The sequence below is a fragment of the Anaerofustis stercorihominis DSM 17244 genome (assembly GCF_000154825.1).
Classification (GTDB): Bacteria; Bacillota; Clostridia; order Eubacteriales; family Anaerofustaceae; genus Anaerofustis; species Anaerofustis stercorihominis.
In genome coordinates this window covers 1,145,225-1,202,895 of sequence record NZ_DS560019.1, presented here as the reverse complement: position 1 = coordinate 1,202,895, position 57,671 = coordinate 1,145,225, and the positions used below count along the sequence as shown (strand labels likewise).

54 protein-coding genes, 1 pseudogene and 1 other annotated feature (2 of these 56 running past the window's edge) are annotated in these 57,671 nt (G+C 34.7%); of the genes and pseudogenes, 13 read left to right on the top strand and 42 right to left on the bottom strand.

Features of this window, described 5'->3' with window-relative positions; all coding sequences use genetic code 11:
- The 9 genes and pseudogenes from ANASTE_RS10645 to ANASTE_RS10600 form a co-directional block, all read right to left on the bottom strand.
- A protein-coding gene (locus tag ANASTE_RS10645; protein ID WP_007051031.1) for a pyruvate carboxylase crosses the window boundary here: on the bottom strand, positions 1-323 show its 5' portion. 3,103 nt of this gene lie to the left of the window's left edge; only the first 323 of its 3,426 coding nucleotides appear in the window; its start codon is at positions 321-323; its stop codon lies beyond the left edge, outside the window.
- A gap of 269 nt (positions 324-592) precedes the next feature.
- Positions 593-823 carry a hypothetical protein gene (locus ANASTE_RS10640; RefSeq protein WP_007051030.1) on the bottom strand — a complete coding sequence of 77 codons (231 nt, stop codon included), beginning with the start codon at positions 821-823 and terminating at the stop codon, positions 593-595.
- Positions 824-1,299: 476 nt separating this feature from the next.
- Positions 1,300-3,330: pseudogene (locus tag ANASTE_RS12365) on the bottom strand (leucine-rich repeat domain-containing protein).
- Positions 3,331-3,801: 471 nt separating this feature from the next.
- Positions 3,802-5,145 carry an E3 binding domain-containing protein gene (locus tag ANASTE_RS10625; protein ID WP_007051027.1) on the bottom strand — a complete coding sequence of 448 codons (1,344 nt, stop codon included), beginning with the start codon at positions 5,143-5,145 and terminating at the stop codon, positions 3,802-3,804.
- 17 nt (positions 5,146-5,162) lie between these two features.
- Complete coding sequence (locus ANASTE_RS10620) at positions 5,163-6,143, bottom strand: alpha-ketoacid dehydrogenase subunit beta (RefSeq protein WP_007051026.1); 981 nt, start codon at positions 6,141-6,143, stop codon at positions 5,163-5,165.
- Positions 6,143-7,984, bottom strand: coding sequence for a thiamine pyrophosphate-dependent dehydrogenase E1 component subunit alpha (locus ANASTE_RS10615; RefSeq protein ID WP_007051025.1), 1,842 nt, complete (start codon positions 7,982-7,984; stop codon positions 6,143-6,145). Before ANASTE_RS10615 ends, ANASTE_RS10620 begins: the two co-directional genes overlap by 1 nt.
- A gap of 9 nt (positions 7,985-7,993) precedes the next feature.
- Entirely contained in the window at positions 7,994-8,692 is a 699-nt protein-coding gene (ispD, locus tag ANASTE_RS10610) for a 2-C-methyl-D-erythritol 4-phosphate cytidylyltransferase (protein WP_007051024.1), read from the bottom strand.
- 37 nt (positions 8,693-8,729) lie between these two features.
- Positions 8,730-9,404, bottom strand: coding sequence for a RadC family protein (gene radC, locus ANASTE_RS10605; protein ID WP_007051023.1), 675 nt, complete (start codon positions 9,402-9,404; stop codon positions 8,730-8,732).
- Positions 9,405-9,410: 6 nt separating this feature from the next.
- The gene (locus tag ANASTE_RS10600) at positions 9,411-9,968 is read right to left on the bottom strand and encodes a Maf family protein (RefSeq protein ID WP_007051022.1); all 558 of its coding nucleotides are present in this window, start codon (positions 9,966-9,968) and stop codon (positions 9,411-9,413) included.
- A gap of 248 nt (positions 9,969-10,216) precedes the next feature.
- Between ANASTE_RS10600 and dtd the strand changes: the two genes are divergently transcribed.
- The 5 genes from dtd to ANASTE_RS10575 are packed head-to-tail and all read left to right on the top strand — an operon-like array spanning position 10,217 to position 13,591.
- Positions 10,217-10,666, top strand: coding sequence for a D-aminoacyl-tRNA deacylase (dtd, locus tag ANASTE_RS10595; protein ID WP_007051021.1), 450 nt, complete (start codon positions 10,217-10,219; stop codon positions 10,664-10,666).
- A 5-nt stretch (positions 10,667-10,671) separates the two neighbouring features.
- Entirely contained in the window at positions 10,672-11,199 is a 528-nt protein-coding gene (locus ANASTE_RS10590) for a hypothetical protein (RefSeq protein ID WP_007051020.1), read from the top strand.
- A 1-nt stretch (position 11,200) separates the two neighbouring features.
- A complete protein-coding gene (locus ANASTE_RS10585; RefSeq protein ID WP_007051019.1) occupies positions 11,201-11,827 on the top strand; it encodes an MBL fold metallo-hydrolase in 627 nt (208 codons plus the stop codon).
- Entirely contained in the window at positions 11,827-13,191 is a 1,365-nt protein-coding gene (gene hemZ / locus ANASTE_RS10580; protein ID WP_007051018.1) for a coproporphyrinogen dehydrogenase HemZ, read from the top strand. The genes ANASTE_RS10585 and hemZ overlap by 1 nt, the downstream gene beginning before the upstream one ends.
- Before the next feature lie 43 nt (positions 13,192-13,234).
- Positions 13,235-13,591: an MmcQ/YjbR family DNA-binding protein gene (locus ANASTE_RS10575; RefSeq protein WP_007051017.1), complete on the top strand. Its 357-nt coding sequence runs from the start codon at positions 13,235-13,237 to the stop codon at positions 13,589-13,591.
- 49 nt (positions 13,592-13,640) lie between these two features.
- Here ANASTE_RS10575 and ANASTE_RS10570 read toward each other — a convergent pair whose 3' ends face one another.
- The 3 genes from ANASTE_RS10570 to recJ are packed head-to-tail and all read right to left on the bottom strand — an operon-like array spanning position 13,641 to position 17,162.
- Positions 13,641-14,237: a hypothetical protein gene (locus ANASTE_RS10570; protein WP_007051016.1), complete on the bottom strand. Its 597-nt coding sequence runs from the start codon at positions 14,235-14,237 to the stop codon at positions 13,641-13,643.
- 17 nt (positions 14,238-14,254) lie between these two features.
- Complete coding sequence (locus tag ANASTE_RS10565; protein WP_007051015.1) at positions 14,255-14,770, bottom strand: adenine phosphoribosyltransferase; 516 nt, start codon at positions 14,768-14,770, stop codon at positions 14,255-14,257.
- Between the two features lie 10 nt (positions 14,771-14,780).
- A complete protein-coding gene (gene recJ / locus ANASTE_RS10560) occupies positions 14,781-17,162 on the bottom strand; it encodes a single-stranded-DNA-specific exonuclease RecJ (RefSeq protein ID WP_007051014.1) in 2,382 nt (793 codons plus the stop codon).
- Between the two features lie 128 nt (positions 17,163-17,290).
- Here recJ and ANASTE_RS10555 point away from each other — a divergent pair, with 128 nt between their 5' ends.
- Positions 17,291-17,665: a TIGR04086 family membrane protein gene (locus ANASTE_RS10555; protein ID WP_007051013.1), complete on the top strand. Its 375-nt coding sequence runs from the start codon at positions 17,291-17,293 to the stop codon at positions 17,663-17,665.
- Between the two features lie 82 nt (positions 17,666-17,747).
- Here ANASTE_RS10555 and ANASTE_RS10550 read toward each other — a convergent pair whose 3' ends face one another.
- The 8 genes from ANASTE_RS10550 to ANASTE_RS10515 form a co-directional block, all read right to left on the bottom strand.
- Entirely contained in the window at positions 17,748-17,966 is a 219-nt protein-coding gene (locus ANASTE_RS10550; RefSeq protein ID WP_007051012.1) for a DUF896 domain-containing protein, read from the bottom strand.
- Positions 17,967-17,968: 2 nt separating this feature from the next.
- Positions 17,969-19,759: an aspartate--tRNA ligase gene (gene aspS / locus ANASTE_RS10545; RefSeq protein WP_039945598.1), complete on the bottom strand. Its 1,791-nt coding sequence runs from the start codon at positions 19,757-19,759 to the stop codon at positions 17,969-17,971.
- Positions 19,760-19,761: 2 nt separating this feature from the next.
- The gene (hisS, locus tag ANASTE_RS10540) at positions 19,762-21,036 is read right to left on the bottom strand and encodes a histidine--tRNA ligase (RefSeq protein WP_007051010.1); all 1,275 of its coding nucleotides are present in this window, start codon (positions 21,034-21,036) and stop codon (positions 19,762-19,764) included.
- A 355-nt stretch (positions 21,037-21,391) separates the two neighbouring features.
- Positions 21,392-22,303: a phosphotriesterase family protein gene (locus ANASTE_RS10535; RefSeq protein ID WP_007051008.1), complete on the bottom strand. Its 912-nt coding sequence runs from the start codon at positions 22,301-22,303 to the stop codon at positions 21,392-21,394.
- A 14-nt stretch (positions 22,304-22,317) separates the two neighbouring features.
- Entirely contained in the window at positions 22,318-23,583 is a 1,266-nt protein-coding gene (locus ANASTE_RS10530) for a PTS transporter subunit IIC (protein ID WP_007051007.1), read from the bottom strand.
- Between the two features lie 20 nt (positions 23,584-23,603).
- The gene (locus ANASTE_RS10525) at positions 23,604-23,897 is read right to left on the bottom strand and encodes a PTS sugar transporter subunit IIB (protein ID WP_039945596.1); all 294 of its coding nucleotides are present in this window, start codon (positions 23,895-23,897) and stop codon (positions 23,604-23,606) included.
- A 19-nt stretch (positions 23,898-23,916) separates the two neighbouring features.
- Entirely contained in the window at positions 23,917-24,354 is a 438-nt protein-coding gene (locus ANASTE_RS10520) for a PTS sugar transporter subunit IIA (protein WP_039945593.1), read from the bottom strand.
- A gap of 146 nt (positions 24,355-24,500) precedes the next feature.
- On the bottom strand, positions 24,501-25,271 hold the full coding sequence (locus ANASTE_RS10515) for a DeoR/GlpR family DNA-binding transcription regulator (protein ID WP_039945591.1): 771 nt from the start codon (positions 25,269-25,271) through the stop codon (positions 24,501-24,503).
- 104 nt (positions 25,272-25,375) lie between these two features.
- On the opposite strand from ANASTE_RS10515, the gene ANASTE_RS10510 reads away from it, so the two are divergent.
- Positions 25,376-26,137: a hypothetical protein gene (locus ANASTE_RS10510; protein ID WP_007051003.1), complete on the top strand. Its 762-nt coding sequence runs from the start codon at positions 25,376-25,378 to the stop codon at positions 26,135-26,137.
- Positions 26,138-26,453: 316 nt separating this feature from the next.
- On the opposite strand, the gene groL is transcribed toward ANASTE_RS10510, so the two are convergent.
- From groL to ANASTE_RS10485, 5 genes are all read right to left on the bottom strand, one after another.
- Positions 26,454-28,067: a chaperonin GroEL gene (gene groL, locus ANASTE_RS10505; RefSeq protein ID WP_007051002.1), complete on the bottom strand. Its 1,614-nt coding sequence runs from the start codon at positions 28,065-28,067 to the stop codon at positions 26,454-26,456.
- A 27-nt stretch (positions 28,068-28,094) separates the two neighbouring features.
- Positions 28,095-28,379 (bottom strand): co-chaperone GroES, encoded by a 285-nt coding sequence (groES, locus tag ANASTE_RS10500; RefSeq protein WP_007051001.1) that lies wholly within the window; start codon positions 28,377-28,379, stop codon positions 28,095-28,097.
- Positions 28,380-28,783: 404 nt separating this feature from the next.
- Positions 28,784-30,628: a heavy metal translocating P-type ATPase gene (locus tag ANASTE_RS10495; RefSeq protein ID WP_007051000.1), complete on the bottom strand. Its 1,845-nt coding sequence runs from the start codon at positions 30,626-30,628 to the stop codon at positions 28,784-28,786.
- A gap of 25 nt (positions 30,629-30,653) precedes the next feature.
- Entirely contained in the window at positions 30,654-30,869 is a 216-nt protein-coding gene (locus ANASTE_RS10490; RefSeq protein WP_007050999.1) for a heavy-metal-associated domain-containing protein, read from the bottom strand.
- Between the two features lie 25 nt (positions 30,870-30,894).
- Entirely contained in the window at positions 30,895-31,257 is a 363-nt protein-coding gene (locus tag ANASTE_RS10485) for an ArsR/SmtB family transcription factor (RefSeq protein WP_341271242.1), read from the bottom strand.
- 1,043 nt (positions 31,258-32,300) lie between these two features.
- Positions 32,301-32,543, top strand: a binding site (T-box leader).
- Between the two features lie 41 nt (positions 32,544-32,584).
- Between ANASTE_RS10485 and ANASTE_RS10480 the strand changes: the two genes are divergently transcribed.
- Positions 32,585-33,955 carry a TrpB-like pyridoxal phosphate-dependent enzyme gene (locus ANASTE_RS10480; protein ID WP_007050996.1) on the top strand — a complete coding sequence of 457 codons (1,371 nt, stop codon included), beginning with the start codon at positions 32,585-32,587 and terminating at the stop codon, positions 33,953-33,955.
- A gap of 253 nt (positions 33,956-34,208) precedes the next feature.
- Here ANASTE_RS10480 and ANASTE_RS10475 read toward each other — a convergent pair whose 3' ends face one another.
- The 9 genes from ANASTE_RS10475 to ANASTE_RS11570 all read right to left on the bottom strand — a co-directional run bounded on the left by ANASTE_RS10475 (position 34,209) and on the right by ANASTE_RS11570 (position 43,876).
- On the bottom strand, positions 34,209-34,973 hold the full coding sequence (locus tag ANASTE_RS10475) for a TatD family hydrolase (RefSeq protein ID WP_007050995.1): 765 nt from the start codon (positions 34,971-34,973) through the stop codon (positions 34,209-34,211).
- Between the two features lie 2 nt (positions 34,974-34,975).
- Positions 34,976-35,230, bottom strand: a complete 255-nt coding sequence (locus ANASTE_RS11795) for an FtsB family cell division protein (protein WP_187361983.1) — start codon at positions 35,228-35,230, stop codon at positions 34,976-34,978.
- 19 nt (positions 35,231-35,249) lie between these two features.
- Positions 35,250-35,825 carry a spore cortex biosynthesis protein YabQ gene (yabQ, locus tag ANASTE_RS10465; protein ID WP_007050993.1) on the bottom strand — a complete coding sequence of 192 codons (576 nt, stop codon included), beginning with the start codon at positions 35,823-35,825 and terminating at the stop codon, positions 35,250-35,252.
- A complete protein-coding gene (gene yabP / locus ANASTE_RS10460; protein ID WP_007050992.1) occupies positions 35,825-36,106 on the bottom strand; it encodes a sporulation protein YabP in 282 nt (93 codons plus the stop codon). Before yabP ends, yabQ begins: the two co-directional genes overlap by 1 nt.
- Before the next feature lie 96 nt (positions 36,107-36,202).
- The gene (gene uvrB / locus ANASTE_RS10455) at positions 36,203-38,194 is read right to left on the bottom strand and encodes an excinuclease ABC subunit UvrB (protein ID WP_007050991.1); all 1,992 of its coding nucleotides are present in this window, start codon (positions 38,192-38,194) and stop codon (positions 36,203-36,205) included.
- A 314-nt stretch (positions 38,195-38,508) separates the two neighbouring features.
- Complete coding sequence (glpK, locus tag ANASTE_RS10450; RefSeq protein WP_007050990.1) at positions 38,509-40,011, bottom strand: glycerol kinase GlpK; 1,503 nt, start codon at positions 40,009-40,011, stop codon at positions 38,509-38,511.
- 432 nt (positions 40,012-40,443) lie between these two features.
- Positions 40,444-41,160 (bottom strand): purine-nucleoside phosphorylase, encoded by a 717-nt coding sequence (gene deoD, locus ANASTE_RS10445; protein ID WP_007050989.1) that lies wholly within the window; start codon positions 41,158-41,160, stop codon positions 40,444-40,446.
- A 57-nt stretch (positions 41,161-41,217) separates the two neighbouring features.
- Positions 41,218-43,371, bottom strand: a complete 2,154-nt coding sequence (locus tag ANASTE_RS10440; protein WP_039945849.1) for a RelA/SpoT family protein — start codon at positions 43,369-43,371, stop codon at positions 41,218-41,220.
- 157 nt (positions 43,372-43,528) lie between these two features.
- Entirely contained in the window at positions 43,529-43,876 is a 348-nt protein-coding gene (locus ANASTE_RS11570) for a hypothetical protein (RefSeq protein ID WP_007050987.1), read from the bottom strand.
- 251 nt (positions 43,877-44,127) lie between these two features.
- Between ANASTE_RS11570 and metG the strand changes: the two genes are divergently transcribed.
- The 3 genes from metG to ANASTE_RS11990 are packed head-to-tail and all read left to right on the top strand — an operon-like array spanning position 44,128 to position 47,579.
- On the top strand, positions 44,128-46,083 hold the full coding sequence (gene metG / locus ANASTE_RS10430) for a methionine--tRNA ligase (RefSeq protein ID WP_007050986.1): 1,956 nt from the start codon (positions 44,128-44,130) through the stop codon (positions 46,081-46,083).
- Between the two features lie 8 nt (positions 46,084-46,091).
- Complete coding sequence (locus ANASTE_RS11995) at positions 46,092-46,733, top strand: cyclodeaminase/cyclohydrolase family protein (protein ID WP_007050985.1); 642 nt, start codon at positions 46,092-46,094, stop codon at positions 46,731-46,733.
- Positions 46,734-47,579 (top strand): bifunctional 5,10-methylenetetrahydrofolate dehydrogenase/5,10-methenyltetrahydrofolate cyclohydrolase, encoded by an 846-nt coding sequence (locus tag ANASTE_RS11990; protein WP_007050984.1) that lies wholly within the window; start codon positions 46,734-46,736, stop codon positions 47,577-47,579.
- A 40-nt stretch (positions 47,580-47,619) separates the two neighbouring features.
- On the opposite strand, the gene prmC is transcribed toward ANASTE_RS11990, so the two are convergent.
- Both prmC and ANASTE_RS10410 read right to left on the bottom strand, forming a co-directional pair.
- Positions 47,620-48,459 (bottom strand): peptide chain release factor N(5)-glutamine methyltransferase, encoded by an 840-nt coding sequence (gene prmC, locus ANASTE_RS10415; protein ID WP_007050983.1) that lies wholly within the window; start codon positions 48,457-48,459, stop codon positions 47,620-47,622.
- Between the two features lie 17 nt (positions 48,460-48,476).
- Complete coding sequence (locus ANASTE_RS10410; protein ID WP_007050982.1) at positions 48,477-49,604, bottom strand: THUMP domain-containing class I SAM-dependent RNA methyltransferase; 1,128 nt, start codon at positions 49,602-49,604, stop codon at positions 48,477-48,479.
- 175 nt (positions 49,605-49,779) lie between these two features.
- Between ANASTE_RS10410 and ANASTE_RS10405 the strand changes: the two genes are divergently transcribed.
- Positions 49,780-51,099 carry a CCA tRNA nucleotidyltransferase gene (locus ANASTE_RS10405; protein WP_007050981.1) on the top strand — a complete coding sequence of 440 codons (1,320 nt, stop codon included), beginning with the start codon at positions 49,780-49,782 and terminating at the stop codon, positions 51,097-51,099.
- A gap of 368 nt (positions 51,100-51,467) precedes the next feature.
- Here ANASTE_RS10405 and lspA read toward each other — a convergent pair whose 3' ends face one another.
- Positions 51,468-51,932: a signal peptidase II gene (lspA, locus tag ANASTE_RS10400; protein WP_007050980.1), complete on the bottom strand. Its 465-nt coding sequence runs from the start codon at positions 51,930-51,932 to the stop codon at positions 51,468-51,470.
- 117 nt (positions 51,933-52,049) lie between these two features.
- On the opposite strand from lspA, the gene ANASTE_RS10395 reads away from it, so the two are divergent.
- Complete coding sequence (locus tag ANASTE_RS10395) at positions 52,050-53,249, top strand: AI-2E family transporter (protein WP_039945586.1); 1,200 nt, start codon at positions 52,050-52,052, stop codon at positions 53,247-53,249.
- A gap of 109 nt (positions 53,250-53,358) precedes the next feature.
- Here the strand turns inward: ANASTE_RS10395 and ANASTE_RS10390 are convergent, their stop codons facing one another.
- The 5 genes from ANASTE_RS10390 to ANASTE_RS10375 all read right to left on the bottom strand — a co-directional run.
- Positions 53,359-54,543, bottom strand: a complete 1,185-nt coding sequence (locus ANASTE_RS10390; protein WP_007050978.1) for an SH3 domain-containing protein — start codon at positions 54,541-54,543, stop codon at positions 53,359-53,361.
- Between the two features lie 364 nt (positions 54,544-54,907).
- The gene (locus ANASTE_RS10385; protein WP_007050977.1) at positions 54,908-55,687 is read right to left on the bottom strand and encodes an ABC transporter ATP-binding protein; all 780 of its coding nucleotides are present in this window, start codon (positions 55,685-55,687) and stop codon (positions 54,908-54,910) included.
- Positions 55,684-56,562, bottom strand: coding sequence for an ABC transporter permease (locus tag ANASTE_RS10380; RefSeq protein ID WP_039945584.1), 879 nt, complete (start codon positions 56,560-56,562; stop codon positions 55,684-55,686). The genes ANASTE_RS10385 and ANASTE_RS10380 overlap by 4 nt, the downstream gene beginning before the upstream one ends.
- A 253-nt stretch (positions 56,563-56,815) precedes the next feature.
- On the bottom strand, positions 56,816-57,160 hold the full coding sequence (locus ANASTE_RS12360; protein WP_007050975.1) for an ABC transporter substrate-binding protein: 345 nt from the start codon (positions 57,158-57,160) through the stop codon (positions 56,816-56,818).
- A 13-nt stretch (positions 57,161-57,173) separates the two neighbouring features.
- A protein-coding gene (locus tag ANASTE_RS10375) for an ABC transporter substrate-binding protein (protein WP_007050974.1) crosses the window boundary here: on the bottom strand, positions 57,174-57,671 show its 3' portion. It continues 177 nt past the right edge of the window; the window shows 498 of its 675 coding nt (coding positions 178-675); the start codon falls outside the window, past its right edge — the gene reads right to left on this strand; its stop codon occupies positions 57,174-57,176.

Here is a 57,671-nt window from a genome sequence, read left to right as displayed (position 1 = left end):
GGTCCTATAAATTTGATACCTGCTTTTTCGCATTCAGCCGCAAAAATAGGATTTTCCGATAAAAATCCGTATCCGGGATGAATGGCATCAATGTTTTTGGCTTTTGCAAGTTCGATTATTGCTTCTATATTTAAATAGGCATCCGTAGGTGAATTTATCCCTTTTATCAGATACGCCTCATCTGCTTTGCTTCTGAAAAGTGATAATTTATCTTCTTCGCAATAGATACAAATAGCTTTCATACCGAGTTCCTGAACGGCTCTGATGATTCTGATAGCTATTTCACCACGGTTTGCGATTAAAACTCTTTTAAATTTTTTCATTTCTGCCTCCTTATTCCATATTTAATATTCATAATATTATACTAAATTTTCTGACATTTTAAAAGACTTTTTATGTATTATTATAAAAAACACATTATATTTATAAACCCAAATTAATAATTATTCGGTAATACCTTTACATATATCCTTTATCTATATTATACTGCTTTTACCTTGAATATATCGTAACATTTGTTACGCGTATCTGTTTATTTCAAGCTTTTTTTGACTTTGTTAGATTTTTTAGAAAATAAAAAAGACATCCTAATTCAGCGATGCCTCATATCTTCCCCACTATATGGATTTCTTTTATTTATAAAACTTATCATCATATGTATTATTCCCAATATCATTAAAACGATAGATACTCCCTCGATAAAACCCAAAGGGAAATCAGCAATCTTATTTCTTAAAAACATGGATATAATATACATCATCATACCTATAACTGAAAGCCCCATGATAAACATGTTATATCTTTTTTTCTTATAAAGTTTCATTATATTTGTCCTTATCTATTTTAATATAAAACTCTAATGCTAATTTAGTACATATTATCTGAATTGTCAACGGCTATAGATTATTTTCCAATAATCATATTCATTTAACATTTATACATCTATACATCGGGGCACTATGCCTGCCTTCGGCAGAATCCGCGCCCCTAACAAGTACTTCTAACAAAATTTCCCCTTAATCCCACACTAACCCTATTAACAAAATCTTTAAACAAGATATAAACTATAAAACAAACATGGAACTAAAAAAGACCCATCGGGGTAGGGTCTTTTTTAGGATCGGTATTTTAAATCTTACCTTTATATCAAGATGATTTCTGCTGAGTGAAATCATCCGGGTAACTTTTTCAAATAAATATGTACATATTTATTTTTACATCTTTAACTTATATATAAGTTTATTGGATATTTCTTTTTACTTATATCTTCATTAATTATTTATCCATATGCCTAACTAATTAGATATTCCTCTTTTTAAGTTTATATCCTACGGTACCCACTGCTCCCAAAGATACAAGTCCCAATAGGACGTAAAGAACCATATTCATTTCATCAGAAGTCTGAGGATTATTTACCGCTGTTTTATCACTTCCTGTCTTTGTCACGGTACTTCCGTTTGATGTTGAGTCGCCATTGTTATTATTATTCTTATCTTCTTCTTTTACGATCTTTGGGATAACGACATCTGAACCTTCTTTTTTAGTACCGCAGACGCTGCACTCTGTATGCTTACTTCCTTCTTCTGTATATGTAGCTTCCTTGTCTACCACTTCTTTATCAAAAGTATGAGGTAAAACTCCTATTTTCTCATCTGAATTTTCTTTTTTAGTGTTACAAACACTGCACTCTGAATGCTTACTTCCCTCTTCAGTACATGTTGCAGGTGTGTCTATTATTTCTGCATAAGTATGAGCAAGCATTGGTATATCTACATCGGAACCGTCTTCTTTATCCCCGCATACACTGCATTCTCTGTGTTTGCTTCCCTTGACCGTACATGTAGCTTCTTTACTTATAACGGTTTTATCAAAAGTATGCTTTTGGGTTGCGGGAAGAGCAAAAGTAACTCTTTCGGTCAATACATTACCGCAGGTACAGTTCCCGGGTTCAAATGAAATTGTTCCGTCAACGCCGCATGTTGGTTCGACTTTACTTCCAGCTACTTCATCGGGACCATGACATATGCTTCCAAATGTCCATGAAGGGTTGGCAGCTTTCTGTGCTTCAAAATATGTATAAATAGGAATTAAAGAACCGTCTTTGCCGGTATGCGCGTATATTGCCAAATCCGACGAAGTATTTTTGAACACATCCGTCCCTATAGTCGCATTTGCCCCCATAAATACGATCTTTTTAAGATTAGTACAGTTTTGAAAACATGCATCTCCTACAGAAGTTACTTTTTCGGGTATGATAATTTCTTCCAAAGCAGGCAAATATTTTAAAGCACCTCTTTCTAAAGTTTCCAAAGCAGACCCTTATTCAAAAATAATTGAAGATAAATTGTCACAACTACTAAACACATTGCTTTTCATGGTTTTCACGGATTTCGGGATAACGATTTCTTTCAAACTATCTAATGAGTCGAATACAGAAATTTCCAGTGTTTCAAGGTTTATCCCCTCTTCGAATGTAATGCTTTCGAGTTTTCTACAATTGGTAAACATACAAAATCCCAAATAAGTCACATTTTTAGGAATAGTCAAATTACCTGCAAGGTTATTATTACTTCTAAAAGCCTCTGCTTTTATGCTTTCTAATTTACTGCCTTCTTCAAAAGTTAAAGAACTTACCCCTGCGTCATAAAATGCGCCCATTTCAATACTTACTACACTCTTAGGTATAATTAAGTTTTCAAGGTAATTTCCTGCCTTAAATGCATCTTCTCCTATAGTCGTAAGGTTACTTCCTTCTTCAAATTCCAATTTAGCAAAGTAACAACTGCTAAATGCCTTTTTCCCTATCGATTCAATGCTTGATGGAATTATTAATGTACAGTCATAATCAACACCAAAATCTTCGCTAAGGAAAGCTTCCCCGCCTACAGCAGTTACGGTCAATTCTCCGGTATCCGAAGTCTTTACCTTACTCGGAATGGCAAAAGTCGTAACAGTCAAAACGTCGTCGGCAGGAAAGCTACCAAGCCCTGTAATGGTCGCTTCATTCGTATCGCTGTCATAGCTGAATTCAAGCCCTGTCGTTTCGTCTATTTTACTTTCTAAAACATCTCTTGTTGTTTTAGATGAAGATAAAGCTGTCTTTGAAGTCGACTTAACCGTTTTAGAAGTCTCATTTAAAGAAGTACTTTCTTCCGCTTTCTTTTCATCTTGTGCTGTTTTATGTTCATTATCTTTATCTGTTATAACAGCTTCTTCATTATCTTTAACTTCCTCACTGTTATTTACGTCATTTCCCTTTTGTTCTTCACTTACTACAGAATTGTCATTCGTGTTTTCACTTTTTATTTCTTCGGTAAACACAGGTGTCATGCTTGTAAACACCATAAACCCGCTCAGCATTACCGCTAAAAGTCTCTTACTTTTCATTTTTAACTCCCCTTTATTTCAACAATAATATCAATAATCGTACTTTTTGTAACGTATATAAGAAATCTGTAATATATGGATTTTATTACAAATAATTGTTTACATGTAATAATAATATGTCGTTATATGTGATTTCTTATATTATTACAATACGTTTTGAGTATAGCACAAATGTTACAAAAAGTACACATTTTTATAGAAATTTTTGGGATTTTTTACTGTTTTTGAAACTTTTATAGGGTATTTTATCGAAAAGATAAAAAAGTGAGCCGTGAGAGTTTTGTTTTGATAAAAATAAGATTTTTAGAATATAGGGTTGATAGATAGTGAATTAAGTTAGGGGCGCGGAATCTCACGCAGTGAGGCGTAGTGCCCATAATCAGCAATAAAAAGACACCATAAGGTGTCTTTTTATTATACAAGCATAAGGCTTGGATTGCTTATCACTGATTTGATATTTGAAAGGACTTTCGCACATTCGTTGAAATCCATCAAATCTTCGCATGCACTCAAGTATACTTTTACATATTCGTCCTGAATGAGAACCGTTATATCGACTTTGTCTTCACATGCTTTCGGATAATAATAATCGATATTAAGCGGGCTTATATCGGTTATCCTAAAATCGATATCCTCCCCTTCGATTATGTATTTCATTCTCTTATCCATCTGACTTACGGTAAGTTCGTTGATACCGCTCAGCTTTCTGCCTGTAAAGCCTTCTTCACCGTCATACTTATATATCGCAACATCTCCCTTAAAGGAAGCTATTTTATTTTTTTCCAAAGCGAAAACTATGGATTTTACCACGGTATTAAAAATCTTTCTCTCGCTTAGATCGCTGTAGGAAACAAGCATTTCCTTTACGAGGTTAAGGCTCGCTTTTATACCCATAGTAACCACGTTATGAGTATGAGTCTCTATGACCAACTGATTTTGTTCGCTTACAGTTTTTTCTTCACTGCTTTTTCCGTCTTTATTGATAACTACGCTTCTGCTGGTATCATCATTTAAAGTGATAACCACTCTTTTCCCGTAGCTCTCATTTACTTCCCTTTCCGTGTCCGGATATTCTTCCGCTATCTCGGAATGTTCTACAGGAACTATGACCTGATGAGTAACACTGTTTTCAACAGGAACGACCGGTATCTCGTTTCCTTCATCATCGTATTCCTTGGATACGACTTCTTCGATGACCGGAGTATATGCTTCTTTTGCATTCTCTGCCTTGTTCATCTTTTCTATCGTATCCTTTGTATCGGTTATTTCTTTGTTTTCTTCTTTATCTTCAGCGTCTTCTTTTACTTCGCTTGTAATGATACTTGATGTCTGGTCATAATTCACGATGATATCCTTTGAAGAATTATCTTCATCATAAATATCATTTTGATGTTTTATCATAAACTGAATGATATCGGAGTCGGCATTATTCAACTCCTCCATTTCTTCATCGGTCTCACTGCTTGAATATATCTTCGTATTATCGGCTATCTTATCTTCGACTTCATCATTTATCATATTGATCCTTTGTTCCAATATCTTCAATTCTTCGTCGTCCTTGCTTGATTTTATAGATATATTATTTATGTTATTTTCTTCAAGTCTCTTTCTGTCATTTAAATAACGCTCTAAATCAGCGGCTTCGATACGTCCGTTTTCGCCGCTTCCTTCTATTTGCGATAAATCTATGCCTAATGCCTTAGCCAGCTTTCTTGTGGCGGGGCTTGCTTTTTGTTTGGAATTCCCTAAGTTTGTCATGAAATTCTCCTTTCGTCTTAATATTCAACCAACTGCATTATTTTTTCCAAAAGTTTGCCGGAACTCGGCAGTACTTCTTTAGCCTTTATAGGATTGAAAGGTGTGAAATTATCATCACTGCACATCCTCGCTACCGGAGCTTCAAGATAATCAAAAGCTTCGCTTTCAACTATTATACTTGCTATCTCGCTTCCAACGGAGCATGTCTTATAACCTTCGTAAACTACAATGGCTCTTCCCGTCTTCTTAACGGATTTTATTATAGTCTCACTGTCGATGGGTTTTATTGTCCTTAAATCTATTACCTCTACTTTTACATCACTCATATAGGCTACGTCGCTGGCCTTCATTGCTTCTTTTACCATGCTTCCGTAGGTTATGACGGTGATGTCGCTTCCTTCTCTTATGATATTGGCTTTCCCTAGAGGTATCTTTTCCTCCGACTTTTCACTTATTTCGCCTTTTACATTATATAAATTCTTATTTTCGAAGAATATCACCGGATCATGTTCTGAAAATGCGCTTCGCATAAGACCTATAGCGTCCTTCGGTGTCGATGGATAAACCACTTTTATACCCGGAAAATGCGCCATTACAGCCTCCACAGATTCGTTATCCTGCACACTGGAGTAAGGAGTATACCCTATCGGACATCTTATAAGAAGACTCCCCGGAACTTTAGTCCCAAAAGCTTTAAGCTTCGAAGCATAGTTTATTATCGGATCCAGAGACCTTATCAAAAACTTCGTCCCCGGTATCTCCGTTATTACGTTGAATCCATTCAAACTAAGCCCTACGCTTGAGCCTATATAAGCATTCTCGCTTACGGGAACTTCGATTATCCTCTCTTCCGGTATCTGTACGTCAAATCCTTTGCTTACTTTGTATTCTCCGCCGAATACTCCTATATCCTGAGAAACGAACACACTGTTCCTATTCTTCCTCAGTTCATATAAAAGAGTATTTTTGATTGCCTGTTTAAAAGTTAATTCTATCATTATCTGCCCTCCCCGAAGATATCAAGGTCAAGTTCCGCTTCATCTTCCATTTCAAGCATATTATGTAAATCAGATACGTCATTGCCGTCACTTACATCTATAACAGGTGAACTGCCCCTTGTGGAAACGGTAAAAGGCTGTTCGCTGTTCATATTCAGACTCTTCATATATTCCTTTATGATATCGTCGTCTTCATTATAATTACTGAATAAATCATCTTTATATGTATCATCATATCTATTTTCAAAATCAAAATCGTCAAATGTTTCAATATTCTGCTTTCTCAAATCATTGTAGTCTGAACTTTCTCCAACAGATGCATTTACAAAAGTGATCTTATCTTCATCTTCTTTTTCATAACCGTCTGCGATGTTTGCCTTCATACTTATATCATCATAAATATCACTGTTTACCACCGTAGTGGTATATTTCTTTTCTTCTTCATCTATTTCTTTGAATATATTTTCAAGAACATTTTCCGCATTTGAAATATATCTCTTTTCTTCTTCGGTAACTACTTCTTTTTTTTCTTCCTTTTCGGGTCTCTTTCTTATAGTATCCCTAAAATCAACATCCGCAAAGCCGTCCGTGTTAGATATCAAAGTATGAGTATGACCGTTCCTTAAAATATCCTCTACACTAAGTTCTTCTTTAGGTGTATCGTCTCTTTCGGGGAATATATTTTTAAGTCTCTTTATTTCATCGAATACTTTATCGTTGGCTCTGATCTCTTCTTCACTGTCCCCAACCGCATCTTTTTCCGTAAAAGTAGATTTAAGTTTAGGTTCTTCTATCATGACCGAAGTATCTGCCTGTTTTAAAAATTCCTTTTGTTCGAGCAAAGCTTTTAATTCTTCTTCTATCTGGGTCTTCTTTGAAATCTTTTCTTCTTCTTTTTCTTCAAGCTCTTCTTTAGGGATTTCTTTTTCGTTTAGTATTTTATTTATTATCCTGTCCATTTCAGCCGAAATGGTATCTTTCATCATTTGAAGGTCATCATCTATACCAACCATATTTTGAAGCATATAATTACTGAGAAGCTTTATCGGGCACTTATCGAACCATGCCCTAAGTTCTTTTGAACTTCTGTAAAGGGCCTTATCCGCAAGATGATGTCCGCTGAAGCGATATGTCTTTGCCTCAAGTATTATCGGACCTTTTCCTCCTCTTACATAGCTTGAAGCAGTAAGCATTGCTTCGTACATATCGAGAACATTGTTCCCGTCAACTATGATACCCGGTATCGAATAACTGCTTGCACGGGAAGCTATATCTTTGACAGTAGAGGTTTTGGAAAAACTCTGTCCTTTGGCATATCCGTTGTTTTCAACCAAGTAAATGATAGGAAGCTTAAACATTGAAGCCATATTGACGCTTTCGGAAAATACACCTTCGTTTACAGCGCCGTCACCGATAAAGGAAACCACTATATTGTTCGTATGATGTATCTTTTCCCCCATGGCAACACCCGTTGCTACGGAAACATTTCCCGCGGGAACCGCCGAAGCACCGTAAATATCAGCCTTCATATCCGCAAAATATCCCGGTCCCGCTACCCCGTCGGTATAACCGCCGTCAAGCCCCATTATCTCACGAAACATCTTTTCTATATCCATTTCAAGACATATTGAAGCAGCAAAGTTCCTATGTGATGTAAAAACTTTATCCTTGCCGTTTATGGCAGCCATTGCTCCGGCACTTACCGCTTCCTGTCCTATGGATAAATATAAGTTTGTATGTATCTTTCCTTCTTCGTATAAAGACGCCAGTTTTTCTTCAAAAACCCTCACTTTCAGCATCTTGTAAAATAACTCAACGATTTTTTGGTTGTTTATGTTCATTGTAACCCCCTAGTTTCTGCTTGATAAAATCTCTTGAGCGTAGATTAAATCTTCAGGTGTTGTTATTTTTATATTGTTATAAGAACCTTTTATTATCTTTACTTTTATATCGTTTTCTTCCACAAGGTATGAATCGTCTGTCCCGATGATACCTTTCTCCTCTGCGTTTTTATAGGCCTCTTTTAAAATATCAGCCTTAAAAACCTGAGGTGTCCTTATATTATAAAGCGTACTTCTTTCTACCGTAGCGGATACAAATCCGTCACTGTCCGCTTTCTTGACCGTTTCCTTTACAGGTACCCCAAGCACGCATCCTCCGTACTTCTTTGCACCGAGAACCGTATTTATTATCTCCTTATTGGAAATCAGGGGTCTTGCACCGTCATGTACGGATATTATAGTACATCTTTCATCAACTTTCTTTACCGCATTATAAACCGATTCCTGTCTCGTACTTCCGCCGACTACCAGCTTATAAGGCTTTTTTATCCTATATTCTTTGAGCACCTTATCCTTGAATAATTTTTCTTCATTATCGGCAACGACAATAAGTATCTCATCTATATAAGGACATTTATCGAAAGCTATGATAGTATGAGTGAGTATTGCTTTTTTGTCTAAAGATATGTACTGCTTATTGATACTCTTACCCATCCTTGTTCCTCTGCCTGCGGCAGGGATTATTACACTTACAAAATCATCATTCATATTTTTACTCCTATTAAAAAGAATAAATAATATATTATTATAACATATTTTCTTCCATAAATGAAAAGTAATTATCCTTACCTATGATAACATGGTCAATTACCTTTATACCGATAAGCTCTCCCGCGTCTTTAAGCCTTTTGGTAAGATGTTCGTCTTCTATTGAAGGAGTGGAATCTCCGCTTGGATGATTATGAGCTAAGATTATACTGTTTGCATTTTTCTTTATTGCGTTTCTGAATACTTCCCTTACATGAACAAGTGAAGTGTTTATCGTCCCTATTGAAATAAGTTCCGTTTCTATAACCATATTTTTGGTGTTTAAAAGTATGACCTTAAAATGTTCTTCATCCAAAAAGCTCATATCATAGGAAAGCAGGTCCACTATATCCATGACACATGTTATGATCTTTTGCTTCTCTTTTTTCAAATAAGCTCTTCTGCCTATTTCCAAAGAAGCCAAAATCATATCACATTTTAAATCCGTCATCCCCGGATTATCGTTTTTAAGCTCTTCCCTCGTGATACCTATCAAATCCCTGAGGGAAGCTCCGTATCTTCTTATGATATTATTACTAAGCTCCAGTACGCTTTTCGTACTGTCCCCTTTTCTTATTATTAATGCAACCAGCTCACTGTCGGTAAGCTCCCCGACGCCTTCGTCATATAATCTTTCTTCAATACCCGATAGTATTTCTTTGTCCGATTTCATCTTATCCTACCTAAACTCTTTTAACATATCATATAATGTGCTTATACTAAGCCCCACTACGTTAAAATAATCGCCTTCGATTTTACTTATGAATTTCCCCGCAATACCCTGAACGGCATATCCGCCGGCTTTGTCATAAGGCTCATTTGTATTTATGTATCCTTCTATTTCTTCGTCGTTAAGTTCTTTGAACGTTACTTTGGTCTCCACTGCCGTTTTTAAACTTTTTTCTTTAGTTATGACAGATATACCGCTTATAACACTGTGAGTTTTACCAGACAGAGATTTTATCATCCCCCTTGCATCGTCCTTATCCTTTGGCTTCAAAAGGACTCTGCCCTCTAAGTAAACAATGGTATCGGCACCTATGACGAGGTTATCCCCATTATCCTTAAAAACATCGTAAGCCTTTGAATAAGCAATGTTTTTTAAATTTTCATAAACGGATAACTCCTCATCAAACACTTCTTCACACGTTGAGACGATGATGTCAAAATCTATATCAAGTAATTTTAACAGCTCTTTTCTCCTTGGAGAAGCCGACGCCAATATAATTTTCCTCATAAAAACCTCACTTATAGTTACTATACCAAAAAAAGGTCATACTTTCAAGTTTTATAACTTTTAAAAAGCCTTATACTCAAGGATTTAACGGAATATCGAATCATATGAAAATCAAATAAAATAAGTGTATATTGTCACATAAAAGACACAATTTAATACTATAAATATGGACTTTCATATTTATAGTATGATATAATAAATTTTTGTTAGAAAAGGAAAAAATTTATAAGATAAGGAAATAAATTTTCATGAAAGCTGTTGTTCAGAGAGTAAAGAGTTCAAAGGTCACCATAAACGATAGAGTAGTCGGGAATATCAATAAAGGATTCAACGTCCTCTTCGGAGCGGAAGAAAAGGACACAAAAAAAGACGCCGACTATCTCGCAAGAAAAATATCAAACCTCAGAGTTTTTGAAGATGAAAACGGCAAAATGAATTTATCCATAAAAGACATAGGCGGTCAAATGCTTATAATATCTCAGTTCACCCTTGCGGCTGATACAAAAAAAGGTAACAGACCGAGTTTTGTAAATGCAATGGAGCCCGTAGAAGCAAACGAGCTTTACGAATACTTCATGAAAAAAATAGAAGAAGAAGGAATTTCGGTTAAGCGAGGCATATTCGGAGAAGATATGTTAGTGGATATTGTAAATGACGGTCCCGTTACTATATTGTTTGACACAAAAACTAAGGAGTGATTATCATGGGTGAAAAAAGACTGGATGTTCATGAGTTTCTAAAAAATGATTTAATGGTTGAAGATATATGCAAAACCAGAAGGATACTGGGTGTTTTTGAAGATGAGATATACTGTTATTTCAAAGAGGAAATAGCCAATAACAAATCCGTAACATACTTTATTGAAAAAATCAATGAAGTCCTTCCCATAAAGAAGATCATCGTGAGTGAAATGACAGATGATGATATACAAACTTACTTGGTGGATTTCTTTACAAAGCATGATATACACTTTAAATTCGTAACGGATTACAGCGATGAAGACGAAGCTTACATGGTAGTAATATGTAAGGAAGATATACAAAGAGAACCTCTGTTATACGAAACCGACATACCGAAGGAATACCTTAAAAACTTCGGGAAGATACTATGCAAAAAACATACTGCAATACTTAAAGAACTGGACCCCGACATGGTAAGCTTTTATAAGAAAGAAACTTTTATTTCAAAGGGAAGCTGCTCGGTCTGCAGAGAAGAAGAAAGGAACAAATAATATGGATATAAGATCATTTCAGTTAGGTCCCGTAGGAACAAACTGTTATATTATAACAAAAAACGATAAATCGATAATAATCGACCCCGGTCACAACGACGAAAGGTTAATGGATTATATCAGAAAAGAAAATTTGAATATAGAAAAAATCCTACTAACTCACGGACACTTCGACCATATTGCGGGAACGGACATGGTAAGAGACGCCACGGGAGCAAAAGTATATATTCATGAGCTCGACAATGAAATGTTATCAAACCCGAACAAAAACGGTTCCGCACTTATGATGGGAATGGGCATAAAAATCAGAGAAGCGGATGAATTCGTATACGACGGAGAAAAGATAGACTTCGAAGGAAGCGAAATAGAAGTAATATTTACCCCGGGGCACTCTAAAGGCGGAGTTTGCTACAAAATAGACGATGCGGGAGTGATATTCTGCGGAGATACGCTGTTCTTACGCTCCATAGGAAGGACAGACCTTTACGGAGGCAGTATAGAAGTCCTCGAAAGTTCCATAAGAAATAAAATTTATACTCTTGATAAAAATTATACTCTTCTATCAGGTCACGGAGACCCTACGGATATAGAAGGGGAAAAGAAATACAACGGATTTTTCAGAGCATAATGAATATCAAAACAGACGAAAACATAAAAGAAATTCACGTTCGTGAAATACTTCAGTTATTTTACCCTGACAAGTATAAAGACATAAAAATGAAATTATACTCTCAGGGTAATTTTGTATATTTAGAGTATAAAGATAAAACATATAAAGAGAAGATAAACATATCCTTAAAAAACGCCACAAAAAAAGTCGTTTACAAGGCTTTGAGAAATGAGACCCATAAAGAATTCCCTTACGGGATACTGACGGGAGTAAAACCTATAAATATCCTGGATTTATATAAAGATAAAAGCAAAAATGAGATAAGGAAAATACTCAAATACGATTATCTTATGAATACGGATAAGATAGGATTACTTATGAATACGAAGGAAACACAAAAAGAGCTTATCGACGATAATAAGTACAGCCTTTATATCCATATTCCCTTCTGCCCCGCAAGATGTACTTACTGTTCTTTTCCGTCCAAAATATGTACCGGTAACGATTTGATTTTGAATGAGTATACAAATGTACTTTTAAAAGAAGTCAATATGATATCCGAAATTATAGATAAAAACAGTATCAATATAGACAGTATCTATATAGGCGGAGGAACTCCCGGGATATTGAATGAAGAACTTACACATAAGCTTACCAACTCCATTTTAAAAAATATAATCAAAGATAAAAATATCGAATTCACTTTTGAACTTGGGCGTGCGGATATGCTTACAAAAGAAAAGCTGGATATATTAAATAACGATAAGGTAAACAGGATTTGCTTAAACCCTCAGTCAATGAGTAAAGATGTACTTGATAACTTTAACAGAGATATTTCTCCCGCTGAATTCTATAAAGCAGCAGACCTTATAAAACAATATAACTTCATACTAAACTCCGACTTGATAATGGGGCTTAATTCAGACAGTATTTCGGATTTTATAAATGAAGTAAAGACACTCATAAATTTAAAAGCGGAAAATATAACCATACATACGCTTTCTCTTAAAAGGTCGAGTGATATGGATAATATAAAATACGAAGATAAAGACTTTTACGATGTTCAAAGTAAATGTTTTAGTTTGCTTAAATCAAATGGGTATTATCCTTATTACCTTTATAAGCAAAAACAAAGCTTATGTATGGGAGAAAACGTCGGTTTTTCAAAAAGAGGGAAAGAATGTATCTATAACATCAAAACAATGAAAAACAAAAGCACCATACTTGCGCTCGGTGCGGGCGGTGCAGGAAAAGTATACGATAAAAAGAACGATAAAACATACCGAGTAGACACGACTAAGGATACCAATATATACATAAAAGATTTTGATAAAATAATAAAGAGAAAAGCTGAAGAATACAATAAATACTTAAATATTTAAAACATGCTTTAATTTATTTAAAAGGCTACATAAGGAGAAAACTATGTCATATAAAGATGATATACATAAATTTATAAAAGAAAATTATAATATCGAAGCGGACTATCCGTGGGAGAAGACTCCCGACTACAGCGTATTCAGACATAATCATAACAAAAAATGGTTTGCTCTGGTAATGAACATCGAAAAAAAGAGACTGAATATTGACGTAGAAGAGAATATCGACATTATAAACTTAAAATGTCCTCCAGAACTCATAGGTTCTCTAAGGAGCAAAAAGGGTATACTTCCCGCTTACCATATGAACAAGGAACACTGGATAACCGTATTATTGGACGGGACTTACCCTTTGGAAAATATTTATGACTTAATAGAGATAAGTTATGATTTAACCAAATAAGATGTTTACATATAAACATCAATAAAAAAACGCCCTTAGGCGTTTTATCTTATTCCACGACTACACAGGTATCGCTCAGTGAATTGGTTATCTTTACTTTAGAACCCTTACGTAGAGTCGCTTCCGCATTGGTTACGGCTTCAAACTCTATCACTTCATCATTTATCGAAACCCTAACTTTTCCCATAGCTCCTCTTTTAGCCTTTATATCCTTATAAACCAAGGCTTCCAGCCCTACTGTATTTGCGGAAAATATAGCATCGTGTTTTACCATAAGATCTATGGCATACTCAACAAGGGCAAAAATAACAAGCCCCGTAAGTCCCAAAAGAAAACTTATCACTACGCTGGGTTTCATCGTGATATGATTTGCAAGGGTCTGGATACCCATAAACCCGAATACAAGAAGAAATCCCGAGAATGTGAATATAGAAAAATATCTTACAGTAAGAGATTTACTGAGCTGACTTTGGCTTAAAGTCAGTATCTTAGGAGTATTATTCTGAACTATATTCTCATCCAAGTTCGGTTTGCCTTTGTTATCCATTAATTTCTTTATCTTGAGAACAGCGAAAATAAGTATTCCCGCCAAAGCAAGATACACTGAAAATGTATATATTAATTTCAGTAATTTTGGTGTAATCATATAAGTCACTTCCTACCTTAAAATTCGTATTGAACCAATGTTTTTACATCGTAGTCTTTTAATTTATCTCTTCCGTTCAGACCCGTAAGTTCCATTAAAGATATTATAGAAACTATTTCACCACCAAGCATTTCAATAGCTTTTGCGCTGGCTTCCAAAGTTCCTCCGGTTGCAATAAGGTCATCTATTATTACGACCTTGTCACCTTTTTTTATCGCATCCTTATGTATCTCGATAGTATCAGTTCCGTACTCAAGGTCATAAGTATAGCTTATCGTTTCAGCCGGAAGTTTTCCGGGCTTTCTAACGGGAACGAAACCCGCTCCTATCCTATAAGCTACAGCGGTACCGAAGATAAATCCTCTTGACTCCGGTCCCACGATCAAATCCACTTCCCCGTCTATCAAATCGCATAAAGCATTTATAGTATACTGAAGAGCTTCTTTATCTTTTACAAGTGTCGTTATATCTTTAAAACTTATACCCTCTTTCGGAAAATCTTCTATTACTCTTATCTTTTCTTTTAAATCCATATTAAATCCCCTACCTGTTATTCAACTTTTTCATTATTTTGGTTTTTTCTATATCGCTTTTTGAATTTACTTTTTTAAACGACAAGCTTAGTTTATCATTTTCTAAAGAATAATTCAATATATTCATTTCTTTCATTATATCGAGTGCAAGCCTTACCGTAAAATAATTTATCTCAACGTCGCTTTCATTTCTTATATTATTAATAAACTCATATATATTATTACCCGTTATCTTTAAAAGTTTAAATTTCCTGTAAAGATATAAAAAGAAAGTTCTCGTTATTTTAACGCTTCTCATGGGCTTTGATGTCTTTAGATATTTTATCTTTGCACTCTTATAAACTTCGCTTTCATAATCGTTAAACTCGGGTCTGTCGAGAATAACGACTTCATCTTCCCCTATCTCACTTACGGGAAGAACCAGTACATTTATTTTGTTTTCTTCTTTTTCAAGTTCATTGTAAGATATCTTATAATCATAATTTTTAAATCTCAGGTATTTTATAAGTCTTAAAAAAGTGTCTCTATTATATATTATTAAAACTTTGTCTTTATATTCTTCAATTGTCGTCTCAAAAGAATAAGGAAGCTTTTCTTCTTCGGGATAAAAGTAATCTTCGTTATCCAAATCCTTTATAAAATTATTGTAAAAAGCCTTGTCATACTCTTTTAGATCCACATCGTGATAATCCATATCCTTTATTTCAAACTGGAGTTTTTCTCTCCCCTTATAGGAGTTCACCGACATCGTGAATACTATATCAAAGGACTTAGTAAAATCATACTCTCTAAGGTAATGCCCCATTGAAAAACCTATTGCATCATAATAATTCCCGTTATAAAGGACGCTGAATTTAAGATGTGTTCCGTCCTTACCTATGGCTCTTACATTAGTAAGCTTCACATCTCTTAGACATAATATACTTCTGGAATTTCCTATCCCGAAAGGAGCAAACTTCTCAAGTTCCAAAGAAGTCTTTACATTTAAGTTTGAAGGGATAGCTGGTGTATCATAGTAAACCCTTTTATAAAATAAGTTTTCTATCTTTCTTTTCCTTGCATACTCGTTTGTCTCTTCAATCAATCTGTCCAAATTTTCTCTTTCGATACTAAATCCGGCGGCGGCACTGTGTCCTCCGAATTTAGAAAACAACTCTCTGCTGTTATCGAGACATTTAAATATATCAAATCCCGTTATGCTCCTGCATGAAGCCTTAATAAACCCATCTTCGCTGTCGCTCATTATGACCACGGGACGATTGTATTTATCGCATATTTTACTTGCCGCAACTCCCATTACCCCCTCGTTGAAATCTTCTCCGTAAACATATAGTATCAACGAGGTTTCAAGTAAGTCATTTTCCTTTATGTACTCTTCGCTTTTTTTAAATATACTTTCTTCTATATCTTTTCTTTGATCATTATACTCACATAGCTCATGGGATAAAATATCTACTTCCTTTTCGTCTTCGCTTAGGAATAACCTAACCGCTTTTTTGGCATCATCAAGCCTTCCCGCGGCATTTATCCTCGGACCTATCTGAAAACCGATGTTACCGCAATTCAGCTTATTCTTATCCAAATCTGATTTTTTAATCAGAGCATTCAAGCCCTTGTTATTCGTGTTTCTTATCAAATCAAGCCCGAGAGACGCTATTGTCCTGTTCTCGCTTTTTAAAGATACTATATCAGCTATGGTGCCTATCATGGCGAAAACGAGTATTTGCGATATGTCAAAGTCCAGCTCGAAAAATTTTACTGCCGCACAGGCAATCTTAAAAGCAACCCCCGCACCGCATAACTCGCTGAAAGGGTAATTATCTCCCTCTACCTTAGGATTTATGATCGCATAAGCCTCAGGCAGCACTTCGGGAGGAGTATGATGGTCAGTGATTATTACATCTATACCGCTATCCTTCAATATCTCCGTTTCCTCAACAGAGGTTATCCCGTTATCCGTAGTGATAACCAAGGAAGGCTCTTCGTCTATTATCATTTCCATACTTTCGTCACTCAGCCCGTAACCGTTTGTGAACCTGTTTGGTATTATGATTTTTGTATTCACCTTCATGAAGCTTAAAACTTTATAAAGGATAATGCTTGAAGTCACACCGTCACAGTCGTAGTCCGAAAATATAACCACTTTTTCCCTGTTTCTGATGACTTCTTTTAATCTTTCCATGACCTTTTTCATATCCTTAAACAGGAAAGGGTCATAAAGGTCGGATATATTCGGGTTCAAATAAGTTTCCACTTCCCCGAAAGCACTAAATCCCTTTATGCTCAAAAGGAGTGCACTCAAATAAGATATATCGAATTGCTTGGTTAAATTATCTATAAAATCATAGTTTATATTGTCTGATGTCTTTTGTTTAAATATTTTATATTCCACTATCTACATTCCTTAAAAAAATATATATAGATTTTAACACATAATAATAAAAATTGTAATGAATTGAGTGAGAAAGTAATAAATATTTAATATAAGAAATTATAAGAAATAACGAAAGGAATTTTATCATGACGAATAGTAACAATATGAATAACCTGCTTCGCGCTGTCATACTGGGAAGTATCTTTGCGGTCATAAGCGTGTTTATTTTTTCTCTTTTGATGTACTTCTTCGACTTCCCCGTAAGCATACAGTCGGGAGGTCTTTATATCCTGCTCAATTTAAGTCTGTTCATCGCAAGCGTACATGCGGGAAGAAGGACCACCGCAAAGGGATATCTTTACGGTCTGTTCAGCGGACTTATATTTATAGTTATCCTGCTTTTAATAAATCTTTTGATAAGCGAAGGTACATTCAGCATAATGGCATTTTTCTTAAAAATGCCGGTGCTTCTTTTGGTATCTCTCATAGGAGGTATTTTCGGAGCCAATCTTCGTAAATAAATTTTTATCGTCTCCTAAAAATTAATATATTTAATTTTTATTTTTCCATACTCTAAAAAACCGCGCATATAAGCGCGGTAATTTAATTTTTCTTCTTTTTATTAAATTCTTTTAGAGGAACTTTGCTTCCGTCTTCTTTTTCTACGACGATACTGTCTACGGTAATTTTAAAATTTTTCCTGATGTTACCCAGATAAATTTTATAAAGTTCTTTTTGTTCCTTTGATTCTTCCTCTGTAAGACCTTCCGTCTTTTTCTTTTTTGCAAGGAAGTTTATCCTGTCAATTTGCTTCTTGTCCATTCCTACTCTTCCTCGTCAACCACTTCGATACCAAGCTCTTCAAGCTGTTCTTCGCTTACGATACTCGGAGCGTCCGACATAAGACATGTATGATTTTGTGTCTTAGGGAATGCTATTACGTCTCTGATATTTTCTGTATCTACAAGAAGCATTATCATTCTGTCTAAACCAAATGCTAATCCGCCGTGAGGTGGAGTTCCGTATTTAAGTGCCTTAAGCAAGAAACCGAATTTATTTTCCGCTTCTTCATCGCTGAAACCAAGTACGTTGAATACTTTCTGCTGAACTTCTCCGGAATGTATCCTTATGCTTCCGCCTCCCATTTCAACTCCGTTTACAACTAGGTCATATGCTTTAGCTCTGACTTCGCCCGGTTCGCTTTCCAATTTATCCAAGTCTTCATCCATAGGAGCAGTGAAAGGATGGTGCATAGCTTTATATCTCTTTTCATTTTCGTCGTATTCAAACATAGGGAAGTTTGTTACCCATAAGAAATTAAATCCTTCGTCCATTTTGATTTCGGCTTTTTTAGCTATATGAAGTCTTAGATTTCCCAGAGAATCGTAAACTACTTTATTTTTATCCGCAACGATGAATACTATATCTCCGTTTTCCGCTTTAGCTCTGTCTAATATACCCTTTGTTTCTTCTTCGCTTAAGAATTTTGTTATCTGTGATTTTATAGAGCCGTCTTCGTTTACCGCAATCCATGCAAGCCCCTTAGCTCCGTAAGTTTTTACATAATCCACTAAAGCGTCTATATCTCTTCTTGAGAAGAAATCAGCCAAGCCCTTCGCGTTTATGGCTCTAACGCTTCCGCCGTTTTTGATAGGTCCCGCAAATACATTGAATTTACAGTCTTTAAGCAAATCGCTCAAATCGAAAAGTTCCATTCCAAATCTGGTATCGGGCTTATCGGAACCGAATCTGTCCATTGCTTCGGAAAATTCCATTCTCATAATAGGAGCTTCGATATCGTAATCTATGATTTCTTTGAATACTTTCTTAACGAGTCTTTCATTTACGTCAATTACATCGTCTACATCCACAAAACTCATTTCAAGGTCTATTTGAGTAAACTCCGGCTGTCTGTCCTGTCTCAAGTCTTCATCTCTGAAACATTTTACTATCTGATAATATCTGTCCATTCCCGAAACCATCAATATTTGTTTAAATAGCTGAGGAGACTGAGGAAGTCCGAAGAACTTGCCTTTTCTTATCCTGCTTGGTACAAGGAAATCTCTTGCACCTTCTGGGGTCGGTTTACCTAAGAACGGTGTTTCGATTTCAAGGAAACCTTCGCTGTCTAAGAAATTTCTTACCACCGAACAAGTCTTTGCTCTTGTAATGAGGTTGTTCTTTATCTTATCTTTTCTTAAATCAAGAAATCTGTATTCAAGTCTTGTCGCTTCGTTTGCATTGTCACTTTCGTCTATATATATAGGAGGAGTGTTTGCACTGTCCAAGACTTCCATGGTGTCAAGCTTTAGTTCAAGTTCTCCCGTTTCAATATTTGGATTGAAGTTTTCTTCATCCCTAAGAACCACTTCACCGCTTACTTTCAAAACATATTCGTTTCTTATGTTTTCCGCAGTCTCGAAAACTTCCTTATTAAGTTCGCTGTTGGCTACAAGCTGCATGATACCGCTTCTGTCTCTCAAATGAATGAAAATAACTCCGCCAAGGTCTCTTCTTCTTTGTACCCAGCCCGACAGTGTAACTTTCTTTCCTAAATCTTCTTTTGTGATTTCAGCACACATACATGTTCTGAAGCTTGTTTTACTTTTATTCATATTTACTCTCCTAAACTCCCTTTTATATATTCCGTTAAATTTTCAATTTTTATTTCTTCCTGCTCTTTTGTTCCCATATTCCTTACAGTATAAACCCCTTTATTAAGTTCATCTTCTCCCAAAATAGCAGTATATTTCGTATTTACTTTATTTGCATATTTCATTTGAGCCTTGAGGCTTCTGTCCATTACGTCTATGCCGGACTTTATGCCCTTCTTGGTAAGCTCTCTGAAAGATTTGAAGGCTATCTTCAAAGCGTCTTTTCCCACAGGCGCCAAGTATATATCTATACCGTCTTCTTCCATATCATTCAAAAGCCCCTGCTCTTCCATTATAAGCATAAGTCTTTCAAGTCCCAGTCCGAAGCCAACACCCGGAGTATCGCTCCCGCCTATCATTTTGACTAAACCGTTATACCTTCCGCCACCGCATACGGTCCCCTGTGAACCCAAATCCGTAGAAACGAATTCAAATGCTGTTTGAGTATAATAATCAAGTCCTCTTACTATTTTAGGATCCACGACGAAATCTATACCTGCAGAATTTAAATATTCTTTAACACTTTCAAAATGTTCCTTACAGTCTTCACATAAATAATCCACCATCAAAGGAGCTTCTTTAAGTAAAGTCTTGCAGTGTTCGTTTTTGCAGTCTAAAATCCTCATAGGATTTTTACTCAGCCTGTCCTGACAATCTTCACAGAGTTCATTTTTAAACGGCTCCACAAAATTTTTAAGTCTTTCGTAATAGTCACTCCTGCACTTAGGACATCCGACACTGTTTATCCTAAGCTCCAGTCCTTTTATTTTAAGCTCGCTGAACAGTGTATCTACTAACATGATAACTTCCGCATCCATGCTTGCGGAATATGACCCTATGGCTTCGATACCGAACTGGTGGAACTGACGCTGTCTGCCCTTTTGAGGTCTTTCGCTTCTGAAACACGAAGTGATGTAATAAAGCTTCGTCGGTGTGATACCGCTTGTCATACCGTGCTCGATGAAAGCTCTTATGACGGAGCTTGTACCTTCAGGCTTTAGTGCGAACACATCGCTTCCCCTGTGATTAAGAGTATACATCTCCTTGCTTACTATATCCGTAGACTCTCCTACCCCTCTGTCAAACAGTGCATAATGTTCAAAATCAGGCACCCTTATTTGTTTATAATTAAAAGCCGAACATATTTCCTTGATTTTTCCTTCAACCATTTCCCAGGCTTTTACTTCCTTCGGAAGAATATCTCTGGTCCCTTTTGGAGCAAATATTTTATTTCCCATTTTTTATCCTTTCTATATAAAAATAAGTCCCCGACATTAATAAAAATGTCAGGGACGAGAATTCATTTTCCCGCGGTGCCACCCTAATTGGTATAATACCCGCTTTATTTAAATTCAAAAGTAATTCATGCAAGTTGTTATTCGGAGTTACAGAGCATAAAAAATGCTTCCAGTCACGGCATTTTATCCCTTGTATGATGTAAAACCTACTCCTCTTACTTACTTTTAAATCAAGTAGTATTATTATAAGTTTAAAATATCTTATTGTCAATATTTAAAAGGATTTAAATATATCAAAAGTGCACTTTTTCAAGTACACTTTTCAAAATTTTAATTTAAAGGAGGAGGGAAAAACCTACACCGAAAATATCCTTGACGGATTACCCTCGAATATTTGTTTAATATCTTCTTTGTTTATACCCATGTTTATCATGTACGGGATAAGTTCTTTTATTATATAATCGAGACCGGGTTTACCGGAGTAACTACTAAGATACTTTGTATTTCCCATATCTCCGCCTACTAGTATCCGATTCAAATAGCCTTTGCCGATTAAATACTTCACTATATCCACTTTGTTTTTATCATGATTATTATAGTCCCTTCCGAATTTATCCATGGAAACATTAACACCAAAGCTGCATAACTTTTCCAGATAATACCTGTCTTTTGGAACATCGACATGACCTAGAATAAGTTTTTCTTTTACCGCACCGCTATCTATGAGATATTTTGCGGTTTCAACTGCACAAGTACCATCGGTGAAATGGACATAAAAAGGTAAATTTGTCTCTCTTTGAACAGCACACATGATTTTTCCAAGCCTGAACTCCTCATCCGTGACGATATCTTTGCTTACGCCTATTTTTATCATTCCGGGTCTTATCCCGGTATAACCTATACCGTTATTTATTTCATTCATTATCAAATCATAAACTTTATTGTCACTCATATCTTTAATCACATCGGGGATATATTCATCTCTGTAAAATCCTGTTGTGCAAATCACATTCATTCCTGTCCTGATTGACAAAGCATTTAAAAATTCCGCGTTCCTTCCCATACCTATAGCACTTGCGTCAACTATACTGTTACATCCGCACGCTTTGATATCCTTCAAATCTTTTTCCATATTATCGAGATTGGTAACCTCATAATCGAAAGCCCCGTCTTTTTGAGCCAAGTATGTATATAGATGTTCATGCTCATAGGTAAACCCCAATTCACTGTCTTCGATCTTACCTCTGGTTGTCATGATATATTTCATAATAATTATTCTCCTTAACCAAACAGCATAACGATTTTTTGAATAATTAAAGGAAGTATCGCAAATTCAGCACTTTCATAGAATGCTCCGGCTTCCAAAAGCACACCGCTTGAAGGTGCAATGAACGAAATCAAGAACAGCGTTATAAATCCATATAAGAAAGATGCAACAAGTGCTACTCTAAGTCCCCCTATACGATTTCCGAACACACCCACTATGGCTCCTTCGAAGAATTGCCCTTGTATACCCGGAACTACCAATACAGGCATACCCACAACTACCATCAATACAGTCGCACATAGAGAACCGAGCAAATTTGCTATAAATCCAAACATAACCGCTGTAGGAGAGAATTGGAATGCTGTAGGATAATCTAGACCTACTACCGCATCAGGTAATATCGCGTCCGCTATACCAACAAATGCAGGTATAATTTCAGCTATAAACATCTTAACTCCGTAAAGTATTACGGCAAGTCCCGCAGAGAATGACAATGACTGTAAGAATAAGAACAACCACCAGAATTGGTCTCCTGCCAACTTAGACACAAAATCAACACCTGCGATCAAGCCAAATATAAAATAATTTATGAACATCGTTATGGTAATTGCGGTAAAAGTATCTTTTAGCCACATCAAAGATTCCGGGAAGTTTATATCTTCCGCATCTTTGCCTTTACCGATTATTTTAGATATAAGTTCGGATAATGCCATACCCCAGTTACAGAAAACAAATAAACCAAATTCATCTGTCATATCCGTCTTCTTCATATAATAATGAGAAACGCCTACAGCTATCCAGTTATAAACACCGCTGCCTATCGTGGATATGATGATTATCCATAATGTAGGAAGAGTCGTTACATGTAGGAATGCTACAAACATTGCGGCAACAAACAACTGAAGATGAACCGTTAGAGCAAATCCCTTGTTTTTGGTAAATCTAACCAAAACTCCGTTTACAAGCATTGAAAGAAGAAAAACTATCGCTATTTCTCCGGCAAAATTTTCGGAACATGCAACATAAGCAGGCCACATCTGCTGAAGCACACCTTTAGTGTTGAGCCCTTGGAATATACATTCCTTCAAAGGTCCCATTGCATTTAGAAGAAGAGTACTTCCTCCGTCCATTATTGCAAATCCTAACATACATTTTATTGTTGATAACAGTATTTCGCTTCCCTTTTTCTTTAGGAGGATAGAGCCTATAAGAGCGACAAGCCCCAGAACTATCGTCCCGTTTCCGAAAAACTGTGTAACAACTTTGATTAATAAATCCATATTGTACCCCTTAATTTTATTTAATTATTATTTTTTACATATTCTCCTAACTTTTCAGCCAATTCTTTTTTGCTTACCATATTAACAAGTTCGATGATAGGCTTCCCGTATTCCCTTACTACAGGCGCCACATCCGAATTTGTTATTATCAAATCCACACTGTCCATAAGCCCCTTTGCCAAAGAAGCATTACAGCTGTCAACAGTAGCTTCGATACCAAGTTCCTTAACGGCTTTTTGAATATTTAGTTTGAGCATGACGGAACTTCCAAGCCCCATTTGGCAAACACATAAAATCCTGATAGGCAACTTCATTTTTCACACCTCCTTTGATTTATTTTGATAAAAGTTTGATTATCTGTTCCTTGTTTTGTATATTTAATAATCTTTTTACAAAATCATCATCATCCAATACTTCGCATAAATTAGACAAAAGTCCCAAATGACTGTCGTGATCCTTACCGGCAAGAGCAAAAACCACCTTTACAGGGTCATGCTCACTGTGTCCGAAATCCACCCCTTCTTTTAAATAGAGCATTGACATCCCGTTTTTTATTACCCCGTCCTCCGGCCTTGCATGCGGCATCGCAATATGAGGAGCAATGACAATATATTTTTGAGTTTCGGCAACTTCTATCATTTTTTCAATGTAAACTTCTTCTATTATCCCGTTACTCAGTAATATTTCACCGGCTTCTCTTACGGCTTCTTTAAAATCTTTTACACTTTTGGTAACTTTGATAAAATTTTCAGGTATAAAATCGATCAACATGGTATTTCCTCCCTGTTTTGTAAAAATTATATTATACATGTATTATTATGTCAATAGTTTTTCATTACTTTTGATAATATTTTATCATAATTACAATATTATGATAAAAAAATAACATATGCTCAGCATATGTTATTGTATTGTGTTTAAACCAAATCTATTTTTACATCATGTTTTTTTATTTCCCGAAGTTCCTTTATCTCACAAGCTTCTTTATTTGTTATTATTACATCGATATCATCTATCTCAAGCCCAGTTGCCATGGACTGTTTACCGATTTTATTATAGTCACACATTAAAATCACTTCCTGAGAATTTACGGCTACTATCTTTTTTAGTTTTGCTAAAGTTAAATCTATAAACATTGCTCCCTTTTTATCGGTGAGCCCCAAACATCCCAAAAATGCCTTATTAAAATTCAGTTCCTTTATTATATCCAAAGAGAAGAGAGATACCATACTTTCATTCTCATTTATAAGACTTCCTCCCAGCAATGTAACATTTACCGAAGGCATTTTAGATACCGTCCTTGCCACATTTACACAGCTCGTCACGATATTCAGATTATAATCGTATTTGCTTGCAAGAAGTACTTTTGAAAACTCTATACATGTACTTCCTCCTCCTATATAAATAATATCATTGTCCTCCACATGATCAATAGCCCTAAGGGCAATGTCGGATTTAAAGTCCAAATTTTCAAGTTCCCTTTTGGAAAAATGAGTAAATTCTTCTTTACTGAAGACAGTCCCTCCGTAAGCAATGGAGATATTCTCTCTCTCCTCCAAAACTTTCAAATCCCTTCTTATGGTAAGATGAGACACTCCAAGCATTTCTCCGAGTTCGTTTATGGTAATATGCTTATGTTTCTTTATTATATCCATTATTTTCATTTGTCTTTCTTCAACTTTATTCATCGTTATTTCTCCGTAATCAAAATTTTTATTGACAATCACATAATATTTATGTTATATATGGATTATAACAAAATGAAAAACTTTTTTCAATAGGAGCGGTAAAAATGTATTATTTTGATAAAGATTTTTATTTAATAAATTTAAATTTTAAAAATCTCAACCTAAAACTCATAAAAAACATATTCATATTTATCATACTTATACTTATCAGTATCTTTTTTAAAAGTTATATCTTCCTGCCTTTGATACTCATACCCATAGCTTTGGACTTGATTTTATTTCTAATAAATTTAGGTATATCGGATGACTTATACAAAAAAGTAATGAAGAAGAAATCGGAAAGACTAAATAAAATCAAAGACAGCGAAAAAAATGATAATTATTATCTAAATGAAATCATCATAAAATACGAACTTAAACAAATAAGCATAAATAAAGCTATAGCGGAGCTCAATAAACTGAACGAATGTGAAGAAGTTTCTTTTGCGAAAGTAAAATTCAAAATCATAAATGCTTATGAGCATAATTTAGAACTGAATAATAAAGAAAAAGATCATTATATAAAAATAATCACAGATTACACTCCTAACTCTCAAATAAACTCATTCGAAAAATACAGAATGTTTATGCTTTTGGGGGAATATGAAACGCCTCTAAGTTTGCTTGAAAAAGACAAAACAAAATCAAGCATATCAAACTTAGGATTTATATTTTACAAATACATAATCCTATATCTTATTTACGATAAGTATAACGATACTAAAAAAGACGTGATTTATCAAAAAATAAAGAATTTCTTTTTTATAAGCAAATTTAAAATATATTTCGATAATGCTGTTTCAACTTATAATAACTCAGGTATATAAAATATAATAAATTGAATTTTAATAAAATCACTATACATCAGTTATATATTAATAATCTAAAATCTAAAAGATAACAATAAAACCTATCATTCAAAAAAGCTCTCTTAATATTAAGAGAGCTTTTGATTATAAATTATATTCTATTACCCCATGTTCCACTGACTTTCTTTTAAATAATCGAGATTTCTTAATTAAAATTTCTATGAATTTTAATTAATCATCAAATCGAGAATTAGCCTCCACTGCTTGAATGGAAATTTTAGGTCCTTTTGATTTTTCAAGAGAACAGGGTCACAGGTCATAGCCCTATAGATAATTACATCATAGGAGGTGTCATTTGAGGAGCATTTTCTTCTGATTTGATATCAGCAACACTTGCTTCTGTTGTTAAGAACATTGCACTTACGCTTGCTGCATTTTGCATAGCTGATCTTGAAACTTTTGTTGGGTCTACGATACCTGCTTCAAACATGTCTTCATATTTAAAGTTATAAGCATCGAAACCTTTGCCTTTTTCTTCGTTTAATAATTTATCAACCACTACGCTTCCTTCAACGCCTGCATTATAAGCGATTTGTCTGATTGGAGCTTCAACGGCTCTTCTTATGATAGAAGCACCTGTCTTTTCGTCTCCTTCAAGAGAAGCTATCAATTCATCGATTGCAGGTATAGTAGCTATCATTGCGCTGCCGCCTCCAGGTACGATACCTTCTTCAACCGCAGCTCTTGTAGCGTTAAGAGCATCTTCGATTCTGTATTTCTTTTCTTTCATTTCGGTTTCTGTTGCAGCACCGACTTGGATAACCGCTACACCGCCTGAAAGTTTAGCAAGTCTTTCCTGTAATTTTTCTTTATCGTATTCTGAAGTAGTTTCAGGGATTTGTGCTTTGATTTGGCTTCTTCTGTCTTCGATTTTTTCTTGGTCGCCTTTACCTTCAACGATGATAGTATTTTCTTTATCAACTCTTACTTGACTTGCTCTACCTAACATATCAAGTGTTGTTGATTTAAGGTCCATACCAAGCTCTTCACTGATTACAGTACCGCCTGTTAAAATAGCTAAATCATCCAACATAGCTTTTCTTCTGTCTCCGAAACCGGGAGCTTTTACAGCTACACAGTTGATTACTCCTCTGAGTTTATTAACTATCAATGTAGAAAGTGCTTCACCTTCGATATCGTCAGCAATAATCAATAAATTACCGCCTGCTTGCTGAAGTTCAGTCAATACAGGTAGGATTTCCTGCATGTTGCCGATTTTCTTATCTGTTAAAAGGATGTATGGTTTGTCGTATACACATTCCATTTTTTCAACATCTGTAGCCATATATGCAGATAAGTAACCTCTGTCGAACTGCATACCTTCGGTAAATTCAAGTTCAACTTTCATTGATTTACCTTCTTCGATCGTTATAACACCGTCGTTACCTACTTTTTCCATAGCTTCTGAAATAAGTTCGCCTACAGTGTCATCAGCTGAAGAAATAGCAGCAACTTGTGCTATAGCTTTTTTACCTTCTACAGGTTTTGAAATTTTCTTAAGTTCTTCCACGAAAGTATCAACTGCTTTTTCGATACCTTTTTTAAGTATCATTGGGTTTGCACCCGCAGTTACGTTTTTAAGACCTTCGTTGATGATTGACTGTGTAAGGATAGTAGCGGTCGTTGTACCGTCCCCCGCAACATCATTTGTCTTTGTAGCAACTTCTTTTACAAGCTGTGCACCCATATTTTCAAATTGGTCTTCAAGTTCGATTTCTCTTGCAATAGTTACACCGTCGTTTGTGATTATCGGAGAACCGAAACTTTTACCTAAAACTACGTTTCTTCCTCTTGGTCCGAGTGTTACTTTAACTGTATCCGCTAATTTGTCAACACCGGCTCTTAAGCCTTCTCTTGCTTCTATACCATGTTTAATTTCTTTTGCCATTTTATATCACCTTTCCTTACTCTCTAATTATTTTACGATAGCTAAAATATCGCTTTGTCTTAAAATAAGATATTCTTCGCCTTCCAATTTAACTTCAGAACCTGCATATTTGGAATAAATTACAGTGTCGCCTTCTTTAACATCTAATGCAACTTTTTTACCGTCTACGATTTCACCGGAACCAACCGCAACGATTTCACCCATTACAGGTTTTTCCTTTGCTGTATCAGGTAATATAATACCTGTTGCTGTAGTCTTTTCTTCTTCCTTTACTTTGATTACGACTTTGTCGCCAAGTGGTTGTAATTTCATTTTTTACTCACTCCTCCTAATAATTTATATTATTTTCTTACTCTTCTATTCATTAGCACTCATCTTTCCTGAGTGCTAATAGTATTTTAGCACACTTAGATTTATTGTCAATACCATTTAAGAAAAAAATTGCAACTTTTATAAATTTTAATCTTATTTTAATTTTTATATCGACTCTCCTCTTTCGGGCACTACGCCTCGCTTTGCGAGATTCCGCGCCCGCACGATAACTAATTCATATCTACTATTAATACCATTTCTCAGTTATTTATTCAAAAGAAAATATATATTCACGATTATATACTTTTAAAAATGAACATTTAAGGATATTATGGCGATAATGAATATTTTAAAAATAAAAAAGAGCAGTTAACTGCTCTTTTTTTAACTCACATATATTTCCTTTATCCTCTGTATCTCAAAACTCTGATGGAATTAAGTATTGCTATTACAGCAACGCCCACATCCGCAAATATCGCTTCCCACATATTTGCAAGCCCCAAAGCACCGAGAGCCATAACTCCGATTTTTACAAATAATGCGATGAATATATTTTCTTTAACGATACTCAGTGTCTTCTTGGAAATCTTATATCCCGTCATTATTTTGCTCGGTTCATCCGTCATTATAACGATGTCACTTGCTTCTATTGCAGCATCACTTCCAAGACCTCCCATCGCTATGCCTATATCAGCCATGGTTAAAACAGGTGCATCATTGAGCCCGTCACCAACGAATACAAGTTTTCCGTTTTCCGACTTTTTATCCATGAGTTCTTTTACTTTGTTTACTTTATCTATAGGAAGCAGTTCTGTATACACTTCATCAAGCCCAAGTTCTTTTCCTACGTATTCACCGATTTCTTTCTTATCTCCCGTAAGCATGACAGTCTTTCTTATACCCGCTTCTTTAAGAGATTTTAAAGCCTCTTTGGAATCTTCCTTTATTTCATCTCTTAAAACGAGACTTCCGAGGAATTTACCGTCTTTACTCACGTATAGTACGGTCCCGATACTGTCTGCTTCCGATGCGTCAATATTATTTTCCCTCATCAAAGCATATTTACCTACCAAAACTTCTTTTTCATCGACAATTGCCTTAACTCCGAAACCTGCCAACTCTTTTACGTCGCCTACCCTGTTATTATCGATATCTTTACCATATCTTTCCTTTACGGATAAAGCTATGGGGTGATTTGAAAAAGCTTCCGCATAAGCTGTGGTTTCTATCAGTTCATCTGCATCTACACCGTCTTCATTATTTACTTCTTCTACTTTGAATACTCCTTTTGTAAGTGTACCGGTCTTATCGAATACCATTATTTCACTTTTAGAGAGTGCTTCCAAGTAGTTGGAACCTTTGACTAAAACCCCGCTGCTGCTGGCAGCACCTATACCGCCGAAGAAACCGAGAGGTATAGATATAACGAGGGCACAAGGACAAGATATAACAAGGAATATAAGAGCCCTGTATATCCATGAGCCGAAAGCCTCACCTAAAATCAAAGGAGGAAGTACTGCAAGCAGCAATGCACATGTAACTACTATTGGTGTATAGTATTTAGCAAATACCGTTATAAAGTTTTCTGCCTTGGATTTTTCACTGCTCGCATTTTCGATGAGTTCAAGTATCTTAGCCGCAGTGGATTCGTCAAACGCTTTCGTTACTTTTATCCTTAAAATACCATTTAGATTTATACATCCGCTAAGGATCTCATCCCCTTTATATACTTCTCTCGGTACGGATTCTCCGGTCAAAGCCGATGTATCGAGCGTGGAGTTGCCGCCTAAAACTATACCGTCCAAAGGAACTTTCTCTCCCGGTTTTACTATGATTTCATTACCGATTTCTATATCATCAGGGTCTACTTGTATTATTTGTCCGTCTTTTTCTATATTTGCATAATCCGGGCAAATATCCATCAAATCTCCTATGGACTTTCTGGATTTATTGACTGCATAACTTTGGAAATATTCCCCTACTTGGTAGAACAACATAACCGCAGCACCTTCGGCATAATCGCTTAATATTATGGAACCGATAGATGCGATAGCCATAAGAAAGTTTTCGTCGAACACTTTCCCTTTTGATATATTTTTAACCGCTTTTAATAATACATCATATCCCGCAAGTACATAAGCCGCAAGATATAATACGCTTTGTATCGTCTCGTATTTTATAAAAAAACCGAGAAAGAAAAGTATTAAAGCCACTATGATTTTGTAAAGTTGTTTTTTCTGCTTATCCATAATTTTTACCTTTTCCCTTTTAAGGCTATAAGATCACTGCGTCTTTATCTACTCCCTTTACAGCTTTTCTTGCCTGTTCCAAGATTTCATCAAATTTTTCATCGTCCGCATCCAAAGTAAGTTTTTGAAGCATGAAGTTGATATTTGCACTGTTTACTCCGTCGATCTTTCTTATTTCTTCTTCCATTTCCATTGCACAATGTGCACAGTCGATATTATCCATTTTTAATTTCTTTTTCATTTTCTATGTCTCCTTTAAAATTAAATTATTCTTCTATATGGTCTATACCTTGGTTTAGTATAGTCATCACATGTTCATCGGCAAGTGAATAAAAAACAGTTTTTCCGTCTTTTCTGTTCTTTATAAGCCTTGCATTCTTAAGATTTTTTAGCTGATGAGATACAGCAGACTGCGTCATATTCAATATATTTGCAATATCGCATACACACATTTCACTGACCAGCAAAGCATTTAAAATCTTTATCCTCGTACTATCGCCGAATACTTTAAAAAGTTCCGCTAAATCATATAACTTTTCTTCATCCGGCATTTTATCGTGTACTTCTTTTACTATATCTTTGTGAACGTGTTTAAGTTCACATGTTTCTATATTTGCTGCCATATCCATTTCTCCTTGTTTTATATATGAATATCTGTTCATATGTTATTATATTCATTTGTTATACAAAGTCAACACTTTTTTAATGTTTTTTTCTTTTTTAAAAATATATATTTTTATATGATTTAATTTAATATCCTTTGTTAAAAGAAAACATTAATAATACCAACATTGAATAATCCTACAATTCAAATGAAAAATAAACTTTACCTAGTAAATATACTTTTTAAACAATAATAAATATTTTCTAAAAGGGTACTTTTTTTAGTACCAATAAAAGAATTCTGATAAAAAATGATATTATCAGCCATAACGCTAACTTTTTTACTCATAATATATGATTTACTATATATACATTACGACTATAACTTCATATATCAAGATATGTAATATAACTTAACAAAAATCCAAAATAAATTTAAGGAAAGTTATAAAGATAATTTAGTATATACACGAACAATATAAAATAAACCTATATAAACAGAACTTAAATAAGATAGATATAAGAAAGAGCAAATCAATACTATTTTTAATACTTAAAATAATCAATGAACCTATAGAGAATAAAGTCCATTAATATAAAATAAATACAATAAAATCATTTTTTAGATATGCACAGCTTCTTTATTGACTTTACAGGAAAAGAAAGTGTTTTTATTCTTTCCTCTCAAAAAATCCTCTAAAAATAATACTATTAAAATGTTAAATAAATTTTTAACTATAAAATTCAAAGGAAACCGAAACAACATAATCATAGAATATATAACAAAATATTTTTAAATAAAGCAAGAAAACATATAAAGTTTTCTAATAAAAATTAGGCATAATTTATAAATAAAAAACAGGTACTTAAAGAAAAAGTAAAATAATTAAAAAAGCTTTCCAAAAGCTAAAAAGTTCATTTCTTACATATTTTAAAATATAAAAAAATAAAATCATATCTCATAAAGATACATATCTAAAATCATGACTCAAAATAAAAAAATATCTAAATTTTCTTGACAATCACAAAAAAAAGGATTATGATGTAAAAAAATTAATTATGACTAAACCATATAGGTAAGAGTAGTAAATAAATGATTATATTTCATAGAGAGCCGGTGTGTGGTGGAAATCGGCAGATATAAATTTATCGAATGGACTTACCTCGGGCAGTGAACAAATCAATCTTTGAGAGTATTCGCTGACGGGATCTTCGCCCGTTATAAAGGAAGCATATATGATAGTATATGACAAAGTGGCTTATTATAAGCAATTTGGGTGGTACCGCAGGAAATATAACTCTTGTCCCTTACAGGGATAGGAGTTTTTTTTATAAAAGAAAAGGAGAAGTAAAATGAAAAACAAAGAAATACCTTACAAAATTTATTTAAGTGAAGAAGAGATGCCTAAACAATGGTATAACATAAAAGCAGATATGAAAGAACAGCACGAACCATTCCTAAATCCGGGAACGGGTCAGCCTATAACGAGAGATGAACTAAGACCGATATTCTGTGATGAACTTGTAGATCAGGAACTTGATACGACCACGAGATACTTCGATATCCCGAAAGAAATCAGAGATTTTTATAAGATGTACAGACCTTCCCCATTGGTAAGAGCTTACTTCTTGGAAAAATATTTGGATACCCCCGCTCATATTTATTACAAATACGAAGGTACAAATACATCAGGCTCACATAAGTTAAATACAGCTATAGCTCAAACATATTATGCAAAAAAGCAAGGTGTCAAAGGTCTTACCACAGAAACGGGAGCAGGTCAATGGGGTACAGCGATGTCAATGGCATGCGCATACTTCGATCTTCCTCTTAAAGTCTATATGGTAAAAGTTTCAAGCGAACAAAAACCATACAGAAAAGCGGTAATTCAAACTTACGGAGGAGAAGTTATCCCTTCACCATCAGAAACAACGGAAATCGGAAGAAAGATTTTAGCTGAAAATCCGGGAACGGGCGGAAGCCTCGGATGTGCTATTTCCGAAGCTGTCGAAGAAGCGGTCAAAAATAATTATAAGTATGTTTTGGGTTCTGTTCTTGACCATGTAGTAATGCATCAAAGCATTATAGGTTTAGAGACAAAAGCAGCCCTTGAAAAATACGACATCAAACCTGACATCATGATAGGATGTGCGGGAGGAGGCTCTAACCTTGGAGGACTTATAGGAATATTTGCGGGAGAAAAGATCCAAGGCAAAAACGATATACACTTTATCGCAGTAGAACCTCAGTCATGTCCTTCGATGACAAGAGGAAAATATGCTTATGATTTCTGCGATACGGGAAAAACAACACCTCTTGCAAAGATGTATACATTAGGTGCGGGATTTATCCCTTCACCGAATCATGCGGGCGGACTAAGATATCATGGTATGAGCCCTATAGTGTCTAAGCTTTACCATGACGGAATTTTAGACGAAGCAAGAACGGTTTCTCAAACTGAAGTATTCAAAGCTGCAGAAGAATTCGCAAGAGTGGAAGGAATACTCCCTGCTCCGGAATCATCTCATGCCATAAAAGTTGCAATGGATGAAGCACTTAAATGCAAAGAAACCGGAGAAGCAAAAAATATTGTATTCGGTTTAACGGGAACGGGTTACTTCGATATGACTGCTTACATGCAGTATAACGCGGGTGAAATGAGTGATACAGAAATCACTGACGAAATGTTACAAAAAGGGTTCGACAGCTTACCAAAACTATAGAATATAATCCTTTAAATTAAATGAATTGTTTATATGTTGATAAATATAAAAAATAAGACACCTATATCTTATTTGCGATAACGTATAAAAGCACCCTTAAAGGGTGCTTTTTTTATAATCCAATATGAAACATAGTATATTTAATAGGATATATTATATTAAAATAAAAATATATATTATTTCCCAATCACTTCGGGGCACTACGCCTGCTTACGCAGATTCCGCGCCCCTAAACAAAAAACGCCCTAAGGCGTTATTTTATTTTAAATATTTCTCTTGCATTCTTATTCGTTATCTCTATGATTTCTTCATAACTAATACCTTTTACTTCCGCCAGCATCCTTGCGGTGTATTCCACATAAGGAGGCTTGTTCCGCTTCCCTCTGAAGGGTACGGGAGTAAGATAAGGACAGTCAGTTTCTATCAAGAGTTTATCGAGAGGTGTAGCTTTTGCGGCTTCCCTAACGTTATTGGCGTTTTTAAAAGTAACGCTTCCCGAGAAAGAAGTATACATCCCAAGCTTAACATATTCTCTGACCATTTCGGCTGATGCTGAACATGAATGGATTATCCCCGTGCCATTTAAATGTGCCTTTAATATATCATAAGTATCTCCGGCGGCGTCTCTGGAATGGATTATAACAGGTTTATTAAGCTCACTTGCAACTTTAAGCTGTCTTATAAATACTTCCTTTTGAATATCTCTGGGAGAATTATCGTAGTAATAATCAAGCCCTATTTCTCCGTAAGCCACTACCTTTTCATTCTCTTTCACCAGCTTAATAAATTCATTTTCAAGGATTTTATTATAATCTTTGCTGTCGTGAGGATGAAGTCCTACCGAAGCATAGAGAAAATCCTCTTTTTTGCTTAGTTCGACCGCTTTTAACGAAGATTCATAATCATATCCTATATTTACGACTCCGTCAAAGTGTTTTTCTTTAAGCTCTTTTATTATATCATCCAAACCTTCGTTGAATTCTTCGTCATTTAAATGAGCATGAGTATCAAATAGCATAATTATTTTTTGTCCTTTTCGTTTGTTACATATACTTTTTCGTTGGGATAGATAAGTCCGAGATATTTTTTTGCCAGATACTCTATATAAGACTTACTGTCGGAATTATTAAGCTCTTCATTAAGTTCCTTCGATTTAAGCTTTTCTTCGCTAATCTGCTGAGTAAGTTCATTTTTTTGCTTATTCAAGGAATAATATTTGTATTCCATAGTCAGCATCTTGACCGCAAACAAAGTAAAGACAGCAGTCAGTATCAAAAGAATAACTCTTTTTTTCTTACCTGCTCTCTTTTTTAATCTTTTTTTCTTTCTTTTTCTCGCTTCTATGCTGTCTTGGGGATTTAAAAGTTCTAAGTCCTCTCTTCTCATTATCTATTCCTTCTTTTTTAAGATATACTTTAAATTTATTATAACTCATTTTTATTTTTAATGGAATAGACAAAAATCTTTTTAATAAACTTTTAATTTTGCCGATAGACTTTTGGTGTTTCTTAACAAATTTTCTTTTCCTCTTTACTATACCCTTTTTTGTATTTGTCTTTATGAGTCCCAGTTTCCTCGTTATAAACAAAAGAAGACTTTTATAAAAAGGTGATATCAGAAAATAGTACGCCGTAAAACCCAATACAAAACTCAGTACACTGTAATATCTCAAATCAAAATATGTAGTCTTAAAAAATAGGTTGACCGTAAAAACTCCCGCTACCAAGCAAAAACAAAGATCCGAAAGGGTCACCCTTTTTGTAAGAGCATAAATAATTATCGTTATTGTGTGATATAATATCCCGAGTATACATCCGCCGTAAAAGGTCTCCAGCAGAACTAAATACTGCGAATATAAATTATTATTCATTATTTAAATATCTTAGAAAAGAATCCCGATGATTTTTCCATAAAGTCTATATCGTCATCATAATTTATAGCATAGATATTTCCGTTAAGAGCAATTTCTCCGTCTTCAAGATTAAGTTTTTCTATTTTTAAGTCTTCTCCGTTTATCGTAAGCATACCAAGAGAAGTTTCCAAAACCACCGTTTCGTCATTAAAGTTATGCACATCTATACAGTCATTTATTTTAAGGTTTCCTCTGTTATATAGTTCGAGCCTTTGATCCGTTACACTTTTGTTGTCCATAATTTTTCTCCTAACAATATATTTAATAATATATATTTTATATGGACAAAAAAAAGAACAATAAAAATAAAAAACCTCCTTTTTAGGAGGTAAACTTTATTGTTTTGTTTTTAATTTTTTTAGTTTATCTATCTCATCTCTGAGTTTTGCCGCAAGTTCGAATTCCAAATTCTTCGCATATAATTTCATTTGCGTAGTTAACAATTCGATTTCTTTATCCACATCATGTTCAAATTCTTCTTTGTTTGAAGTAATCTTCTTTACTACATCTTCTGCATTCACGTCTTCTATGGAAAGGGCTGACATTGCATTTTCCGTAGACTTGACTATGCCTTTCGGAGTGATATGATGTTTTTCATTGTACTCGGATTGTATCTTTCTTCTTCTGTCGGTTTCTCCTATGGCTCTTTCCATTGACGGGGTCATCTTATCCGCATACATGACTACTTCCCCTCCAAGATGTCTCGCCGCTCTGCCTATTGTCTGAATCAGAGAAGTCTCGCTTCTGAGGAAACCTTCCTTATCCGCGTCAAGTATGGCTACGAGAGATACTTCCGGGATATCAAGACCTTCTCTTAAGAGATTTATACCCACAAGCACGTCGAATACATCATCTCTTAAATCCTTTATCAGCTTCATCCTCTCTATGGTATCCACATCGGAGTGAAGGTATTCCACTCTTATACCGACTTCACTTAAGTAGTTCGTTAAATCTTCCGCCATACGCTTCGTAAGAGTAGTAACGAGGACTTTTTCATGTTTATCGGTCTTTTCCTTTATCCTTCCTATCAAGTCTTCTATCTGACCTTTTGTTTCTTTTACGGTTATCTTAGGGTCGATAAGTCCGGTAGGTCTTACTATACATTCCGCTATTTCTTTGGAACGTTCTTTTTCATAATCGTTCGGAGTGGCGGATACGTATACAAGCTGGTTCATCCTCTCTTCAAACTCTTCAAAGTTAAGTGGTCTGTTATCGAGAGCTGAAGGAAGTCTGAAACCGTAATCCACAAGGTTCATCTTTCTTGCTCTGTCCCCTGCGTACATACCTCTTATCTGAGGTACGCTTACATGAGATTCATCTATGAACGTAACAAAATCTTTCGGGAAATAATCAAGCAAAGTATAAGGAGGAGCTCCGGGAGGAAGATCATTAAGATGTCTTGAATAATTTTCTATTCCTTTACAGCTTCCTATTTCCCTAAGCATTTCTATATCGTAATTAGTTCTTTCTCTTATTCTTTGTGCTTCCAAAAGCTTCCCGTTCTTTTCAAATTCCTCTGCCGTAACTTTTAATTCTTCGCTTATGGATTTAAGGGCTCTATTTATACTCACTTCATCCGTAACATAATGACTTGCAGGATAAATAAAAGGATGCTTTATACTCCTTATTATCTCTCCCGTCAGTGAGTTTATCTCGAGTATCCTGTCTATTTCATCATCGAAGAATTCTATCCTTATTGCTTCTTCACTGCTGTTGGCAGGAAATACCTCTACGCTGTCTCCTCTGACTCTGAAAGTCCCTCTGTGAAAATCTATATCGTTTCTCGTGTACTGTATATCTATGAGCTTCCTTATCACATCGTCTCTTTCTTTTATCATTCCAGGACGAAGAGATAAGACTTGTTCTTTATAGTGGAAAGGACTACCCAGTCCGTAAATACAACTTACAGACGCTATTATTATGACGTCTTTACGCTCGAATAACGCCGAGGTCGCAGAGTGACGAAGTTTATCTATATCGTCGTTTATGCTGGAGTCCTTGGCTATATATAAGTCTCTTCCCGGAACATATGCTTCGGGCTGATAATAATCATAGTAGCTTACAAAATATTCCACCGCATTATCGGGGAAGAAACTTCTGAACTCATTCGCAAGCTGAGCCGCCAAAGTTTTGTTGTGAGCCATAATAAGAGCGGGTCTTTGCACCTTTTCTATTATCTTTGCCATTATATAAGTCTTACCGCAGCCGGTAACACCGAGAAGAGTCTGGTCTCTGTTCCCTGAGAGTATACTCTTTGATAACTTATCTATTACTTCTGGCTGTCCTCCCGACGGTTCAAAGGGAGAATGCACTTTAAATTCAGGCATATAAATACCTCCTTAATAATCAATTTTTATTTTTTATTAAACCAACCTAATTCCTATATACTTTATACTTCACATTAAACACATTATTATAAGATTTAATTTAATTTTACTACAAAATATTTTAAATGTACATAGAAATATGAACATTTGTTCTTATTTTGTGATGAATATATTTTATAAAAATTTTATTAAGATATTAAAAGCTGTTTAGCGTATACCAAGGGGCGCGGAATCTGCCGCAGGCAGGCGTAGTGCCCCGAAATAAAAACTGAAAATTTAGATATCAAAAAAGACCGCTTAAAGCGGTCTTAATATTACACAAAAGCTTCTTCTTTTTTTGTCAAACAAATATCAACGGATTTTTTCCACCCTGAGTATAACTCCTCTCTTTTTTCATCTATTATCTCATTGGTAAAAATCTTCTTTGTTGTCCTTACCTTTTTAAGTTCATCTTTATCTTTCCATACCCCCGTCGCAAGTCCTGCAAGGAATGCAGCACCCAAAGCGGTGGATTCTATACAGTTCGGTTTATTTACCGGACAATTCAGCATATTTGCCTGAAACTGCATTATAAAGTCATTTTCACACGCCCCGCCGTCTACCATCAATTCTTTTAAAGGAACATTGCTGTCTTCGATTATAGCATCCAACAAATCCCTTGTTTGATAGGCGATACTTTCAAGTGCCGCCCTCACTATGTGTGCTTTCTTTGCACCTCTGGTAAGCCCGGTGATTATCCCTTTTGCATACATATCCCAGTAAGGAGCCCCCATTCCCGTAAATGCGGGAACGATATATACCCCGTTCGTATCTTCAACGCTCATCGCTATATCATAAGTTTCTTTTGCGGTTTGAATAAGTCCAAGCTCATCTCTTAACCACTGAACGACAGCACCGCCGATAAATACACTTCCTTCCAAAGCATAATTAACCGTACCATCTATTCCGTATGCTATCGTAGTAAGAAGCCCGTTCTTCGATTTTATAGGTTCTTCTCCAGTATTCATAAGAAGGAAAAGACCCGTCCCGTAAGTATTCTTTGCTTCGCCCACTTCATAACACCCCTGACCGAATAGTGCAGACTGCTGATCTCCCGCAACACCTGCTATAGGTATCTCTTCTCCGATTATTTCTTTATCCATATTTCCTATTATCCCGCTGCTGTCCACAACCGTTGGAAGCATTGATTTAGGTATATCTAAAGCTTCAAGGATCTTTTCGTCCCATTTTAATTCTTTTATATTATATAGCATCGTCCTAGAAGCATTGGTATAGTCACTCACATGATATTTGCCCTTTGTAAGGTTATATATAAGCCATGTATCTATCGTTCCGAACAGTAATTTGCCGTCTTCGGCTTTTTCTCTGGCTCCCTCTACATTATCCAATATCCATTTGATTTTCGTCCCTGAAAAATAAGCGTCTATTTCAAGCCCCGTAGCATTCATTATGTATTCGCTAAACCCCTTATCCTTTAAATCTTCGCATATGTCCGCAGTCCTTCTGCACTGCCATACGATAGCATTATATATAGGATATCCGGTATCTTTATCCCATACTACGGTAGTTTCCCTTTGATTTGTTATACCTACTCCTTTTATGTCTTTTACATCGACACCGGATTTTTGAACACACTGCTTTATGGTAAATAGCTGTGTCATCCATATTTCCATTGCGTCATGCTCCACATATCCCGCTTTCGGATATATCTGCTTGAATTCTCTCTGCTCAACGCTTACTATATTAGCTTCATCATCAAATAAAATCGTCCTGCAGCTCGTCGTTCCCGAGTCAATAGCTAAAATATATTTTTTCATACGACCACCTCTTTTATGTTTATAGATATATTATAGTATTTATGTATACGTTTATCAACGTTTTATTTTTGTATTTAATATACCATAATCATATTACCGCTTCTAAAATCCATATTTGTATATATGATTTAAATTAAAACAATTTTCATACCTTTTTAATGTATATAAAAATATATTATATTGTTACTTATATTCCATAAATTAAACTTCTTAATATCATTATTAAAAATAATTTTATAAAACCAAGTAAATTTTTAATTCTTTTATTATATAATTTATATTTGATTTCTTAAAAATTCTAATCCTTGACATTTTATTTATACATAAAATAAATTTTACTTTTCCCAATTTTTACTGATATCAATTCAAAACAAAAGACACTGCAACATATGCAATGTCTTATTATTTCATAAATATTTAATTGTATTTATTTTACTCCGCAAAAGTCTCAAGAGCAAGTGTTATCATGTCATTCAGCTTAGTTTCTCTTTCTTTGCTTGAAAGTATCGTATCGGTATAAATAAAGTGATCGCTTACGGTAAATATCCCGAGAGCTTTTTTATTCAGGCTTGCCGCTTCGGCATATAATCCCGCGGTTTCCATTTCAACCGCAAGTACACCCAGATCTTTCCACTTTTTCCAGCCTTCACTTCCCTGTGCATAAAAGTTATCGCTGGATAGTACATTTCCCACTTTAGCATCTATACCAAGCTCTTTTGCTTTATTAAAAGTATTCAATAAAAGTTCAAAGTCCGCTATGGGAGCAAAAGTCCCTTCCAAATGAAACTGAGACATAAAATTGGAATTAGTACATGCACCCTGCGCTATTATCACATCATTTACATTCACGTCTTCGCTGTACCCTCCGCAGCTTCCGATCCTTATTATATTTTCAACTCCGTAAAAACTGTATAACTCATGAGAATAAATACTTATTGAAGGTATACCCATTCCCGAACCCATTACGGAAATATTCTTACCCTTATACTTTCCGCTGTATCCCAGCATCCCTCTTACATTGGTTACTTCCGCCGCTTCACTTAAAAAGTTTTCGGCAATATATTTTGCTCTTAAAGGATCCCCCGGCATTAAAACCGTCTTATGAAAATCCCCTTCTTTTGCATTTATATGAGGTGTTGGTACTGTCATGATATCCTCCTTTTATATTGATTAAATTCGTAGTATCTTATAAATCACAGCAAGATACTACACTCTGTAAACATCTTTAACGCCCTGAACATTTTTGATTTTTCTGAATAGATCTTCAAGTTCTTTTGTATTATGAACGTTCAAACTTATATTTACTGTCGAACCGTGCTTATTATCCGAGCATGCAGAAAAGTTAGACATACTGAAACCTTCATTGCTGACTATGGTCGTTATCTCTGCCGCAAGACCTATCCTATCCTGTGCAGTGACCCTTACATCGGCTTCAAAAGTCTTGTTTTCGTTTAAAACATCACTGTTCCACGATACGTTTATAAGTCTCTCCTGATTTATCGTATTGCTTACATTTATACAATCGGCCCTGTGAATGGAGACCCCCCTGTTTTTCGTGATATAACCTACGATATTGTCTCCCGGTACCGGATTACAACAGTTTGAAAAGAAAACTGCAAGGTCGGTATATCCCTGAACGTTTATTGCATTGCCGTTTTTACTCTTCTTATTTTTAACAAGTTTGACTTCTTTTTCCTTTTCTTCGTTTTCAAACTCGTCCTTAAAATTATCCTTTATCCTTTGAAAAACAAGTCCGCTTTTAAGCCCTCCATAACCGATTGCGGAATATAAATCGTCCCACGTATTTACGTTGAATCTCTTTTTGACAAATTCGAGATGTCCGTTTGTGGCAATGGTACTTAAGGAATAGCCCTCTTTTTTTACTTCTTTTTCCAAGGCTTCTTTGCCTCTTATTATATTCTCTTCTCTGTCGGCTTTTTTAAAGAAAGCTTTTATCTTCGTCTTTGCATGAGAACTCTTAACTATATTAAGCCAGTCCCTGCTAGGTCCTTTTGAATTCGGAGAAGTGATTATGCTTACGATATCTCCGTTTTGAAGTTTATAGGTAAGAGGTGCCATTTTTCCGTTTACCTTTGCGCCTACGCACTGATTACCGATATCGGAATGTATCCTATATGCAAAATCTATCGGACAAGCTCCGCTTGGAAGCTGAATAACCTTTGAATTCGGCGTGAATACGAAAACTTCGTCTGTAAATAAATCAAATTTGACTCCTTCCATGAACTCATCTGCATTTTCAAGTTCATTTTCCATTTCCATCAGTTCTCTTATCCAAATGAGTCTCTTCTCGAAATTATCATCTTTTTTATTTATTGAACCTTCTTTGTACTTCCAGTGTGCAGCGATACCGTACTCGGCTGTCCTGTGCATTTCATAGGTCCTTATCTGTATTTCAAAAGGTTCGGAGCCCTTTGTGAATACAGTCGTATGAAGCGACTGATACATATTAGGCTTAGGCATTGCTATATAATCTTTAAATCTTCCCGGCATAGGGTTCCAAAGGGTATGTGCCATCCCGAGGACACCATAACAGTCCTTTACGGTATCGACCAAGACCCTTATGGCAAATAAATCATATATTTCTTCAAAGGCTTTGCCTTTTTTCATCTTTCTGTAAATGGAATAAAAGTGTTTCGGACGCCCTTCTATCTTTGCGTCGATACCCGACTCTTTAAGTACTTTACCGAGCATATATTTTACATTGTCGATAAAGGCTTCTCTTTCTTCTCTTTTAAGGGCTACTTTCCTTGCTATATCGTGATATGCTTCCGGGTCCAAATATAATAAAGCAAGATCTTCGAGTTCCCACTTTATTTTGGAAATACCGAGCCTGTGAGCAATGGGAGCATATATATCGAGAGTCTCCCTTGCCTTTTGCCTTTGTTTATCGGGTCTCATTGCTGAGAGGGTCCTCATATTATGAAGCCTGTCGGCTAATTTGATGATTATAACTCTCACGTCATTTGCCATGGCTATAACCATTTTTCTCAGATTTTCCGCTTCTCTCTGCTCTTTTGTCACAAACTGAAGCTTACCTATTTTAGTGACACCGTCTACGAGGTTTGCTATATTTTCATTAAAATTACTTTTTATCATATCATAGCTTGCGGATGTATCTTCTATAACATCGTGTAAAATCGCAGCACATACTGTATCGGTATCCATATGCAGATCCGTCAAAATAAAGGCTACTTCAAGAGGGTGTGATATATAAGGTTCTCCGGAATAACGAGTCTGATTTTTATGAGCGTCTTTGGCAAGAAGATATGCACGCTCGATTATCTCCAGATTTGCATCCTTTGAATATTCTTTTATTCTTTCTTCAAGTCTTTTTAGCATTTCCATGATTACCCTCCTTTCAGTAAAAAAACATTACATAATAAGTCCTTAATTGTTGCCTTTTATAATAACATAAACCATTAAAACGTTCAACTTTTTGATAAAATATTATCAGATATAACAATATAACATTAAATGTAATAATGACCATATCTGATTAAAATATTACATTTTCGGGAAAAAGATCTTTTGCGGAAGGCAAATCCCCAAGCTCATCATTTATATCTAAAAAGTCCACATATTTTTCCGCTTCCGCTTTCGATTTATAAATCGTAATTTTATCATAAGGTGTCAAAGAACTTTTCCAATCCTTCGGTGATTTCATAAACCTTTTACTGCTTTTGTTTATCAAATAACATTTAAGTTCTTTTGAAATATAATATATAGGATTTCTGCTCCAAAGTTCAAAGTCGAGTCCTATACCTCCTATATATCCACCGTCACTATCCGCCGCTATCCCGAAACCTCCGTTGATACCGGTCATATCCACATATAATTTATTCATTTTTTCCCTCTATCTTTAATAAAACAAAATACAAACTCAATAAAAAATCACAGAAATAATTCTTAAATATATAATACCAATTAAACTTGATTTGTTCAAGTGAACAGAGAAAAGTGATTATTTATGATATAAGTAAAATCATTAAAGGTTTTGTTATGATTTTTTAGGATAAAATATTAATATAATTGATTTTAAAGGTGATATTTGGTAATATTAAGTTATTATTGCTTTTATTAAGGAGAGATGAGTAAATGAGTAAAAAACCATATTATATTTCAACCGCAATAGCTTATACTTCGGGGAAACCTCATATAGGAAATACTTATGAAATAGTATTGGCCGACAGTATAGCAAGATATAAAAGACTTACCGGATACGACGTATATTTCCAAACGGGAACGGACGAACACGGACAAAAAATAGAAACAAAAGCAAATGAAGCGGGGATAACTCCGCAAAAATTCGTAGACAACGTTTCAGAAGAAATCCACAGGATCTGGGATATCATGAACACAAGCTACGATAAATTCGTAAGGACAACAGACCCATATCATGAAAAAAAGGTACAGCAGATATTTAAAAAGCTATACGAACAAGGTGACATTTATAAAGACGAATACGAAGGAATGTACTGCGAACCCTGCGAATCATTCTTTACGGAAAGTCAGCTAATAGACGGTAAATGCCCAGACTGCGGGAGAGAAGTGTCTTATGAAAAAGAAGAAGCATATTTCTTTAAATTAAGCAAATATGCCGACAGATTAATGGAATATATAGAAACTCATCCCGAGTTTATTCAGCCGGAATCAAGAAAGAACGAAATGGTAAACAACTTCTTAAAACCGGGGCTAAAGGACTTATGCGTATCGAGAACAAGCTTTAAATGGGGTATCCCCGTAGATTTTGACCCGGGACACGTAGTTTATGTTTGGATAGACGCACTCTCAAACTATATCACTTTCCTTGGATACGACCCTGACGGGAACCACGAAGAAAACTATAATAAATATTGGCCAGCAGATGTGCATTTAATAGGTAAAGATATCTTAAGATTTCATACCTTATACTGGCCTATCATGCTCATGGCTCTTGATTTACCTCTTCCAAAGCAAATCTTCGGACATCCTTGGCTGCTTCTCGGCGAAGGAAAGATGAGCAAATCAAAGGGAAATGTTATTTATGCCGACGACCTTGTAGATTTATTCGGAGTAGACAGCGTAAGATATTATCTTTTAAGAGAAATGCCTTTTGCACAGGACGGGACCCTTACTTATGAACAGCTTATCGACAGGATAAACGGAGAACTCGTAAATATTTTAGGTAACCTTGTAAACAGGACCATTGCAATGAGCAAGAAATATTTTGACAGTATCGTTTCAAATCCAAAAGATATAGAAGATATAGATAATGAACTTATTGAACTTACGGAAAAAACGCCTCTTTTGGTAGAGGAAAAGATGAACGAATTAAAAGTTGCGGATGCGATAAATCTGATTATAGCTCTTGCGAGAAGAAGTAATAAATATATCGATGAAACGATGCCTTGGGTACTTGCAAAAGAAGAAGATAAACAGGACAGATTAAGAACGGTTCTATATAACCTGCTTGAATCCATAAGAGTCATCGGTGTTCTTATAACTCCTTTCCTACCCGAAACGGGAGAAAATATCATCAAGATGTTAAACACTAAAAATTCATCTTATGAAAGTATCTTAAAATTCGGCGGACTTGAAGAAGGTATAACATTAAACAAAGCCTTCGTTTTATTCAACAGACTCGATGCAAAAGAAGTCTTGGCTAAGATAGATAAAGAAGATAAAAAAGAAGAAAAAACACAAAAGAAAAAAGACAAGAAAACTAAAAAAGAAGTCGAAGAAATCAGTGAAATAAGCATTGATGATTTTGCAAAAGTAGACCTTAGGATAGGTAAAATACTCTCTGCAAAAAAACATCCCGACGCCGATAAATTACTCGTATTCGAAGTAATGGTGGGAAGTGAAAAAAGACAAATCGTTTCCGGTATAGCAAAATACTTTACTCCCGAAGAACTTGTCGGTAAAAACGTCGTAGTCGTTGCAAACTTAAAACCAGCAAAACTAAGAGGCGAAATTTCACAGGGAATGATTTTACTTGCGGAAGATAATGACGGGAAACTTACATTCATAACTCCCGAAGAAGATATCGAAAGCGGACTTAAAGTCAGATAGGTAGAATTATGGCTTATAAAAATATAGAAGTTGAAGAATTTATAAATAAAACTTACAGCAAGGACCCTGCTCCCGGAGGAGGCGGGGTTTCTTCTTTATGCGGTTCCCTCGGAACTGCTCTTGCAGGCATGGTTTCAAATTTTACCACAGGTAAAAAGAAGTACGCCGAATTTGAAGAAGACATAAAAGAAATAATCAATAAATCAAAAAAACTGCAAAACAGATTTCTGGACCTGATAGATGAAGATGAAGAAAACTTTCTTCCCTTGTCTAAAGCATATGGGATAAAAGCAGAAACGGAAGAAGAAAGAAAGCAAAAACAAAAGGAAATATCGAGATGTTCCATTATCGCCTGCAAAGCTCCGATGGAAATCATCGACACCGCATACGAAGCGATAATGCTTCATAAAGAACTTGTAAAAAAAGGCTCTGTTTTACTGATAAGCGATGTGGGTGTTGGGATAGAATGTTTAAGAAGCGCTTTAAAAGGCGGATATCTTAACATGATGATAAACATGGGAACCATTACGGATAAAGATTTTATAGATAAAAACTTAAATACTTATAAAAATAAAGTCAATGACGGAATAAAACTATGCGATAAAATATACGAAGAAGTATTGAACAAATTAAATATAGAGGGTATATAAATGACAAAGAGATTACTCGGTAGTACTGTTACAAATGAAATAATATTGAAATGCAGAAAAGAATGTGAAGAATTAAAGTCAAAAGGTATCAAACCTCAGCTTGCGGTTTTAAGAGTAGGAGAAAATAAAAGCGACATTTCCTATGAAACGAGCATAATAAAATTAATGGCTAAGGCTGATATATCCGTAAAATCCGTCGTACTGAAAGAAGATATATCACAGGAAGATTTCGATAACAATTTAAAAGTTTTAAACGATAACGATAAGATACATGGCATATTGGTTTTCAGACCTCTTCCAAAACAGCTTGATGAGGACAAAATAAAATATCTGATAAATCCCAATAAAGACATCGACTGCTTTTCACCGATCAATCTGGCAAAAGTCTTCATATCAGATAATAGCGGATTTTATCCATGCACTCCTCTCGGAGTAATGGAAATATTGGATCATTACGATATTGAACTTGAAGGCAAAGAAGTAGTTCTTATAGGAAGAAGTCTCGTAGTGGGTAAACCACTTAGCATGATGTTACTTGACAGGAATGCAACGGTAACGATTTGTCATTCCAAAACAAAGAACCTTAAAGAAGTATGCAAAAAAGCAGACGTTTTGATCGCTGCGGTGGGCAGAGGAAATATGGTCAATAAAGACTATATAAAACCGGGTGCTGTGGTAATAGACGTAGGTATAAACTTCGTAGACGGAAAAATGTGCGGAGATGTGGACTTTGAAAGTGCTTATGAAACTGCGGGACGCATAACTCCCGTTCCCGGAGGCGTGGGAAGTGTTACAACTTCCTGCTTGATGGTAAACTTGATAAAGGCGTGTAAAATGGTAAAATAAATACAATAATAAAAAAGAGGATATTTAAATATCCTCTTTTTTATTTTAATTTCCCCACAACAGTCCTGTCAAATCCCGCTAAATCGTTTATGATTTCTATATTCGTAAAGTTATTTTGAATAAGCAGATCCTTAACCTGCTCTCCTTGGTCATATCCGATTTCAAAAATAATATGACCGCTTTCATTTAAATACTTTGAAGCATTTTTTATTATTTCTCTATAGAAGTAAAGTCCGTCTTCCCCGCCGTCAAGAGCTAAAATAGGCTCATACTTTTTAACATCATCTTCCAAAGTCTCTATAATATCTTTTCTTATATACGGTGGGTTCGAAATAATAACATCAAACTTACCCTCTACATTTTCATAGATATCGCTTCTTATAAACTTAACCCTATCATCTACATTATGATACTCAATATTTTTATTCGCTATAGAAAGTGCCTTTTCATTTATATCCACTCCTAAAATATTTACGTTTTCAAGATACTTTGCTGTAGATATACTTATACACCCGCTTCCGACACCGATCTCCAATATATCCAGAGTAATACCCTTAAAATGCTCAATCATATATTCCACTATGATTTCGGTCTCCGGACGAGGAATAAGGGTTTCTCTATCCACATGAAAATCAAGTCCCATAAATTCTTTTATACCTGTTATATAACCGAAAGGTACATGTGCGCACCTCTTATTTACGAGTTGTTCATATTCATTGATCTCTTCATCTGTCAACTCATAATTTAAATCAGTTATAAAAAAGACATCATCCTTTTTTAATAAATATTTAAGCAAATATTTTGCTTCATTTATCGGATTTTCTATATTATTTTCTTTTAATTTTCTACTTGCAGTTTCAAGAGCCTCTTTTACAGTCATTAATACCTCTCTTTAAATCACTTTCTTTTGGGATAATACTGATATAAATAACAAAGCATATTCCCGTTGAATAACTTTCTGTTCCTATCCGCTTTTTCACCGAAGTATTTTTGAAACATCGGATGAGCACATAAAACAAACAGTTTCCAATCCTCCAAATTTTCATACATCTTTCCGAAATCTTTATATAACTGTATTACTTCTGCTTCATTGCCTATCCTTTCAGCATAAGGAGGATTTACTATCATAAGACCGTTTTTCTTTCTGGAGCGAAATTCTTTCATATCCATTTTCTGAAAAGCGACTGCATCTTCAACGCCGGCTTTTCTTGCATTCTCGTTAGCTAGCTTTATGGCTCTATAATCTATATCGTTTCCCAGTAGTCTCACTTCGGCAGGTTTGATTTCCGCTCTCGCTTCTTCCTTTAAAAGCTCGAAGTCTTTACTGCTATACTCTTTCCATTTTTCAAAAGCAAATCCTCTGTTAAGCCCGGGAGCTATATTCTTTGCTTTCATTGCAGCTTCGATAACAATAGTTCCGCTTCCGCACATGACATCGCTGAAAGGTCTGTCGCCTCTGTATCCGGAAAGTAAGATAATACCGCTTGCCAAAGTCTCTTTTAAAGGTGCTTTTAATGCGTTCTCTCTGTACCCTCTCTTATGAAGCCCCTTACCGGAAGTATTTATAAAAATGCTGACCTTATCTTTTTTTATATTCACTATCAATTCATAGTATGAACCGCTTTCACTTAGCTTGTTTAATTTATATTTTCTCTTAAGTCTTTCAACTATAGCTTTCTTTACGATTTTTTGGATGTCTCTTTTGGAAAACAATTTGGACTTTACACTGCTTATTTTTGTAGCATTAAAACCTGCATTTTTTTCAAATATATCTTCCCAAGGATAACTTTCAACATTATCAAAAAGGTCATCAAAAGAATATGCATCAAAGGTAGTTATAAATATAAGCACTCTTCCCGCAGTCCTAAGGTGAAGGTTTGCATTCATCACATCTTTTTTGTTTCCTTTAAAATAAACTTTCCCGTCTTCCACCTTATCTATTTCATATCCAAGGTCGGTTACTTCTCTCTTAAGTACTTTTTCAAGTCCGAAAGTACATGTGGCAACTATAGTTAAATTATTCATTAAAATTCTCTTTTCTTTATTTGTTCTTATAAAGTTTATCAAAAAAGAGATGTTTTTGAAAGAGAAAAGTTAGTTTTTATATCATATTGTTATATTACTTTATATAGGAATTTGAATAGTAAAAAAACAGTTGGTAAAAATCTATGATAAGTGTTAAAATCAAGTAGGTGATATTATGAAATTAGATATATTAAAAGAAGCAAAAATCATTTTAGATAAATTTAATAATAACGGATATGAAGCATATATAGTTGGAGGATGTGTAAGAGACTTGTTATTGGGAAAGACTCCCAAAGACTACGATATAACAACAAACGCATCTCCGAAAGAAACAATGGAGTTATTCAAAGAATATAAAACCATACCGACAGGTATAAAATACGGGACCGTAACTGTAATAATAAATAATACCCCCATAGAAGTCACGACATTCAGAAAAGAAGGAAAGTATATAAAAAACAGGAAACCCGAAAGTGTAGAGTTCTTATCAAGTATAGAAGAAGATTTATCGAGAAGAGACTTTACGATAAATGCAATGGCTTATAATGAGAAATCCGGACTTATCGACTTATTTGAGGGAAGACAGGACTTAGAAAAAGGTATCATAAGAGTTGTCGGAGACGGTAAGGAAAGATTTAAAGAGGACGCGATAAGGATACTCAGAGCCTATAGATTTATGGGCAGATATGATTTTGAAATAGAAAATAACACTTTAAATGCTATCAAAGAAAATATGCATTTACTTAACAATGTAGCAAAAGAGAGGATACTTCCCGAGATAAAAGAAATATTTGAAAGCGATATGGATATCAACAAAATGGATTTTATAACTGTTCTATTTCCTATCATCAAAGAATGTTTCCATACTTATCAAAACAATAAATACCATATGCAAAACGTCGGAGAACATACCTACAAAACATTCAATAATATAGAAAATGTATTTCATTTAAAAATGACTATGCTGCTCCATGATATAGGTAAGGTCAAAACTAAAACGACTGATGCAGAAAATACAGACCATTTCTACAATCACTCCGATATTTCCCGGGAAATGGCTAAAAACATACTGGATGATTTTAAATTCGACAATGATACCAAAGAAAAAATACTGCTGCTTATAAAAAATCATGACAAATATATGGCTCCGAAAAACAAATATGTAAAAGAAAAACTTAACGAATTCGGTGAGGAACTATTCTTTGATTTAATAAAAGTCAGGATCGCCGATGACGAAGCAAAAAATCATGAACTGGTAAAGGATAATCTAAAAAGATTTAGGGACACCGAAGAATTTGCTAAAAGAGTAATAAAAAACAAAGAACCTTATAGGATAAGCGACTTAAAGATAAACGGAGATTACATTATATCCTTGGGCTTTACCGGTAAAGACGTAGGGGAAATTTTAAAATATCTTTTAAGTGAAGTAATAGAAGATAAGGATAAAAATGATAAAAATAAATTGATTGAGCTAGTTAGAGAATATAAAAAATAAAGACTAAGTAATAAGTCTTTATTTTTTTACTAAGTTTAAAAACTATGATTATAAGATTTTCTCTATTATTTTTTAACTGCTTATTGCTATATATTCTAATTAAATAAAACATTAAAACACAAAGAAATAATAAATTTAACAAATTTATATAAATAAGGATATCGATCGTATAAAATAAATAATACACCACATAAAATCTTATTATATGATATATATACCTAATATTATATAATGTTATGACTCATTATTTTTTATTTTATAACAAAACAAAAGGACCTAAGCAAGATCCTTAATATTTTCAATAAACATTAAATAATTAAAATAAAGTCATTAATAAAATTTTAAATGAATTTTGATTATCTCACTTATTAAAATATACTCTCATCATCCTTAGAAAACAAAATGTATATACAAAATAAAATCCCGCCTATTGTTATAAAAACATCGGCAATATTGAATATTGCAAAATTTATAAGTCTAAAATCAAAGAAGTCGGTTACAAAACCATGAAAAAATCTATCTATAAAATTACCTATTGCTCCCCCTAATATAAAAGATAATCCGAACAGCAGCATTTTGTTATGATTTTTCTTTTTTATATTTTTAAATAAGAAGTAAAAAACAACCAATATAAATACTAGACTTACAACAGTAAGAAGCGCTGTATTTTTAGAAAAAATGCTGAAGGCAGCCCCGGTATTCTCACAGTAAGTAAAATGAAACACATCTTTTATAAGAGGGACGGTGCCTATAGGTTTTAAATTATCTATAACGATTTTTTTACTTATCTGGTCTAAAACCACACTAATAATAACAATCAAATAATATATCATATTAACCTCGTAATTATTAAATTTTAATTAATTATATCATAAATATACTTTCTTTATAGTATTTTAACTTATTAGTATGATATAATTTGAAAATAAATGAAAAAAGAGAGGGATACAATGAAAAAATTCAAAAATATTGAACGGAAATATATTGAATACCTCGTTTTAATAACGCTTGCGGTATGTTTTATAATAGCTTTTTACTTTGGCATTCAAAATTTATCTTCTTTCAGCAATAAACTTGTGGGTATATGGAATGCATTTTATGTTCCTTTAAAGCCGGTACTCATAGGCTTTATAATAGCGTTCTTCCTATATCAGCCGGTAGACAACCTATACAACAGGATAAATAAACACTCCAAGTTTAAGGACGGAACCAACCGCGTTCTCTCTTCAGTAGCGGTAATGATAATAGCTATCTTGATAATCACACTAATAGTATATATCGTCCTTCCGAGTACTATCACAAGTATAACATCACTTATAACATCAATTCAGGATAATATGGGATCGATAGAAAGTTTCGTTACTGATTTAACTAAGCACCCTATGGTAGTTAATATCCTAAACTTTTTCAATATAGACATAACTACATCAAGCGGAGTGAATGCAACATTGGTAAATATGCTGAGCTTCGCAAAAACCTGGGTCGAAGGAATAGGCACAAACCTGGTAAATGCAACGATGAGTGTAGGTAAAACAGTTTACAATGTATTCATAGCAATATTCCTTGCACTTTATATGCTAATAGATAAAGACACTTTATTAAGACAAGTTTCAAGAGTTTCAGAAGCAGTATTCTCAGAGAGGATTTACGGAAGAGTATCTTATGTATTGGATTTAATGAATTATATGTTCTTTAAATTCTTATCCGGCAAAGCTATATGCTCACTGATAGTAGGAGCAATGGGAATGGCTCTTGCATATATATTCAAAATCAAGTACGCTTCACTCATAGCATTCATCATAACGATAACAAATATGATACCTCTCTTCGGACCGATATTCAGTGTCATCCCATGCTCTATATTCGCAATGATTTCAGGCGGACCTATCCAGGGAATTATTATGGTACTCATAATAATCTTCATTCAGCAGATCGATCAAAACGTTCTTGCACCGAAAATACTTGGCGACGTAGTGGGACTAAACGGTTTTTGGGTAATAGTTTCAATCATATTCTGCGGAAGCCTGTTCGGAGTTGTGGGAATGGTAATAGGAATACCTATTTTTGCGGTGCTTAAAATATTGATGGGACAATGGCTAATGGACAGAAAAGATGAAAACAAACCGCCTCTGCTTACAAGTAATAAATAATTTAATACAATAAAATCCTTTATCTGGAGAACGGGGCACTACGCCTGCTACGCAGATTCCGCGCCCCGTCACAAAAAAGACACTTGAAAGTGTCTTTTTTATTGCTTATTTAATTTTCAGAAGTATCCGCTGTATCTGAATTGCTTTCTATATTAGCATCGTTATCAACGATAAGTATTATATTTTTCAAACTTCCTTGATAAACAACTTTAACTTTATTACCTATAATCAAGCCATTCTTTGTATGTATTTCAACACCGTCGGTAAGGATATCAACTTTTTTGCCTTTATTTTCGCCCTTTGTCACTTTTACAATCAAATTATTCATAGTCGCATCTTCGATCGTACCTTCAATTATCTTTGTATCTGAAGAAGCAGGCTTGCCAGTAGTAGTATTATCTTTTTTCTTGTTATTTTTATTGTCCTTCTTGGTATCTTTTTTAGCTGTTTTTTTCTTTGTCTCTTCTTTTGTTGTAGATGATACAACTTTCTCTTTTGGTTTATCCGTTGATAAGTAATGAGTAGATACACATGCTACACGGCCATTATATTCGATCCTGCTCCAGCCATTATCATAAATACCTATACGCTTTACACTTTCTCCATAATTCAAACTGCCAACTACTTCAGAAGATAAACTATTTGCTTTTCTTACTCGAACTACGCAAGTCGCATAAACAGTTTCATTTACTTTTGATATCTTAACGGCATTTTTACCATTATTCTTATCATGTTTGGCTCTTTCTTTGTTCATTTCATTATCAATAATTTCATGTACAGTCACAAGAGAAGTATCTGTTCCCTTTATTTTCCCGGAATACGAAATGTGAATAATATTACCTTTTTTTATACCATTCTTATAATGAACTTCCGCATTGTTGATATCAAATGTTAATTTTTTGCCGCCTGATCTAACAGTCAGCTTATCGTTTTTAATATTTACAACAGTTGCTTTAAGAGTAATAACTTCCGCTCCAGTATCCACTACCTTAACGACTTTTACATTAGATGTATCATTTCCTTTAACTTCCCCTGAATATAAAACAGAGATATCATCGCCTTTTTCAATATCTTTTTCTGTAACTACAGCAGCATTGGATATATCAAAGATCAAGTCTTCATTTGCTCTCGTCTTGATTTTTAATGAGCCGTCTCCAACTTCTTCCGCTGTTCCTTCTACCTGATATGTTGCTTGCTGCTGTTCTTCAATATTTGAATCATCTTTATTAGATGAACAAGATGCTATTGAAAACATCATACAAAGCACCATAACAGCACTTAAAAGTTTTTTCATATCATTCTCCTTTAATTAAAACTATTTTTATCTTATTTTACACTTTTTTGAGTTATTACACAACCATAATTCATACGTATTGTAACAGCATAGTTCCATTACGAAAAGAGGACGTTTTTACTTATTTCTATAAGATATAAACAATATTTATTACATTATATATTAATCCATGTAACAAATAAATAAAGTTACAAAAAATATACATTAATAACAAATTAATACAAAATATGATATTTAAAAACTTATCATGAAAACGGGGCACTACGCCTGCTACGCAGATTCCGCGCCCCTTACCCTTTATATATCTACAATAAAAAAGACCGCACACAGCAGTCTTTTTTAAGTTTGAATGTTATTATTTATTCTAAAGCGAATTGCCGCTTTCGATACTTATTTCATTAAATCTTTCAAGCAGGTCATCTATCATAACGGATTTCTTTTCACTTCCTGATTTATCTATGATAGCATTTCCGTTATGCATCATCATTATCCTATTTCCGTATTCAACGGCAAAGCGAAGGTTGTGAGTTACCATTACTGTAGTAATATTCTTTTCCCTTACTATCTCATCGGTAAGTTCCATTATTATTTCTGCAGTCTTTGGGTCGAGTGCTGCAGTATGTTCATCTAAAATCAGAAACTCTATATCCGCCATAGTAGTCATAAGAAGAGCCATAGCTTGTCTTTGCCCTCCGGACAGCGAACCAACTTTACTTTCAAGCATATCTTCAAGTCCTAGATTAAGTCTTGACAATAATTCTTTATAATGACCTATCCTCTTTTTATTGGTCCCAAGTCCAAGTCCGTAAGAACTGCCTTTATTATCCGCAAGAGACATATTCTCTAAAATCGTCATACTCGGACATGTACCCATGGAAGGATCCTGATACACTCTTCCTATTTTTCTGCTTCTGACAAATTCTTTCTGCTTTGTTATATCTTCTCCGCCGAGTATTATCTTTCCTTTTTCCGGAGATAAACTGCCGCAGATAAGATTGAGCATTGAAGTCTTTCCGGAGCCGTTGCTTCCTATTACGGAAATAAAATCCCCATCGTTTATGTCCAAATTAAAATCTTTGAAAAGACAAACTTCGTTTATCGTACCTATATTATAATACTTATCTATATGTTCTAATCTTATCATTCTTTCACCTTCTTTTTACGGTCCATACTGAATACCAATATTACAAAGAATAATAAAGCCGTTATTAACTTTAAATCAGAAGCCTCCAGACCGCACTCAATAGCAATAGCAACACATGCTTTATATATAACAGAACCGAATACTACAGCTGTAGTCGCCTTTATCTTATCTGTTTTAAATACATTCATACCTATTATTACACTTGCAAGACCTATAACTATAGTCCCTGTCCCCATTGTGATTTCAAAAAACCTCTGCTGCTGACACATAACGCTTCCCGCTAAAGCAACAAGTCCGTTTGCTATCGCTAAGCCTATTATTTTCGTTACCCCACTGTCTTTTGCCAAAGAAGTAACAATTTTTTCATTGTCCCCTACAGCTCTAAGTAAATATCCGGACTTCGTCTTAAGATATAAATCAAGTAAAAGTTTAGAGATAATAAGAACTATGAATATTATTATCATAGTCTTATAAGGAGCAAGAAATTCAGGGAATATACCATTTATAAAATCATTATCGAATATAGTCTTATAATTGAATATAGGTACATTTGCAACACCTCCCGCTATACGAAGATTTATCGTATATAATGCGGTCATCATGATTATCCCCGATAATAAATCTCTTACTTTAAATTTAACATGTATGATACCTGTAAGAACTCCCGATAAGGCTCCTAAAAGCGTTGCCGCAATAAGAGTCAAATAAGGATTTACCCCCGCTATAATAAGCATTGCCGTAATTGCAGCTCCCAGAGGAAATGTCCCGTCAACGGACAAATCTGGAAAATCCAATATTTTATATGTTATATATACGCCTATTGCCATGATTGCATATATAAAGCCTTGTTCAAAAACGCCGATGATCAAATCCAACTTTTTATCTCCTTTTCTTATTTAAATAAATAAGTATACAGTTAAGATGTGCCTTAACCATATATTTAATTACTTACTATTTAATTCATACGTCAAAAGTCAAGCTCCGCTAAGTTTTTCGAGAATACCATAAGTTTTACATAATAAATTTAATAAGGGTTAGATAAATTTCTTTAGAAATTTATGATTTTAGGAGCTCAACCTTTTTGACGTTTGAATACTTTATTAAAATCCCAAGGGATAATAAACTATATTATTTATTTTCGCCTGACTGTTCTATTTTATCAAAAGTCTGACTTGCCTGTTCTTTCACACCGTTGCTGATTTCAATACCAAGGTCACTTGCTACTTTGGTATTTATAACGATTTCGCCGGAATCAAAAGTTTCGAAAGGCATATCTTTTGCCTTAGCTTCGCCTTTTAAAACTTTAGCCGCCATTTTACCTGTCTGGTTACCGAGTTTTACAAAATCGATACCTACACATCCGATACATCCTATCTTAACTTGTTCTATTTCTGAACCGAAAACAGGTTTCTTAGCTTTGTTTGCCTTATCTAAAATCGTAGGAAGATTACTTACTACAGTATTGTCAGTCAAATTTGTGATACAATCAACTTTTTTTAACTAAGCTGTCTGTAGCCATAGGGATATCAGCCGCACTGCTTGTTCCCTGAGTTATTATTTTTACGCCATACTTGCTTGCTGCTTTTTCGTAAGCTTCGATACCCGCTTTTGAATTAACTTCACTGGTACTGTAAAGTATACCTACATTTTTTACTTTTGGCATCATATCGGTAATTAGTTTTAATTGGTCATCGGCAAGTACCAAATCAGATGTTCCCGTGATTTCTCCGACATTTTTATCGCTGTCATCAACAAAACCCGCAAGTTTCGGAGATGTTACTGCCGTATATATAACTGGAATGTTCTTATCCTTAGCAGCATTATATGCACTTTGTGCACTAGGAGTAGCTATCGCACAAATCATATCCATATCTTTTGAAGCAAAGCTTGAAGCTATTTGGTTATCAGTTGCAGCGTCCGAACCGGAGTTCTTGTAAGTCACATTCAAATTCTTGCCTTCTTCGATACCTTCTTCTTTTAAACC

What these genes read in the sequence shown, in the direction of transcription:
- metG (WP_007050986.1), top strand. Translation starts at nt 44,128, where the DNA reads ATGAGTAAAAAACCATATTATATTTCAACCGCAATAGCTTATACTTCG.
- lspA (WP_007050980.1), bottom strand. Translation starts at nt 51,932, where the DNA reads ATGATATATTATTTGATTGTTATTATTAGTGTGGTTTTAGACCAGATA.
- ispD (WP_007051024.1), bottom strand. Translation starts at nt 8,692, where the DNA reads ATGAATGATGATTTTGTAAGTGTAATAATCCCTGCCGCAGGCAGAGGA.
- ANASTE_RS10530 (WP_007051007.1), bottom strand. Translation starts at nt 23,583, where the DNA reads ATGGATTTATTAATCAAAGTTGTTACACAGTTTTTCGGAAACGGGACG.
- ANASTE_RS10410 (WP_007050982.1), bottom strand. Translation starts at nt 49,604, where the DNA reads ATGAATAATTTAACTATAGTTGCCACATGTACTTTCGGACTTGAAAAA.
- ANASTE_RS10495 (WP_007051000.1), bottom strand. Translation starts at nt 30,628, where the DNA reads ATGGATAAGCAGAAAAAACAACTTTACAAAATCATAGTGGCTTTAATA.
- ANASTE_RS10615 (WP_007051025.1), bottom strand. Translation starts at nt 7,984, where the DNA reads ATGAACATAAACAACCAAAAAATCGTTGAGTTATTTTACAAGATGCTG.
- radC (WP_007051023.1), bottom strand. Translation starts at nt 9,404, where the DNA reads ATGAAATCGGACAAAGAAATACTATCGGGTATTGAAGAAAGATTATAT.
- uvrB (WP_007050991.1), bottom strand. Translation starts at nt 38,194, where the DNA reads ATGCCTGAATTTAAAGTGCATTCTCCCTTTGAACCGTCGGGAGGACAG.
- ANASTE_RS10385 (WP_007050977.1), bottom strand. Translation starts at nt 55,687, where the DNA reads ATGATAAGATTAGAACATATAGATAAGTATTATAATATAGGTACGATA.
- ANASTE_RS10485 (WP_341271242.1), bottom strand. Translation starts at nt 31,257, where the DNA reads ATGGATATGGCAGCAAATATAGAAACATGTGAACTTAAACACGTTCAC.
- ANASTE_RS10570 (WP_007051016.1), bottom strand. Translation starts at nt 14,237, where the DNA reads ATGATTACACCAAAATTACTGAAATTAATATATACATTTTCAGTGTAT.
- deoD (WP_007050989.1), bottom strand. Translation starts at nt 41,160, where the DNA reads ATGACAGTACCAACACCTCATATAAATGCAAAAGAAGGGGATTTTCAT.
- ANASTE_RS10575 (WP_007051017.1), top strand. Translation starts at nt 13,235, where the DNA reads ATGTCATATAAAGATGATATACATAAATTTATAAAAGAAAATTATAAT.
- ANASTE_RS10555 (WP_007051013.1), top strand. Translation starts at nt 17,291, where the DNA reads ATGACGAATAGTAACAATATGAATAACCTGCTTCGCGCTGTCATACTG.
- prmC (WP_007050983.1), bottom strand. Translation starts at nt 48,459, where the DNA reads ATGACTGTAAAAGAGGCTCTTGAAACTGCAAGTAGAAAATTAAAAGAA.
- ANASTE_RS11990 (WP_007050984.1), top strand. Translation starts at nt 46,734, where the DNA reads ATGACAAAGAGATTACTCGGTAGTACTGTTACAAATGAAATAATATTG.
- groES (WP_007051001.1), bottom strand. Translation starts at nt 28,379, where the DNA reads ATGAAATTACAACCACTTGGCGACAAAGTCGTAATCAAAGTAAAGGAA.
- aspS (WP_039945598.1), bottom strand. Translation starts at nt 19,759, where the DNA reads ATGAATAAAAGTAAAACAAGCTTCAGAACATGTATGTGTGCTGAAATC.
- ANASTE_RS10395 (WP_039945586.1), top strand. Translation starts at nt 52,050, where the DNA reads ATGAAAAAATTCAAAAATATTGAACGGAAATATATTGAATACCTCGTT.
- ANASTE_RS10440 (WP_039945849.1), bottom strand. Translation starts at nt 43,371, where the DNA reads ATGCTAAAAAGACTTGAAGAAAGAATAAAAGAATATTCAAAGGATGCA.
- ANASTE_RS10480 (WP_007050996.1), top strand. Translation starts at nt 32,585, where the DNA reads ATGAAAAACAAAGAAATACCTTACAAAATTTATTTAAGTGAAGAAGAG.
- ANASTE_RS10550 (WP_007051012.1), bottom strand. Translation starts at nt 17,966, where the DNA reads ATGGACAAGAAGCAAATTGACAGGATAAACTTCCTTGCAAAAAAGAAA.
- hisS (WP_007051010.1), bottom strand. Translation starts at nt 21,036, where the DNA reads ATGGGAAATAAAATATTTGCTCCAAAAGGGACCAGAGATATTCTTCCG.
- yabQ (WP_007050993.1), bottom strand. Translation starts at nt 35,825, where the DNA reads ATGAATAATAATTTATATTCGCAGTATTTAGTTCTGCTGGAGACCTTT.
- ANASTE_RS10585 (WP_007051019.1), top strand. Translation starts at nt 11,201, where the DNA reads ATGGATATAAGATCATTTCAGTTAGGTCCCGTAGGAACAAACTGTTAT.
- ANASTE_RS10625 (WP_007051027.1), bottom strand. Translation starts at nt 5,145, where the DNA reads ATGACAAACTTAGGGAATTCCAAACAAAAAGCAAGCCCCGCCACAAGA.
- hemZ (WP_007051018.1), top strand. Translation starts at nt 11,827, where the DNA reads ATGAATATCAAAACAGACGAAAACATAAAAGAAATTCACGTTCGTGAA.
- ANASTE_RS10405 (WP_007050981.1), top strand. Translation starts at nt 49,780, where the DNA reads ATGAAATTAGATATATTAAAAGAAGCAAAAATCATTTTAGATAAATTT.
- ANASTE_RS10520 (WP_039945593.1), bottom strand. Translation starts at nt 24,354, where the DNA reads ATGTTGATCGATTTTATACCTGAAAATTTTATCAAAGTTACCAAAAGT.
- glpK (WP_007050990.1), bottom strand. Translation starts at nt 40,011, where the DNA reads ATGAAAAAATATATTTTAGCTATTGACTCGGGAACGACGAGCTGCAGG.
- ANASTE_RS11570 (WP_007050987.1), bottom strand. Translation starts at nt 43,876, where the DNA reads ATGAATAAATTATATGTGGATATGACCGGTATCAACGGAGGTTTCGGG.
- ANASTE_RS10600 (WP_007051022.1), bottom strand. Translation starts at nt 9,968, where the DNA reads ATGAGGAAAATTATATTGGCGTCGGCTTCTCCAAGGAGAAAAGAGCTG.
- ANASTE_RS10525 (WP_039945596.1), bottom strand. Translation starts at nt 23,897, where the DNA reads ATGAAGTTGCCTATCAGGATTTTATGTGTTTGCCAAATGGGGCTTGGA.
- yabP (WP_007050992.1), bottom strand. Translation starts at nt 36,106, where the DNA reads ATGGACAACAAAAGTGTAACGGATCAAAGGCTCGAACTATATAACAGA.
- dtd (WP_007051021.1), top strand. Translation starts at nt 10,217, where the DNA reads ATGAAAGCTGTTGTTCAGAGAGTAAAGAGTTCAAAGGTCACCATAAAC.
- ANASTE_RS10640 (WP_007051030.1), bottom strand. Translation starts at nt 823, where the DNA reads ATGAAACTTTATAAGAAAAAAAGATATAACATGTTTATCATGGGGCTT.
- ANASTE_RS10590 (WP_007051020.1), top strand. Translation starts at nt 10,672, where the DNA reads ATGGGTGAAAAAAGACTGGATGTTCATGAGTTTCTAAAAAATGATTTA.
- ANASTE_RS10475 (WP_007050995.1), bottom strand. Translation starts at nt 34,973, where the DNA reads ATGCTATTTGATACTCATGCTCATTTAAATGACGAAGAATTCAACGAA.
- groL (WP_007051002.1), bottom strand. Translation starts at nt 28,067, where the DNA reads ATGGCAAAAGAAATTAAACATGGTATAGAAGCAAGAGAAGGCTTAAGA.
- ANASTE_RS10535 (WP_007051008.1), bottom strand. Translation starts at nt 22,303, where the DNA reads ATGAAATATATCATGACAACCAGAGGTAAGATCGAAGACAGTGAATTG.
- ANASTE_RS10390 (WP_007050978.1), bottom strand. Translation starts at nt 54,543, where the DNA reads ATGAAAAAACTTTTAAGTGCTGTTATGGTGCTTTGTATGATGTTTTCA.
- ANASTE_RS10515 (WP_039945591.1), bottom strand. Translation starts at nt 25,271, where the DNA reads ATGAATAAAGTTGAAGAAAGACAAATGAAAATAATGGATATAATAAAG.
- ANASTE_RS10565 (WP_007051015.1), bottom strand. Translation starts at nt 14,770, where the DNA reads ATGGATTTAAAAGAAAAGATAAGAGTAATAGAAGATTTTCCGAAAGAG.
- ANASTE_RS11995 (WP_007050985.1), top strand. Translation starts at nt 46,092, where the DNA reads ATGGCTTATAAAAATATAGAAGTTGAAGAATTTATAAATAAAACTTAC.
- ANASTE_RS10620 (WP_007051026.1), bottom strand. Translation starts at nt 6,143, where the DNA reads ATGATAGAATTAACTTTTAAACAGGCAATCAAAAATACTCTTTTATAT.
- ANASTE_RS10490 (WP_007050999.1), bottom strand. Translation starts at nt 30,869, where the DNA reads ATGAAAAAGAAATTAAAAATGGATAATATCGACTGTGCACATTGTGCA.
- ANASTE_RS10510 (WP_007051003.1), top strand. Translation starts at nt 25,376, where the DNA reads ATGTATTATTTTGATAAAGATTTTTATTTAATAAATTTAAATTTTAAA.